Origin of the sequence: Anabaenopsis arnoldii (genome assembly GCF_028331025.1) — a bacterium.
GTDB lineage: Bacteria > Cyanobacteriota > Cyanobacteriia > Cyanobacteriales > Nostocaceae > Anabaenopsis > Anabaenopsis arnoldii.
Map to the genome: position 1 here is coordinate 1 of NZ_JAQMUH010000178.1, position 47,061 is coordinate 47,061.

A 47,061-nucleotide genomic window follows, 5' to 3' on the forward strand; every position below is an offset into this window, starting at 1 on the left:
AGGCTTACCGTATAAGGGAAATAATGTTGGTTATTGAAGAAAATGCCTGAATATTCCTTCTTAATCTCTGTTCGGTGTGTTCCCTGTTCCCTGTTCCCTCGAACCAGTTGTTAAATTAGCATAACAAGTACGGTAGAGCCATTATTCATGAGATAGAAAATGAGGTATATGGTTATTTAATTGGTAAGGCTGATCATCTTGGTTGTATTATTCATGCTATTGGTGGAATTGAAGACCATATTCATTTGGTAATTTCTATACCCCCTAAATTATCTATTGCCGAATGTGTGAAAAGTTTAAAGGGAAGTAGCGCTTATTATTACAATCATTTATTCCCCAACTTACCACAAAAATTTATCTGGCAAGAAGGATATGGTATATTTTCCCTGGGTGGTCATCAATTATCCACAGCCATAGATTATGTTAATAATCAAAAAATCCATCATTTAAACAGAACCACAATTTCATTATTAGAACAAGCAACAGATTTAGACCAACCTCCACCCCACCCCAGAACACCATCATCGCCAAACACAAAACCAGTCGGTTAAAAACCGACTTTAGCTTTGAACCAGGGAATTCATTCCCTGGCTCCGGTGTGTGGATAACCAGCGACCACACCTAATGTGTGAACAACGATCGCCCAAATATCCCTTAGCTGGACAATAATATATACAACTTGCACATACCCTGACCCAGAGCGATCGCCCAGGGGTACTTATTCTATCTTATTCTATATTAATATTAAGTAACGGGTGGAAAACTGGGAGCCAAATATGAGTTTAGAAGCTGAATATGACCTAGATTTTTATGCCTGGATTAATAAGAATGTGGAATTATTGCGGCGGGGATGTTTATCAGAAATTGACGCAGAACACATTGCTCAAGAGTTGGAAAGCATGGGAAAGCGCGATCGCCGTCAACTTCGCAGCCGCTTACAGGTTTTAATTATGCACCTGCTCAAATGGCAATATCAGCCGGATAAACAAAGCCAGAGTTGGTTAGCTACCATCGATCATCAACGAGATCAAATAGAAGCTTTACTGCTAGACAGTCCGAGTCTGCGCAGCGATTTAGAGACAGCATTAGTAATAGTTTATCCTAAGTCCGTGCGTGATGCCCATAGAGAAACATCCCTCCCGGAAACAGTATTTCCCCTATCCTGTCCTTTTGCATTAGAAGAAATTCTAGCTCCAGATTTCCTCCCCGGTTCAGAATGTGAGAACTGAGTTTGAGCGATCGCCCTAGGGAATTTATGCTAAAAACAGCGATCGCACCCGGCAATTTATTCTTGGTAATTATACTTGGGAGAGCAAATTACTCCCCCCTGTTGCGGTCTTATGGTGTTCCCTAAAATGACAATTACCTCTTGAAAAGTTATAAAACAACATCTAAAGTTGCTCAGGATTTATCCCCATTGTCTGTAATTTAGCCAGCAATTCCTCCCTTTGTTGGCGCTCCTGTGCCAGTAACAATTCCGCAGCCTCTGCTCTTTGCTGTGCTTGTTGAGCTTCTTGCTGTGCTTGTTGGGCTTCTTGCTGTGCTTGTTGGGCTAATTCACGGGCTGTAGGTAGTAGAACCCCCTCTAAAGTTGCCCAACGCACCCAGACGGCATTGGCTCCCCCAAATTCTCCCGCCCAACGCACTAGGGCTAAACCTAATTTTTGACTGATGAGCCTGTTTTGCTCATCGGGGATGATTGGTTCATATCCATGATCCCTGATGATGAACCCAGCAAACTCATTGGGATTAAAGGGATCATACCAAAAGTATTCTGGTACTCTCAGCCTGTTTTGGTATATTTCTTTTTTGTCTGTCTTGTCTCTGGAAGCAGTGCTAGAGGATAGCAATTCCACTACCACATCTGGACCTTTACCCTCTTCCCAGGTTACCCAGCATTTGCGCTCTCCCTTGGGAACATCTAGCACAGCAAACATATCCGGACCACGAAAATCATGGTTTTTCAATTGATGGGGACTAAAGTAAACAAACATATTACCCCCTACAAAGGCATCTTGATCGCCCAGCCAAGCTGCTAGGGGATCAACTAGTAAGTCCATTTGCAGTTTATGGCGATAGGTTTCCATAGGGATGCCGTCATCATACAGTAATTCATCCTGGGAGGGGGGATTAACAAAATCTGGGGTTGAATCTGGTGTCGATTGATCTAAGTTTAGCAATGTCGATTCACTCATATTTCCTCCGATTGAATCCCGATGCTTACTAATTTAACTAAGATTGATTCGGTTTTGCATATCCAGTACAGCTCCCTTGTGAAGGGAATGGGAGTTGATTTTATTGCTTCCCTTTTTTTCCGGTGTTCCCTGCTCGCCAGTTATCCACATACCACAGCCAGGGGCGATGATTATCCACACAGGGGAACCATTATCGATAGTTATCCACACAGGGGAACCATTTTAGACCAACCTCCACCCCACCCCAAAACACCATAATCACCCAGCACAAAACCAGTCGGGTTTTAACGGAATTACGCCTTTAGCTAGGGAATTTATGCCGTGGATAAATTACAAAAATTATTTAAAGGAGAAATATTTAATGTCTAATAAACACGAATATTACTACGCCAATGCTGACAGCGGACACCATCATAAATATCTGATTAATTCTTTATTAGAAATGATCTATTCTGCTTCCCCCCCCTCAAAAATCAACCAAAACCACGCATTTTAGATATTGGTTGTGGCAATGGGAGTTTAACTAATTTAATCGCACAGCAAGGGTATGAAGTTATCGGAGTGGAAGAGTCTAAATCAGGTGTGCAATTAGCCCAGGAAAAATTTCCTGATTGTCGTTTTATCCAGGGAAGTATATATGATTTACCCTATACAGAAATAGTAGGGGAATTTGATCTTATTATTTCCTGCGAGGTAATTGAACATTTATTTGACCCTAAAGCTATAGTTAGGAATACTAAACAACTACTCAAACCTAATGGGCGGTTAATTTTGACTACACCCTATCATGGTTATTTGAAAAACTTAGCTCTGGCTATCTCTGGAAAAATGGATAAACACTTCACTGTTCTTTGGGATGGTGGACATATCAAGTTTTTTTCTGTGAAAACATTAGAAAATTTATTAACAACAGAGGGGTATACAAATATTGAATTTAAATTTGCAGGTAGAATACCTTACTTGTGGAAATCAATGCTGTGTTCTTCCACACTGGAGGAAGCATATAGCCGCCATGAAACTATAATTTCTCAGTCGGTTTTTAACCGACTTTAGCTTTGAGACTCTTAATTCATTCCCCGGCTCCCCCGTGTAAATAACTATCAATTATGGTTCCCGCGTGTGGATAACGATCGCCCAAATATCCCTTAGTTGTGCAATAATATATACAACATGCACATACCCTAACCCAGAGCGATCGCCCTAGGGAATTAATGCTAGAAAGAGCGATCGCCTTCCGCCACTTATCCTTGATAATTATACTTGGGACAGCTTAAATTTACCCCAACTATGCTACAACAAATTACCCCCCTCATCCTCACCTATAACGAAGCACCCAACATTCAGCGCACCCTAGAAAAACTCACCTGGGCAAAAACAATTATTGTCATTGACAGTTACAGCACAGATGAAACCTTAGAAATTCTCTCAACTTATCCCCAAATCACCGTATTTAAACGTAAATTTGATTCCTTTGCAAGTCAATGCAATTATGGCTTACAGCAAGTTAAATCAGAATGGGTTTTGTCTCTGGATGCTGATTATATCTTAACCGATGAACTAATTAGGGAAATTAATAATTTACCTCTAGATACTACCATTGACGGCTACTTTGCTAGATTTAAATATTGTGTATTTGGTAAACCTTTAAGAGGTACTCTACTTCCACCCCGCCAGGTATTGTACAGAATAGAAAAAGCAAATTATCGAGATGATGGACACGCTCATCGGGTTTTAGTAGAGGGTAACTCTAGTCAACTAATAGGATACATTCACCACGACGATCGCAAACCATTAAATCGCTGGTTATGGGCGCAACAACGTTACATGGTGATTGAAACCAAAAAACTCCTAGAAACCCCCAATCATGAACTGAGTTTAGGCGATCGCCTTCGTAAACTAAAAATTATTGCACCATTGATCATACTCTTTTATTGCCTGATTATCAAAGGTGGTATTTTAGATGGTAGATATGGTTTATATTACGCATTGCAGCGAGTATTGGCAGAAATTCTGCTCAGTATAAATTTAATAGAGGCTAGTTTTAATCAAAGGGATAAATAATCAATTCTGGGTAACAATCAAAGATAATATTTGCTTATTTTCTCTACATCAGCTACATAGTTGATAATTATGGTGACCGTTATAGATAACCACCAACCATACCTAATGTGTAGATAATCATCTGTGATACAATACATCAGCAGCCATTGCTTAAAACCATGACGGTTACACAACACGATCCCTTACACAGGTTACCCCCAGTGAGATGGGAAAAACTACCCGCGGATTTTCCCCTACCAGATGAACCTGTGGAAAGTAATCTTCAACCCCTCCTGGCTGCAGCTTTGCGAGAATCTTTAGAACTGGCTGGATTAATCTTAGAATCCATGCTCATTGCTTCCAATTTTGGGCTATGCGCCACAGTGGGCGACAAAACCATCGTCAAAGCCCCCGACTGGGTTTATATACCTGTAGCTCATCCCCTCCCAGAGGGGGAAGTCCGCCGCAGTTATACCCCCCACGCCGAAGGGGAACCACCAGCCATTGTGATGGAATTTATATCCGCTACAGAGGGGGGAGAATATTCTATTAATCCCCATTATCCCTATGGTAAATGGTATTTTTATGAACAAATTTTAAAAGTCCCTGTATATGTGATCTTCCATCCTCAAACCGGAACCTTAGATGTTTATCATTTAACAGACGGTAAATACCAGCAACAATCCCCAGATGAACAGGGAAGATTTTACTTGGTAACTTTAAACCTGTTTTTGGGTGTATGGAGAGGTAAAAAGGCAGAAATGGTAACCTTTTGGTTGCGCTGGTGGGATGAATCCGGTAATTTGCTTCTTTGGGGTTCTGAATTATTAGAACAAGAACGCCAAAGGGCTGAACAAGCGGAAGAAAAAGCCGCTAAATTAGCCGCCAGACTGCAAGAAATGGGGATTAATCCCGAAGAAATTTAAGGCGCGGAAATACCTCCTATTGTGGATGGTCTCAAGTCCTACCAGAACCAGCTTTAACTCTCAATTTCCTTATTCCAAGCATGCGATTAGATAACTACACCCTCGGTAACTATACCCCCGGTGCTCCCTATTGGCAACAACTGTGCTGGTACTTCCTCGGTTCACCTCTATTTGAAAGTTCTTGGTTACCCATTTCATCGGTCAAAGTGCAGATACTCCGCATTTTTGGAGCTACTATTGGTCAAGGTGTACGCCTAAAACCAAAAGTGCGGGTAAAATTTCCTTGGCGGTTAACTGTCGGTGATTATGTCTGGATTGGTGAAAATGCTTGGATAGATAACCTAGCTCATGTGACTATAGAAAGTCATGCTTGCATATCTCAAGATGTCTATCTTTGCACAGGTAATCATGACTGGAATCACCCTGATTTTGAATTAAAAATTGCCCCAATTTATATTGAGGAAAGTAGTTGGATTGCTGCTAAGTCAATAATTGGCCCTGGGGTGACTGTCGGTAAAGGTGCTGTATTAACTCTGGGTGGAGTAGCTGTTAAATCATTAGCATCAATGACTATTTATGCAGGAAATCCCGCACAAGCCATTAAGCCCAGAAAGTTATATTATTAAGGCTTGACGCGAAATGCTCAAGTATTTTTATCTACCAGCACCCAATATATATAATATTACCACCTAATTGACTGATTGATGCTCACTATTGGTCAAAATCCTCCCACCTTTCACCCCTTGCACAAAAGACATCACCCATTGTAAATATTCCTCACCAGCAACAATCGCCGTATTATCATGCTCCGCACTGGGGACTAACAGCAGTTTTTTCGGTTCGGGAGCCGCGTGATAAAGCTTTTGGCTCATGAAAGATGGTACACTTGTATCAGCCATGCCATGAATAAATAACACTGGTATTTTTAACTGGGGTACTTTGTTGATGGATTCAAAGCGCTGGGTTAAAATTAAGTTCACCGGGAACATCCAAAATAAATTCCTGTAATCCACCATATCCCGGATAGAGGTAAAGGAACTTTCCACAATCAACCCCGCTGCTTGTGGCTGTTTGAGTCCCAAATCAATGGCGATCGCACCCCCCAGAGAATGCCCATAAATAAATATTTTACCTGGTACAATTTGCTTCTCATTTACCAAGTAATTCCACGCAACATAGGCATCTTCATAAACCCGCTTTTCGTTAGGAAAATCACCTTCACTCAGACCATACCCCCGATAATCAATCAGCAGCACAGAAAAACCCAGTTGATGCAACCGACGAGCATGACCAACATTAGCGCCAACATTGATGGCGTTACCATGGAGATACAGCAACACATTAGCGTTTGGTTCTGGGGATGGAATCCACCAACCATGAATTAGTTCTGTCTTTCCATTCCTAACTTTTACAGGTAACCAGACATCCTCATAGGGGAGGTTAAAAATCTCTGGTGTTCTTTCAATCACAGCGGAAGGAAAGAAAATTAACCGCTGCTGTCTGACAAACAGAAATAGACAGATGGCAAAATAGCCAATGACAACAATTATTTCTACCGTCAATAGTAGTTTGAAACTTAATTGCATTGAAAATTGCCGTTTGTTAAGATATATATATTTTAACAAATATTTTTCACACTCTACCCCGCCATCAGGAGGAAGCTTAAAACTACCCACCCTCAAATAGTTATAGGGTGGGGTTTTGCGCCTAGAGTTGAGGCTGATTTACTAGCCAATTAGTCGATTGCTCATAAGCATAAGCCACTTGAAATAGTTGCTCTTCTCCGAGTACCCGGCCAATCAGCTGCAACCCAATGGGTAGTCCCTGGTCATCAAAACCACAAGGTACACTTAAACCCGGTAACCCTGCAAGATTTACAGGGATAGTCATCAGATCATTCAAGTACATACTTAGGGGGTCGCTAATTTTCTCCCCTGCTTTAAATGCTGTGGTGGGAGCAGTAGGACAAACTAACACATCAACCTGCTCAAAGGCATTTTCAAAGTCTTGTTTAATCAAAGTTCTGACTTTTTGCGCTTTGAGATAGTATGCGTCATAGTAGCCAGCAGACAAAGCATAAGTACCAATCATAATCCGCCGTTTCACTTCTGGACCAAAACCAGTGGAACGGGTGCGAGTATACATAGATAGCAGATTATCTGCATCTTCAGCCCGGAAGCCATACTTTACACCATCGTAGCGAGCCAGATTAGCTGATGCTTCAGAGGGGGCAATAATATAGTAGCTAGGTACACCATAGCGGAAGTTGGGACAGGAAATAATCGAAATCTCCGCCCCCAAACTCTTTAATTGCTCTATGGCTTGACTGACCGCCTTTTCTACCACAGCATCTAAACCATCAGCCATGGTCTCTTTAATCACCCCAATTCGCAGCTTTCGGGCTTTGAAATCTGGTGTTAGATTGGCGGTGTAGTTGGGGATTTCAACTTTCAGGCTAGTAGAGTCTTTGGAATCGTAACCAGCGATCGCATTCAATACAATAGCAGTATCTTCTACCGTCCGTCCCAAAGGACCAACCTGATCCAAAGATGAGGCGTAAGCTATCACACCATAGCGAGACACCAGTCCATAAGTTGGTTTTATCCCCACCACACCACAAAAAGATGCCGGTTGGCGAATAGAACCGCCCGTATCAGTCCCCAGAGATGCAACACATTGATCAGCCGCTACCGCCGCCGCCGAACCCCCAGAAGAACCACCTGGAACCCTTGATAAATCCCAAGGATTATTAGTAAGTTGGTAGGCAGAGTTCTCAGTAGAACTACCCATACCAAACTCATCTAAATTCGTTTTACCAATCAGTACCGCCCCCGCATCAATCAGTTTTTGTGTCACTGTTGATTCATAAGGCGGGACAAAATTTTCTAAAATTCGAGAAGCGCAAGTAGTGGGAACTCCCTGGGTACACAAATTATCTTTAATCCCTATGGGAATCCCGGCTAGGAGTCCTATTTCTTCCCCAGCGGCGATTTTCGCATCCACAGCACGAGCCTGTTCTAACGCCTTTTCTGTGGTGACGTGCAAGAAACTGTGTAATTTCGGTTCTAATGCTTGAATACGCTCTAAGGCTTTTTGGGTAATTTCAACAGCAGAACATTCTTTTTTAATTAACTGTTCGTGCAACTCGCGGATGGATGCCATGATTGCTCTCTTTGTGACTCAAGTCATTGATTTTAGTACATTTTCCAGGTTAATGGATATTGGGTTGGAACAAGTAGGACAAATCTCTAGTCTGGTTTGAGTGGATACCAGGAAAATTTAGCTGGTTTTCCGGAATTGTCCCCGCTGTGGTGGTAAGGAGAAATAGTATAACTATTTATACAGAAATTCTCTACATTGTCGGTGAAAATATCTTTAACTGCCTTAATGAACACCCCCGGTTATTTTAACCGGTTTTTTTTTGCGATCGCCTTCTCCAGGCAGAAACACCGTGCCAAAATATTCATTAAATTAGATAAACACCTTTAACATCAGTTTATGACTTCTCTTGCAGCCTCAGTTAACGATTTAGTACTAGTTGCTGGTGCTACTGGTGGCGTGGGTCAACTGGTCACCGCCAACTTGCTGCAAAAGGGTATGAAGGTTCGTCTTCTCACCCGCAACGCTGCCCAAGCCACAAAAATGTTTAATCAACAAGTAGAAATTGCTGTGGGTGATATCCGCGATCTAACCACCCTCCCCCCAGCTATGCAAGATATTAACTACATTATCTGCTGTACTGGCACAACTGCCTTCCCCTCCCAGAGATGGGAATTTGACCCACCACCTAACTTACTAGAATGGGGAAGGATATTGATTGATGCTGAATATAGAAATACCAGAGCCAAAAATCACCCAGTCAAAGTAGATGCTGAAGGCGTCAGCAACTTAGTATCAGCAGCACCACCCCTTCTCAAACGCTTCGTCTTCGTCTCTTCTGTGGGAGTTGACCGTAAAGACCAGCCACCTTTTAATATTCTCAATGCCTTTGGTGTACTTGATGCCAAGCAGAAGGGAGAGCAAGCCATCATCACATCTAGATTACCTTACACTATTATCCGTCCGGGACGCTTGATTGATGGCCCCTATACATCCTATGACCTCAACACCTTACTAAAAGCTCAGACCGGAGGTAAACAAGGGGTAGTAGTTGAGACTGGTGATTACTTAGCAGGAGACGCTAGCCGCATTGACGTGGCTGCCGCTTGTGTAGAATCTCTTTTTTACCCAGGTACAGCCAACCAAGCCTTTAGTTTAGTTAACAAAGGCACACGACCATATGTAATTAACTGGGAAACAATTTTCGCCCAACTCAGTCAATAGTTGGTTCTATGTAAAGATGTACAACATTTCATCTACTATTATCTCAGTACTTAAATTAATTAGTAATTAGCATCACATTTATTAATACAAGTAATTGGAAATACTCATGACCATGAGCATTTAGATTTGCTAAGGTAGTCTTAACATATTGAAAAATTGAGCTAGTAAAGCTAAAAAAATAACTACTCACAGTTTCAAGTGCTGGCGGTGTTGTTTATCTATCAACAATCAAGTATTTTCATTGATAAAAGCTTATGGTTGTAAATTTTGCTAGGACATCTACTAGTGCAAATATTCTCAGGCAAGTCTTCCAAGGTGTTGATGCCTACAGCTGTCCCCAGTTATTCAATTTTCATATGCATACCGTCCACTCAGATGGAAGGTTGCAACCAACTACATTGATAGAACAGGCCATCGCTATTGGACTAGAAGGATTGGCAATTACAGATCACCATACTATAGATGGGTATTATGTAGCACAAGCCTATTTAGAAAAAGTCCGGGAATATAGCCGTGAAAATACTCCCTATCTCTGGAGTGGGGTAGAAATTAATGCTAACCTTCTGGATGTAGAAGTTCACATTTTGGCTTACGCCTTTGAGCCAGAACATCCTAGTATGAAACCCTATGTGCAGAAAAAACCGGCTGTAGGCTTAGAATATCAAGCAGACAAGATAATTGAATCCATCCACGCAGCTGGAGGATTGGCAGTTTTAGCCCATCCAGCTCGTTACAAGCGATCACATGCTGAATTAATTCCAGCTGCGGCAGCACGGGGAATTGACGGTGTGGAAACTTTCTACGCTTACAACAACCCCAAACCTTGGAAACCCAGCCCTGTGGAAACACTACAGGTACAACACTTAGCGGCTGAATATCAGCTCTTGAATACCTGTGGCACTGATACCCACGGATTAAATCTGCTACAACGGCTGTAGATATGCCCTTTGAGGACAAATCTATGTTTAATTTCAGGAGAATATTGGTTGAAATCGCTACTGAGAATAAAAATTAACACTCTCTATCAGCACCAGTTTACTCCTTCCCCATACTGTTAAACTGAGGGGAGCAAAACACTTTTGATAGTCTAAAACGATGCAAGCATCTGCTAATTTTGACTTTGAGGACGATAGATTTAACGCCCCTCCTTCTCAAATCATCCCCTGGTGTCAGATGATTAATCCTCGCCATGGTATGGATGGTATGCAGCCCCATGGATTGGCAATTAAATTAGATAATGCTACAGCTGTAGGCTTTCAGCCCGATGAAAATTGGCAACAGGTAGAGCATGAGTTTAGCTCTGGAGTAGAAACAGTTTTTATCAGCAATGCTCCCAGATTAGTTATAGTGCGCCGGGGACCTTTATCTGTTAAAGACCGGGAAACTGGTCATAAACTTGGTACTCTTAAAGAAAATTATGATGCTTTCTTAGCAGACAAGCTTAAATTTAAAACCTTTACTCGCCACCTCATTTACTTGGTAGGGGAAAATAAAAAGTTTCTCCACGAATCTCCATTACAATTAACTCTCAGCGGTGTAGCGGGAGCAAGTTTCAGCAAAAGTTACTGCGAATTTCAGCAAGGAAGAGTCATCGGTGGATTCATAGCTGAATTGGAAAGGGCTTATGCTGTATATCGCCAGCAACCTTTATCAGCAAAAGGTCCATTATTTCACGCCCATGGGATTTTTTGCCCTATCATTGAGTGTGAAGAAAGAGGGATTGAACCCAATACTGTCATGGTGGCTTCAACGGTGGACTACAAGCATCCCACAGTGGGAACATTAACTCAATACCTGATTGCTTCCGATTCTCCTGAGTCAGTAATGATCTGCAAGACCTTTGAAGAACACAAAGAGTTTGGTAAGGAATCTATTAAAGTAGAAGCACCCAAAATGGCAGCAGTTGGGATTTCTAGTTCTTATCTTTACGCAGATGAAGATGATTATCCACCATATTAGAAACTGAGGAGTACACAGCCGGATTAATGGGGACTGCAGGAAAGATGATAACTTTCTCATCATCAGTGGCCAATCCCCAATTCCCCCTCCCTACCTTTTCAGGAGTAAGTAATATAGTGAACCGTTCCCACCTGTAACACCAGCGCGATCGCCCGCTACTTGACCAGACCCCATGAAATAATCCACCCTTCCTGGTCCTCTAATGGCGCTCCCTGTATCCTGATCCAGAACAAAGCGGTTCACGGTGCGATATTCCATCTGGCCATTGCTACCCACATATGGAAGTGAAGTATGAATCAGTGCTAATGCCCCCGCAGGCATGAGAGACTTATCTGTAGCAATAGAACGCTCCGCCGTAACTGGGACATTAATACTACCAGTAGCTGGTCTACCAGGGTTTTCTTGGAAAAAGACAAATCTTTCCCAGCGGGGTAGATAATTATTCATTTCCTGGGGGTAATTGCGGAAAAAGTTAATTATACCCGGCATATTCAATTGATTTGCCGCCAACTTGCCATCTTTAGACAATTGGCGACCGATACTTGTCCAGGGATAATCTGTTCCCCCCGCAAAGCCTACAGATGTTCTAGTACCCTCATCAGTTAACTCAATTTGGGCAGAACCTTGGATATGTACCATGTATGCTTCCCAGCGATCGCGGAACCAGAGTATTTCTAACCCGCGTAACCGGCTTCTTTCCCCTAATAAACCATCCTCACCCTCCAAATCAACTCGTTTCGGGTGAGGTTGAGGCCATTGATCAAAATCTGGTGGTCTGCGATATAAGGGATACCTATATTCTCCAGTCCTTACCCGGCTAGCATAATAAACAGGTTCATAATAAGCGGTAAATTTAACAGTACCCCTGCCATCATTGCCCACAGAACGGTAAAAGTCAAACTCTCTACGGACAGCAACTTGTAGTTCAGCGGTAGAGTTGGAACTGACCAATAGCTGGCGGAAACGAATCAAACTCCGACGCACCCGATCATGGGTTATTCCCCGAACCGGATAGTTTTGATAGGCCGCTATAGCACTCCTTTTCTCCAGATAACTCAAACTATGATCAATAGCAGCCAACAAAGCCGGGCGATCTCCTAAGGGTAAACTAGGATTACCCCCTGGAAAAAGTTGCTCATCCCAACCCAACCAACCAACCCTTGGGGTGCGGTCTGTTTCCACCCGAAAGAGTCTGAGTGGCGGTTGTACCCGAGACGGTGTGGAAACCTGAGCCACAGCTGACCACATACTACTTACACAGACAATTCCCCAACTCAAGGAGACCAAAGCAAGACTTTTTTTAATCATCTAAAAATCTCCCAGACTTCGGTAACAGGGGACTCTAAATAGAAAATCCCATCATGGGAAACCCTGAGTACACGGGAGCCAAAACAGCTTTTCGGCATAATTCTCTCTTAACTACCTTCACTCTAGACGGGCTAAATTTTTAGCAGTTCCCCGAAAATTCCAGCCAAAAAATAGCATAATTGCCATTCTCACGCCAAAGGTAGGACACCCAGCGATGATTTTCCACTAATGCTGTTGAGGCCCCTTAGCATCACATTCTTTATTCAAGCAACGCTCTAAAAGTCCAATGCGCCACCTATAGGCAAAACGACGGGGATTCAGTTCTAATTGATAATTACGACTAAATAATGGTTGATTCAAATATTGCCAAAAAGGAAATTTAATCTTGTTGTGTGGTGCAGACATAGGAGCAAATAATATAAAAGCGTTGTAGTAGAGTGGTTAACGGGTTGTGTGAGAACTACTGGATAGTGATTTCCTAGCTTAAGATGACATGATACATATTCAATTGTCTTGGTGGCAATTGCGGAATCTTACCTCAATATTTATGTCAGATTTGTTAGACTGGCCATGAGTCCAAAAGTTCCAGGTTCAAAATGCTCTTGTAGTTCTAGATACCCTATGGGCTAGAAACTAGAAAAGTTTTTGCTAAATGTCAGAGCAATTAAGCGAATATCTAACTATACAAGAAGACTCCCGCCAAACTTGAGAGGATGACAGGAGTCTGACAGTAGAGATTTACAGACCATTTCCAGACATTAATATCTGTACTTCATGTACTCGAAAAGTTCTGGCTCTGGCAAAACTTCTAATAGTGAGTCCCAGTTTTACGATGGTTGATGGCAGTCACACCATCAGGTTTGATTAACTTACCATTGTCAACAGTTGCGTAAATTACCCAATGATCCCCACATTCCATGCGTTCCTGGACGGAGCATTCTAGATAAGCTAGGGCATCGGTGAGAATCTTACAGCCATTATCTGCAACTGTGGTGCTAAAGTTGGCAAATCTGTCTTCTCCAGGGGCAAAATTTTTGCGGAAATGCTTCGTGTACTCTAAATGATGGCCTTCCTCCAGGATATTCAAAGCAAATTTACTACCTGGATACATTAGAGATTCTATAGCTCGGTCCTTGGCGATCGCCACAGTCAGACCAGGTGGATTGAAGGTAGCTTGTGAAATCCAAGAGCCTAACATCCCAGTAGAGACATCACCTTGTTGAGCGCAGAGAACACAAACTGAACCAACAATTCTACCGACAGCTTGCTCCAAAGGGGTAGCAGCTTGTTGGGGTAACCGGATTTTTTGAGATTTTTTCAAGGTTTGAGCAAAGTCTGTACCAACTTCTTCACAGAATTTGAGCGTAACATCATCAGGTTTAAACTTAACTTTGAAAGTATCAAAGCCAAAGCGATAACCAGCATCGCGAAGTTTACCTTCAATCAAATCAAATGCTTCACCACTCCAACCGTAGGAGCCAAAAACCCCTGCGAGTTTATGACTATTACCCACGGTGAGGACGATTCCCAAAGCAGTGTGAATAGGTGTGGGAGCATGACCGCCGATAGTGGGGGAACCAATCACAAAACCATCACACTGTTGTATAGCAGTGCGGATTTCATCAGGGGTAGCAAATTCGCAGTTAATTGATTGCACTGCTGCGCCGCCTTTAGTCAGTCCCAAAGCCATAGCTTGAGCTAAAATTGCTGTATTTCCGTAAGCTGAGGCATAAAGTAGAGCCACAGAGATATCACGGTGTTTTTGAGCATTGCTCCATTGTGCATAGGCGTTGGTTAGTTCCATTAATCCGGTACGTACCAATGGGCCGTTACCCGGAGCATACATTCTCACATGCAAATCAGATATTTTCTCCAAAGCTGCTTCTACGTGTTGAGCTTGAGGAGCCATTAAACAGTTGTAGTAGTAGCGCTGGTCTTCTTGTAATGCTTCGGGTTGGTCATCAAACACCTCATCCCCACAGATATGAGAGCCAAATAGCTTATCTGTGTAGAGGATTTGGGTTTGCTGGTCGTAGGTACAAAGTCCTTCTGGCCAGCGCGGACTGGGAATAGGTAGAAATTTTAAAACGTGACCCTTACCTAAATCAAGGGTTTTTTTCCCCCGCATGACTAGAATTTCTAGCGCGTTGTCTGGGAAAGCATGACGCAAATTAGCAGCACCCAAGAGAGAACAAACAAATGTTACCTGGGGTGCTAGTTGTAGAAGCGCCTTGAGAGTTGGCAGGCGATTGGGGCTAAAATGACCTAAAATTATGTAATCCAACTCTTTCAAGTTCAGGGTCTGCTGCAACGCCTCTAAATAAAGTTCCGTGAAGGTTTCGGCAGGGGGGTCAATAATTGCGGTTTTATCACCTTCAATTAAATAACAATTGGAGGTAGTGCCTCTTTCTCTTGCGTATTCAATTTCAAACCGCAGGCGTGACCAACTACGCGCTCTAATAAATGTGGTGTTTGTAGCGACGGGGATAACTTGTACGTCACGGGGTTTGGAATTGCTCATAGATTTTTGCCAAAAATAAGAGGATGTTTTAAAAGGGGGGGAAATACTTAATACCTATTCCCCATTCCCTAATTAGTAGTAGTTACCTACCTTGCGATGGCGAACTGCTGTGAGTGCATCAGATTTAGAAACACGACCTTCTTGAACTGTGCAGTATAAGAGCCAGTGGTCGCTGCACTCCATGCTCTTTTGGACTTCACATTCCATGTATGCTAGAGCATCGGTGAGGATGGGAGAGCCGTTTTTAGCGGTTTGGGTTTTCACCCCAGCAAATCTGTCAGCACCGGGAAGTAAGCGCTTGAGAAATTGCTTTTTCAGTTCTTGATAATTTCCTTCTTCTAGGACGTTGAGGACGAAATGATCCCCTACTCGCATTAAGGAGTCAATGGCGCGGTCTTTAGCTACTGCTATGGTGAATCCTAAAGGTTGTAGGCTGGCTTGGGCTACCCAGGAGGCTAACATGGCACTTTTAACATCACCTTTTTGCGTGGTGACAATATACAGTCCGTTGCTAATCCGCCCCAGGGCTTTTTCCATGTTGACATCAAGGGCTTTGATTTGCTTGATGTTGCGTTCGCGCATCAGTAATTGTCCCAGGTCTATACCGGCTTCTTGGCATAGATGGAATGTTACATCTGTGGGAGATTGTTTAATGCGAATAGCAGGGAAGGCTTCTTTAACACCCAGGTCGATAAATTTCCGCCGCAGGGTATCAATCGGTTCGTCGTCACCGCCGTAACATTCAAATAAACCTACTAGTTGTTTGTTTGTGACTACGGATAATAGTGAACTTATACCGGCTTGTGCTGCTACAGCAGTGGATGGGGGCATACCGATGATCAATCCCGTGGCTCTACCTGCTAGCTCTTGAATTTCTTGGGGTTCGGCTGTGCCTAGGTCAATGACTTCTATTCCCACTCCTGTTTTTTGGATACCTTCAGCTATGGCTAAACCTAGCTCATCGCTATATCCATACTGGGAAACATAAAATAAGCCAACTGTGGTTTCTGTTTTAGCTTGTCTTTGGCTCCAAGTTTGGTAGCAATCAGTTAATATATCTAAGTGATGGTACAGTATTGGCCCGTGACCATTGGCGATCATGTTAATTTTTCCCAGTTCCCCCATTCTCTTCATGGCGTTTAGTAGAGAACGGGCATTGGGACCCATGAGGCAGTCATAGTAAAATCTAAAGTCTGGTTCAATCGCTTCTAAGTCTTCGTCAAAGGTGCGATCGTCACAGAAGTGCATCCCAAATGCATCACAGGTGAACAGGGTTTCGGTTTTGCGATCATAGCTGAAGATTGTATCTGGCCAGTGCAGATTGGGCGCACTCACAAATTCTATTTCGTGTCCTTTGCCAATATTAATCCGATCGCCACTTTTAACGATGCGCTTGGAAAATGGCTCGTGTACTAAACCTTCTAAAAACTGTAGGGCAATTTTTGAGGCTAATACTGTGGCTCTGGGTGCTAACTGCAATACATCTTCTACTAGACCGCTATGGTCTGGTTCTGTGTGGCTAACTATTATGTAATCGATTGTCTTGGGGTTAACAAGACTTTTGAGTGTGTCTAAATATAGTTGACGAAACTTCTGGTGGGAAGTATCAATCAAAATTGTCTGCTCACCCCTAATTAGATATGAGTTGTATGTCGTACCGTTTTGCAGTCCGAATTCGATATCGAAGCGATCGCGGTCCCAATCAAGAGAGCGAATCGCCGTTGTGTTAGGGGCAATTTCTACAGTCTGTATACTTAGTCTATGCTGTACGTTCTCTGCGATCGCTACCATTATTCGTCTCCGAGCGCAAATTTTGAGTATTCTTTTCTGCACTCATTGTCCCTTGAATCTATTTTTAAAGTTGTAATCAAGTTGCTATTTTATAAAATCTAATTTGTAGTGATTATTGCGATTTTTTTCCTTGATTTTTGGGGGGGGTGATTTCTTCTTTTTTCCGCCGATTAACGCCAAGTTATCAGGCTTTTTAATAGGAGGTTAATTCCAGTTTTTGTAGTAAAATTTATTTGTTTTCTGGGTGGTTTCACAGGTTAAATTTATGACTGAACAAAAGGGGAAGGTTTATCTGGTGGGTGCTGGACCTGGAGATGTGGCATATCTGACGGTAAAGGCTTACAATCTTCTGGCTATGGCTGAGGTGTTAGTCTACGATGCTCTGGTAAATCAGCAATTATTACAGTATGTCAGACCTGATTGTCTGTGCCTAGATGTTGGTAAACGTGGTGGTCAACCTAGCACACCCCAAGGGGAAATTAATCAATTACTGGTTGACTATTGTTTGCAAGGTAAACAGGTGGTACGATTAAAATCTGGGGATCCGTTGATTTTTGGTCGCTGTACCCCGGAAATTACAGCTTTGCAAGCTCAGTATTGTGAGTTTGAAGTCATACCAGGAATTTCTTCGGCCTTAGCTGCTCCTTTAATGGCTGGGATTCCTTTGACTGATGCTGTACTTAGTCGTTGTTTTGCTGTCCTCACAGCCCATGAACCAGATGTTTTAGATTGGGAAGCTTTATCTAGATTGGACACTCTGGTAATATTGATGGGGGGAACTCATCTAGCTGAGATTATACATCAACTCATCAGGCAAGGTCGATCACCCTATACCCCTATTGCTATTATTCGTTGGGCGGGAACTCCTGATCAACAAGTTTGGGTAGGAGAACTGAAAAATATTCTCACGCAAACCCAGGGCGTTTATCTCTCCCCGGTGGTAATTGTGATTGGGGAAGTTGTAAAATTACGTAATTACCTACAACCTCAGAGAATATCCTTAAAAGATCAAGCTTTTGACTCTCCACCTATGTTAAATAATTCCCCCCTCACAGGTAAAACTATTCTGGTGACTCGTTCCGCTGGGCAATCGAGCCAATTTAGCGATGGCCTCTCGGCATTGGGTGCGACTGTGATTTCCATGCCTACTTTAGAAATTGTCCCCCCTTCCAGTTGGTCAGGTTTAGACCGGGCGATCGCTAATTTGACAGATTTTCACTGGTTAATTCTTACTTCTACCAATGGGGTAGACTACTTTTTTACCAGATTATTCGCCCAAGGTCAAGATGTTCGTGCTCTAAGTAGCATTAAAATTGCTGTGGTGGGTGAAAAAACAGCCCAAAGTCTGCAACAACGGGGACTTAAACCAGATTTGATTCCCCCTAATTTTGTCGCTGATGCTTTGGTGGCTCATTTCCCCGAATCACTACAGGGTCAAAAGGTGTTATTTCCCAGAGTAGAAAGCGGCGGAAGGGATGTTTTAGTTGCCGAATTAACTGCTCAAGGTGCGGTAGTTGTAGAAGTAGCTGCATATCAATCTCGCTGCCCCACAAGTATACCAGAGTCAGCAAAATTAGCCTTGCAAAATCGGACTGTAGATATAATTACCTTTGCTAGTTCTAAAACTGTCAAGTTCTTCTGTCAACTCTTACAAGAGGTATTTGCCGATAACCGTGACATCAGCCATATTTTAGCAGATGTTTGTATTGCTTCTATAGGTCCGGAAACATCAAAAACCTGCCAATCCTTATTAGGGCGTGTCGATGTTGAGGCTGAGGAATATACTTTAGATGGTTTAACCCAAGCAGTAGTTAAATGGGTGAAAAGTCGTTAACGTAGCAGGGGATTTGAGTAATTGACAATTACTTGTTAGGCGCATCTTAAGATTGTATATATTGCTTGATTTATAATAGAAAAAAATACCTGCAGGAGGAAAATCAATCAGTGGTGACAAGGCGGATGACTTTCAGGCTATACCCAAATAAGCAGATAGAACAGTCTTTGAGGTATCACCGAAAGCTTCACAAAGACCTTTTTAACGCTGCTGTATATAACAGATTTACTCAATATCAAAAATTCAACCATAAGGTTGATTATTTTGAGCAACAAAATTGCTTACCTGCATTCAAAGAAGTGTGGACAGAGTATAAGGAAATTAACTCTCAAGCTCTGCAAGCCACATTAAAACGGGTAGATTATGCTTTTGAACGTTGGTTCAAAGGTTTAGGTAAACGTCCTAAATTCAAATCGATTCGACATTATTCAGGTTGGACATATCCCGCTAAATCTGGGTATTCAGTAGAATCCCATGGCGAAAATGGGTATTTGAACCTGTCTAAAATTGGACGTATTCAGATGCGGGGTAAAGCTAAATATTGGGGAACTCCCACTACTTGTACTATCGTTTATCGTCATGGTAAATGGTACGCATCGATCACTGTAGATGTTTTAGACCAAGTTCTCAAGCCAGAAATTTTACCAACTGGTGCTGTTGGGATAGATTTAGGTTGTAATGCAGCATTGTCAATTACTGATGGTCAGAATCATCAACAGATTGAGGCTCCTAAGTTTTTGAGAACCGCTGAACATCAAATCAAGAAAGCATCCAAGGATAAAAGACAAAAACGCGCACCAAATAGAACCAAAAAAATTCAGGCTTCTAGGAGATGGAAAACAGCCCAAGCAAAGGTTAGTAAACTAATTCGTCAAGTTGCTAACCAGCGCCAAAATTGGGTACATCAAGTTGCAACAGACATTGTACGCGGTAATAGCTTCGTTGTCACTGAGAAACTAGAAGTCAAGAACATGACCAGTAAGGCTAAAAAAGGCAAGGGTAAGAAACAAAAAGCAGGTTTGAATAAGTCAATACTAGATGTTAGTTTTGGGATGCTTCGCAGTACCATCAAGTACAAAGTTGAGCAGATTGGTGGTGTATTTGTAGAAGTTCCCACCAAGAAAGTAAAACCTAGCCAAACCTGTCCTAAATGCGGTCATCAACACAAGAAAACACTTGATATGAGAGTGCATAATTGTGGTGTTTGTGGTTATACACAAGACCGCGACATCGCCGCAGCAGAAGTAATGCTTTACTGGGCAAAAGGCATTCTACCGGAGTCAGGAACTGGCTTCGTAGTCGCAGAGTCGTCTAGCTCTACTACATCTACCAGTAAGCGCAAGCAAGCTGGATCGATGCGGCAACTAGGGGCAAAGAAGCGACAAAAATCTACAGAAGGTTTTGCTAAAAACGAACTGAGGGATGTAGAAACCCACAGTTCAGGCGAAGCCAACTGTGGGTAGTTCATCTGGTAAAATCTGAGACCATCACTGTATTATTAACTTCCTAATCCATCATGTCTGATTACTTCTCCCCTGAAATTAGCTCACGCATTTGCACTCATATGAATGATGACCATGCTAATGCTGTAGTTCTTTATGCCCAAGCTTTTGGGGGTGTGACAGATGTCACAAGTGCAAAAATGCTCTCCATTGACTCTCAAGGGATGAATTTGACAGCAGAGGTAAATCAACAAACTGTGCCAGTGCGGATTCAATTCGATCATATTTTGGTAGACTCAGAAGATGCTCACCAAACTTTGATTGCCATGGTGAAGCAAGCACGACTTCAGGGAAAATAGTCACTAGCTTAAGTAGGTTACCTTTGTTAAATATACTTAGAATTTACATCTAAGCATAGTAACCAGAAGCCACTATAGGTCATCCCAGAATCATCGGGTTGCACTAACAAAAAGTGCAATCCTCGGCTTTGTTGTTGACGCTGTTGATAGGTTTTGGCCCCCGCAACCACATCTGCATCTGTAAAAGTGGCGAGAATCCACCTATCTACTAAACCAGCCTCTAATATTAAACCATGGGGTTCACCTGCTATGTAATTTAACGATGCTGGCTGTGCCGTATCTAACCACCGAGCCAAAGCCATTGACTTTCTACCACCATAGATAACTACCCCCGGAATAGGCGCTGTGGATGGTAAACCCAAATTAATGGGTTGTAAAGATTCTGGTATAGACAAAATAGGTATGGGGCGTTCTGCAAATACATCCACAAGTTCACCCGCTGGGAGCGTAGCAAAGCGCCACTGTTCCCCCCAGAGGTTTTCTGGTAATGGTGTTGGGGGTGGTTGATCTAGGGTTAAGGGATATTGCTTTGCTTGTAACCACCGTTTTAAGGCTAAAGTATGGCGGGTGGGTTCGACGCGAATATTTAAGTTTTTGGCGGCGACTTGAATTAAACTTAAGGTCTGGGGACGAAATACCTGAATGATATCTGGTAAGTTGTTACTAGCGGCTAGCTGAATTTGAGTAGCAAGCCAATGGGCGGTGGCGGCTGTCTGGGGACAGGAGGCTGTATATTCAAAGGTATGTGTTGGGTCACAAATCAACAATTCCCATAGGGTTTGTCCGGATGTCTCCTGTACTGGACTGCGATAAAAGTCAAGTTGCCAAATTTTCATAATTTTTGGGAAAAAGAGATTTATGAACCACAGATCCACAGATAAATTGATGGGTGTCTGTGCGGTTAGTTGTTCTTAAACCATGATTACATCTAAAAGACTGTCGGCTATTTCAAAGTTAGCAGTCACATTCTGGACATCATCTAAACCTTCGAGAGTATCAATTAACTTGAGCAGCGATCGCCCTTGCTCAGGATCAGCAATCTCAATATAATTAGTAGGTATCCAGCGTAATTCTACATCCCTGATCTCAAAGCCTTGCTCCTTGAGTGTCTGGGTGAGTAGTTCTAAGTTGATCACCTCGGTAAATACCTCGGCTATGTCATCGTCAATCATTTCATAAGACTGGGCTTCACCTTCTAGGGATGCTTCCAAAAGCTGGTCTTCATTTTTTACCCCCTGAACAGTACACACACCTTTTTGGTGAAACATCCAGCTGACGCAACCTGTTTCACCAAGGTTACCACCGCGCTTACTAAAAGCGGCACGTAAATCAGCCGCTGTGCGGTTACGATTATCTGTGAGGGCTTCAATTAAAATTGCGACACCACCCGGTCCATAACCTTCGTAGCGAATAGCCTCAAAATTACTACTATCCCCGCCAAAGGTTCCTGCACCTTTAGCGATCGCCCGTTCAATATTATCATTAGGTATATCCGCAGCCTTAGCCTTATCGATGGCTGTACGTAGCTGAAAATTAGCGCTGGGGTCTGGTAAACCAGTCCTCGCAGCAATAATAATTGCTCTAGATAACTGGGCGAAGGTCTTACCCTTCTTGGCATCTACTACTGCCTTTTGACGCTTAATATTTGCCCATTTACTATGTCCTGCCATAATGTTAAATGATTAACCCTTTCTTGAAAGTTTAGGATATATCAAATGCCAATTGAAGTATCTAATATCAATTGTGCGATACCTGATGATAAGTTTTGCGCGCATTTTTCCCATGCCCAATAAATTCAGAAGACAAAGAAAGAAATTAAAATACTACATTAGAAGTTTACTACTGTTACTGCTGGTCGGCATACTGGCTTTGAGTGGATGCCAAAACCTCAGAAAAACAGATGTAGTTCATCTTACCTTATGGCAAGGTGTAAATCCCCCGCCTAATCGAGATGTTTTACAAAGACTTGTAGATAAATTTAATCAAACTCATCCCTATATTCACGTAGAATCTGTCTATGCAGGACAACAAGACCAGCAAATCCCCAAAATTTTAGCAGCAGTGGTGGGGAATGCTCCCCCAGACCTATTATGGTACAACCCCACTATTGCCGGTCAATTAGTGGAACTAGCAGGTTCCTTAATTCCTTTAGATGAGCAGCTGAATAATTCCCCAGTCAAAGGGGAAATTGAGCCGGCCTTGTTTGAATCCATGGAATACCAGGGTAAAATCTGGTCTGTACCCTTTGCAACTAATAATGTGGCTGTATATTACCGTCCCAGTTTGTTTACAGCCGCCGGAATTACCCAATTACCCAGAACTTGGGAAGAGTTTCGCCAAGTGGCGCAAAAATTAACCCGTGATACTAATGGCGATGGCCGCATAGACCAGTATGGGGTATTGTTGCCATTAGGCAAAGGTGAGTTTACGGTCTTCACCTGGTTACCATTTATGTGGAGTAGTGGCGGCGAATTAGTACCGCCAGACGTGCAAAAACCAGCAGCAGTAATGTTACAAGATAATCCAGGGGCGATCGCCGCCTTGCAATTTTGGCGTCATCTGATTGAAGATGGTTCTGCCATGTTATCCCCCCCAGAAAGAGGCTATGAAACAGGTAACTTAATTTCTGGTAAGGTAGCCATGCAGGTAACTGGTCCTTGGAGTCTAAAAGAATTTACTCAGAGCGGTGTTGATTTTGCCGTTTTTCCCATACCTATAAACAAACAACCAGCTACCAGCATCGGGGGTGAAAACCTATTCTTATTTAAAACCACACCAGAAAGGCAAAAAGCAGCTTTCATCTTTGCTGAGTATGCCATGAGTGCAGAATTTCAAACAGAATTAGCTTTGGGAACCGGTTATTTACCAATTAACCTGAAATCTCGCCAACAACCAGAATATCAAGCATTCCTCCAAACTAACCCATCTGTGCAGGTATTTTTAGATCAGGCCCGACATGGGCGATCGCGTCCCATCTTTCCCGGCTACAATCGGATATCCGATAGCCTAGGACGAGGAATAGAATCAGTACTACTGGGTCAAACCTCCCCAGAACAGGCCCTAAAAACCGCCCAACAGCGCCTAGACCTGATCTTTAACTGAAACCACCAAGCGTCAACATCTGTGGTTTGGACTGTGCGCCTAGTATATGCAACAAAATTCTACCAAGACCGAACCGCATAAAACGCCGACAATTTGGGAAAATAATAAAATAGAACACTACAAGACTGAAGTAATTTCCTGTAGGAAAATATGACTCATCCGTTCCTAGAACATCTGCATAGTCCCAACCGCCCAGTTATCGTCTTTGACGGTGCTATGGGAACCAACCTGCAAAGTCAAAACCTGACTGCGGAAGATTTCGGCGGTCCAGAATATGAAGGTTGTAACGAATACTTAGTTTACACCAACCCCGAAGCCGTCGCCAAAGTACACCGAGACTTTCTCGCCGCTGGCGCTGATGTCATTGAAACAGACACCTTTGGAGCCACATCCATTGTACTAGCAGAATATGACCTAGCACAGAAGACCTATGACTTAAATAAAACAGCCGTAGAAATAGCCAAGAGGGTCGCCGCTGAATTTTCCACCCCAGACAAACCGAGATTTGTCGCCGGTTCCATGGGACCCACAACCAAACTCCCCACCTTGGGACATATTGACTTTGACACCCTCAAAGCTAACTTCGCCGAACAAGCCGAAGCCCTCTTTGATGGTGGAGTTGATTTATTTCTGGTAGAAACTTGTCAAGACGTACTGCAAATCAAAGCAGCACTCAATGGTATTGAAGAAGTTTTTAGCAAAAAAGGTGAACGTCGCCCGCTCATGGTATCCGTTACCATGGAAAGCATGGGTACAATGCTAGTAGGTTCAGAAATCAGTGCTGTGCTGACCATATTAGCACCATATCCCATAGATATTCTGGGTTTGAACTGTGCCACAGGGCCAGACCTGATGAAACCACATATCAAGTATCTCTCAGAACATTCACCTTTTATCGTCTCCTGTATACCCAATGCCGGTTTACCTGAGAATATTGGTGGTAAAGCACACTACCGCCTCACACCGTTGGAATTACGCATGGCATTAATGCACTTTGTTGAAGATTTGGGTGTCCAAGTGATTGGGGGTTGCTGTGGGACACGTCCAGAACACATTCAACAATTAGCAGAAATTGCCCAAAACCTGAAGCCAAAAGTCAGACAGCATAGCCTAGAACCAGCCGCAGCATCAATTTATTCCACTCAGCCTTACGACCAAGATAATTCCTTCTTAATTGTCGGTGAACGTCTCAACGCCAGTGGTTCCAAAAAATGCCGTGATTTGCTCAATGGAGAGGACTGGGATGGACTAGTATCTATGGCTAGGGCCCAAGTCAAAGAGGGGGCACACATCCTTGATGTCAACGTCGATTATGTAGGACGTGACGGTGTGCGAGATATGCACGAACTGGTATCACGCATTGTCAATAATGTTACATTGCCCTTAATGCTCGACTCCACAGAATGGGAAAAAATGGAGGCGGGGTTAAAGGTAGCCGGTGGTAAGTGTTTACTCAACTCCACCAACTACGAAGATGGCGAACCACGTTTTTTAAAAGTGCTGGAGTTAGCTAAAAAGTACGGCGCTGGGGTAGTTATTGGTACTATCGATGAAGATGGGATGGCGCGGACAGCCCAGAAAAAGTTTCAAATTGCCCAACGTGCCTATCGTCAAGCTTTAGAATATGGTATACCTCCCACAGAGATATTCTTTGATACTTTGGCTTTACCTATTTCTACCGGGATTGAAGAAGACAGAGCCAACGGTAGGGCTACCATTGAATCAATTCGGCGGATTCGCCAAGAATTACCCGGCTGTCATGTAATCTTAGGTGTATCTAATATTTCCTTTGGTTTGAACCCAGCAGCCAGAGTTGTACTCAACTCCATGTTTTTACATGAAGCAATGACAGCTGGTATGGATGCAGCCATTGTCAGCCCTAACAAAATTTTACCTTTGTCTAAAATTGCAGACAACCATCAACAAGTTTGTCAGGACTTAATTTATGACCGGCGTAAATTTGAGGGTGATGTCTGCGTTTATGATCCTTTAGGAGAACTTACCACCTTATTTGAAGGGGTAACTACAAAGCGCGAAAAAGGTGTAGATGAAAGTCTCCCCATAGAAGAACGCCTCAAACGTCATATCATCGACGGCGAACGCATTGGTTTAGAAGCACAGCTCACAAAGGCTTTAGAACAATATCCGCCTCTGGAAATTATCAACACCTTTCTTCTAGATGGGATGAAAGTTGTGGGTGAGTTGTTCGGTTCTGGACAAATGCAATTACCTTTTGTTTTGCAGTCAGCGGAAACCATGAAAGCTGCGGTTGCATATCTAGAACCCTTCATGGAAAAGTCAGAATCTGGTAATAATGCTAAGGGCACCTTTATCATTGCCACGGTTAAAGGTGATGTCCATGATATTGGTAAAAACTTGGTAGATATTATCTTATCTAACAATGGCTACAAGGTCATTAACCTGGGTATTAAGCAACCGGTGGAAAATATCATCGAGGCTTACCAACAACACAAAGCTGATTGTATTGCTATGAGTGGGTTGTTAGTCAAGTCTACCGCTTTTATGAAGGATAACTTGGAGGCTTTCAACGAAAAGGGAATTACTGTTCCTGTAATTTTAGGTGGTGCGGCCTTAACTCCCAAGTTTGTGTATCAGGATTGCCAAAACACCTACAAGGGTAAGGTAATTTATGGTAAGGATGCTTTTGCTGATTTGCATTTCATGGATAAATTAATGCCAGCTAAAGCTGCTAATAATTGGGATGATTTCCAAGGATTTTTGGATGAGGTAGAAGCAGAACCAAAAATCACCACCTCCCCAGCACCTAGTACCCAGTCTCCCGCACCCAGTGATGCCCAACCTGTAACTATAGATACCCACCCATCTGAAGCTGTGGCGGTAGATATTCCCCGCCCCACACCGCCTTTTTGGGGAACTCAGTTATTACAACCTGCTGATATTCCCATTGAAGAAGTTTTGTGGTATTTAGATTTACAAGCTTTGATTGCTGGACAATGGCAATTCCGCAAGCCAAAGGAACAGTCTAAGGAGGAGTATCAGGAGTTTTTACAACAGAATGTTTCTCCGATTTTGGAGGGTTGGAAGGAAAGGATCATTACTGAGAAGTTGCTACATCCCCAGGTAATTTATGGGTATTTTCCCTGTCAGTCTCAGGGGAATACTTTGTATATTTATGATTCTCACCATCCAGAGTCAGAGGTAAGAGCCTGTTTTGAGTTCCCCAGACAGAAGTCTTTAAGGCGGTTGTGTATTGCTGATTTCTTTGCACCCAAAGAGTCGGGGGTAATTGATGTCTTCCCCATGCAGGCGGTAACTGTGGGAGAGATAGCCACGGAGTTCGCCCAAAAGTTATTTGCTGATAATAAGTACACAGATTATCTGTATTTTCACGGTTTAGCTGTGCAGGTGGCTGAGGCGTTGGCGGAATGGACTCACGCCAGAATTCGCCGGGAGTTGGGTTTTGGTGCTAATGAACCGGATAATATTCGGGATATTTTGGCACAGCGTTATCACGGTTCGCGGTATAGTTTCGGTTATCCCGCTTGTCCGAATATGCAGGATCAGTATAAGCAGCTGGAGTTGTTGGAGAGCGACAGAATTAATCTGTATATGGATGAAAGTGAGCAAATTTATCCAGAACAGTCTACGACGGCGATTATTGCTTATCACCCTGTAGCTAAGTATTTCAGCGCCTAGTTATACTCCCCCCTTCCCAATGGGATGGGGGTAATTCAGGAATTGGCCTGATTTTAATAACACAGGTTTTAAAAGTATGCAAAAAATTAGATTCGTGGATTTATTTTCAGGGATAGGAGGAATTAGATTAGCCTTTGAACAAGCTGCTCATGGATTAAATATAGAAACCGAATGTGTTTTAAGTAGCGAAATCAATACAGATGCTCAACTAGTATATGCAAGAAATTTCAATCACCAGTCTTTAGGTGATATCCGAATTATAGATAAACTACCAGAACATGAAATATTATTAGCCGGGTTTCCTTGTCAATCATTTTCTTATGCTGGCAAAAAAGAAGGGTTTGGCGACACCAGAGGTACACTATTTTTTGAAATTACTAGATTGCTTGATACATATAAACCACAAGCTTTTATTTTTGAAAATGTTAGAGGTATTTATAGTCATGATCAAGGTAAAAGTTTGGCAACGATCAAACACGAAATACAAAAAAGAGGTTACAGCTTTGATGCTTTTTTACTCAATAGTGCAAATTTCGGCTTACCCCAAAATCGAGTGCGGATTTATTTAATTGGCATTTTAAATGCTAATCCTGTATTTGATTTGATGTCGGATGTTGGACCAAAAGATTCTCATAGTTATAATGATAATCAGTTATCTTTATTTGATCAAACAAAAAAAAATGTGAGTGTTTGTGATATTTTAGAAGATAATCCTAACAGTAAATATGACTGTTCTCCAGAGTTTATTAATGCCTTAAAACGGATATTTAACCATGATTTAAATCGACTTCATGGTGTAAGGCTAATTGATTATAGAGGTGGTAAATCTATTCATTCTTGGGAGTTAGGTTTGCGTGGTGAATGTACTGTAGAAGAAATTGCATTGATGAACCGTTTTATCTTAAAAAGACGTAACAAAGAATTTGGTGACATACAAGACGGTAAACTACTGACTCAAGAACAAATAGCTAGTTTCTGTGATTATCCTAATTTGGCAGATGTTTTGAATTCACTAGTTACTAAGAAATATTTGAAACTGATTAATGGTAAATATAAACCTTTATCTGGTAATTTTTCATTTGAAGTTTATAAATTTTTAGATCCTAGGAAAATTTCTGTGACATTGGTTGCTAGTGATGCTAATAGATTAGGCGTTTATCATAATCAGCGAGTCCGACGAATAACTCCCCGTGAAGCAGCACGTTTACAGGGTTTTCCAGATAATTTTTTACTTCATCCCAATGATGATAAAGCTTACTATCAATTGGGAAATTCGGTAAGCATTAATGTAGTTAAGGCTGTCGCAGAACAAGTGTTGGTAAAAATGTTTTCTGGTTCTCAAGTAAAAATAGAAAAGACTCAGCAATTAGTTAGATAAGTAATTGTAGAACGGTGACTTTTATCTTAGCCGCTACAGCAACACCTGCATCTGTAAAGATGGCTACAATCCACTTATTTACTAAATCACCTTCTGATATTAAACCATATTGATCAATTGTCGCCAGCGATCGCATCCCAACTACCTTCAGGTAACTGGTAACAATACTCCTCAACTGGAAATACAGCCATCTGAGTGAGGTAAACTAGGGCAGGCAGGATGCCCACCCCACAAGATTTATGATATTAAGGTGTGTACTTTATTTATTTACTTGAAAACTGCTGTAAGTCAAATTGCTTAGGTGTTATGCTGTGCAGCAAGGCGGACAGCTTCTAGGTCAACATTAAGCTGTTGAGCAATCTGTTCTAGACTCATCCCTGTTTTTAGTAACAGTGGTACAGCTACTTTCAGTATTTGTTGACGACCTTCTTGGCGACCTTCTTGGCGACCTTCTTGGCGACCTTCTTGGCGACCCTCAGCTTTAGCTTCTTGATAGACTCTGGTTTGCTCTAAAGTCAGTCCGAGCATAGCTTCCACTTCCTCTCTACTTAACGAAGAAAACTTGTAAACAGCAATTGTGGTAATAATATCAATAATTTCTGTTTTTAGCCGTGCATCCTCTGACTCTAATTGTACTCGTTCAATTAATTTTTTTGCTTGGTCTGCCATCGTTTGCTCTGATGCGATGGTCAACTGCATTAAATTAATACCTATACGCTGCTGATTGGGATTACCTAATTCATCTAGATAAACTCGCTGTACTTGGTTGCTGTGGAAAAACAGACGATGAGTTTTTGTATCCCTTGGTTCTAAACTGCGGTCTGGGAAAATTACCACACAATACCAGTCATCGTATTCAGACTGATTGCGGTTTAAATACATCAGCAACTCAGTAAAGAAGCGATGGTAAAGACCTTCATCTCGTTGAAATTGCACTTCTGCAAATAAGATAATCCGGGGTTTTGCATCCTCTGGGGGTAAAAACACCCCATCTATACGAAAAGAGGTTTCTTTGACTTCAACTGACTCAAATCGATAATTCTGTGCTTGTTCAGGACGGTAATCAATCAGTTCAAAAATAACCGATGGAAATCGCTTAAAAATTTGGTAATAAATCGAGTCCCGTTTCATGAAAATATTTACATACTAGGATGGTTATAATCTTTGACACTGAGTAGAAAAACTGATGAGACCTTATCACCAAATCCCTATATTAGAATGCGGTGAACCACTTGCGGCAATTCCTTTGCAATTATTTGCAGTGGAATCTCCCCATCCTTATGAAAAATTGGGCGCACCCTATGGGGGATATTCTCCTTATTATTTGCGCGAAAGTGTGGTAAAAAATTTAATTCAAGCCCAAAATTATTTACAAGCAATTCATCCTGGTTGGTATATCCAGATTTTTGATGCTTATCGCCCTGTGGCTGTACAACAATTTATGGTAGATTACAGTTTTGCTCAAGCTTTACAACAGCAGGGATTAACTGAGGCTGAGTTATCACCACCACAACTACAAGCAGTTTGGGACTCGGTTTATGAAATTTGGGCGATACCCAGTTGGGATGAAAAAACTCCCCCTCCCCACAGTACGGGTGCTGCTGTAGATATAACACTGGTGGATGATAGGGGGGAAATAGTCGATATGGGTTCCCCTATTGATGAGTTGTCAGAGCGATCGCACCCGGACTACTATCTTGATAGTCACCACCCACAAGCCGCAACATATCACGCCCATCGGCAATTATTGTATAATGTGATGTTAAAAGCTGGATTTCAACGCAACCCTAGGGAATGGTGGCATTTTTCCTTGGGTGACCAGATGTGGGCTTGGTTGTATAATCAAAGTAATCCGGCTAATTCTTTCACAGCACGTTATGGCCGGAAAATATTTGACCCTTGAATAATCGACTTTTATTACAGCAAAAACTCCAAACTTCCCTAGAGGAGATACAAACTAAACGTAATCTCAGTTCTCCTCTGACTGATTTACAGCTAGGTGAAACCTTAGCTGCAGAAATTGCTCAATTAGCTACGGAACTAGAAAGTTATAATCCCCATCCCCAACCTCTCCTCAATGCTACTTCTGTGCTGAATGGGGGGTGGAAGTTGCTGTACTCCACAGCTAGAGAAATCCGTTCTTTAGATTCCCTCCCCCTAGGATTACAGTTAGGTCAAGTTTATCAGGTAATTGATGTTACCAACAAACGATTTTTTAACTTAGCTTTTGTGAAACATTCTTTGGGGTTAGTTTCTGGATATGTGAAAGTAACAGCTAGTTTTGCACCAGCAACAGAGCAACGCATCAACGTAGATTTTGATCAACGCTATCTATCCATTGAGAAGATTTTGGGTTTTGATACTCCCCAACTTAACCCGTTTAAAGTAGTTCCTGCTAACAATCCTCAAGGGAGAGTCCCTACTTTAGATATTACTTATTTAGATCAAAGTTTCCGCATTGGACGGGGAGGAGATGGTAGTTTATTTATTTTAAGTAAGGCTGAGGATCTAAGTCGAATTCTCAAGCATCTTGAGGATTAAGGTTAATCATTTTCCACGTGGTATATGTACCAATGGGACTCCACAACAAATAGGGTATCAATAATACTGCTGCAACTCTGTAAACAGGTAAAATTGCTACTGTCAAAATCAGACAGATGACAAAACCTGTACCACCAATAATCGTACCCACCCGCAGACTACGCAGCCAAAACATTACCGGTGTATAGGCGATGGTGACAATTTCTAATAGTAAGTATAAACCCATGAGTAACCAAGTTCGTCCCGTACCTGGATTACTTTCCCAGACTATATAAGCTGACCAACCACCACAAATAAATATTAAAGTCCAAATTACTGGAATTGCTCTCTCAAAGGTTAACCATCGCGGTCTACGTAAGCGCCTAAACCATTGTACGTCGCTGGGTGTAATTAAGTTAGATCCTAAAGCTATTAACAAAGCTACACCCCCTATAACCATCCAGGATCTGATCATCTCTTTTATCCTTTAGGATATTCAATATTGATAAATATTAACTGCAATTCTGCCTCTGGATGATTACATTCACTACAGCAGCAAATTATCATCTAGGATGGGGGTAGGGTGAAAAATATGGAACCAAATACAGAAGTGCGATCGCTAGCACCATCGCACCACAATAGAAATAGACAGCATAAAATCGCCACTCAAATTCGCCTCACAGGGTGGATTACCCTATGGGTACAATTAGCATTAGCCCTAGTTTGTACCTTATTGCTGTTATTTGCTTCTCCTGGGCGTGAATTTGCTCAACAACCGAACCCAGGCTTTGGAATTGGTGTATTCTGGGTTGTCACCTCAATTTTATTCTTATTATTCAGCATATTTTGGGATTTTCGTTACACCCGCATAGGTAGACGCTTAGACAATCCTAACCCCACTCTCCACCCCAGTAAAGTAGATACCACCAGAGCCATCCGCATGGGTGTAATGGTGGGTTTGGTGGGAATACTCCTGAGCATTTTAGGCGCTACTACAAGCGTGAGTGTCCTAGTAGCAAAAGCTGTATCCCAACCCCCAGGAGTAGCGATTACTGACCCTAACAAAATCATTCGCGCCCTGGATGTGTTTATAGTAGTCGCTAATATTAATGGTATTGCTGCTCATTTTGTTGGTACAGTTGCTTCCCTATGGCTACTGGAAAAAGTCCATCAACATTAGTATGGCAGCCCGTCCTGTCAGAACAACTACCTAGTACAATTAGGACTTGAACAAAGGGGAAAATATCCTCAAGTTTGATCTCAATCACCAAGCTATATTAGTTACTGAATACAGCACTTTCTACCTAGATAAAATACAGATATTAATTATAAAACTATTGTGGGGTGGGCATCCTGCCCGCTAAGAGTGTACCTCACCTAGATGAAATCCGCTGTATATAGTTCAGAATTAATGATACTCTAAATGGTAAAATGTTGGTGTAAATTGCTTATGGATAGGTTATAGTACCCATTCTCCACTCCAGAAATAATCAAACTACTGTCAGATTTATGCCATTTTCTGACATCAAACTGGCTGCAGGGGGTAGATTGGTGTTACTAGCGACCATGGAAGGATTGCAAGGGGTAGAACACAGGACCATGCTACCACGTGAATATTTAGTGCGCGTGGAAAAGGCTATTTCAGAAGAAGCAGTTTTTGAGGGTGCGGCTTGAATTTCCCGGATATGCTGCTTTGCTATACCCATTGGCAATCTGATAAACCAATTACCAGCTATTTTAGAGTATCCTCTCTATAAACATCAAGCCTATCGTTGAGTGATTAAATACCAAGTTTCCACTTATATTCTCTAACTACCCCCTAATTAGTGACCAATGAATGAACCATTAATTGAACTCAAGGGTATTTCTAAGTCCTTTGGTAGCAATAAAGTCTTAGATAATGTGGATTTGACAATTTATCGGGGGGAAGCCGTAGGGATTATTGGGCCTTCAGGAACTGGTAAATCAACGGTTTTAAGAATTATTGCGGGATTAATGGCTCCCGATAGCGGAGAAATTTACATTCAAGGGGTACGGCGAGATGGGTTAATTGAGGACAGTACTGATCCTATTGGTATTGGGATGGTGTTTCAACAGGCGGCTTTATTTGATTCCTTGACAGTAGATGAAAATGTCGGCTTTTTACTGTATCAACATTCCAAGATACCGCGATCGCGCATTCAAAAACTGGTTAAGGAAAAATTAGAAATGGTGGGTTTATCGGGAATCGGCCATCTCTACCCCTCTGAATTATCGGGGGGAATGCGAAAACGGGTCAGTTTTGCTAGAGCCATTATTTCTCATCCCGATCATCCCACCGACGGGCCACAAGTTTTACTATACGATGAACCCACCGCCGGACTTGACCCCATTGCTTCCACAGTCATCGAAGATTTAATTCGTCAGTTACAATTAACACAGGGTGTGTGTAGTACCTATGTGATTGTTACCCACCAAGATAGTACGATTCGCCGCACAACTGATAGATTGGTATTCCTTTATCAAGGTAAGGTGCAGTGGCAAGGTACAGTTAGTGATATAGATACCACAGACAACCCATTAATTAGACAATTTATCAGTGGGAGTGTACAAGGACCTATTCAGGTGGCTGGGTAGGTGCATGGAGGAAAATTATGCGAGATATCAGAACTAACAGCTTTGCGTCTAAGCGCACATTACGAGAAGGCTCGGTAGGGTTGCTCATCCTCATGGGTTTGGGAGCATTTGTGATGATTGTCCTCTGGTTGAATAGACTCACACCTGGAAAAAATTCATATAAATTCATAGTGGAATTTGCTAATGCTGGCGGTATGCAAAGAGGCGCACCAGTCCGTTATCGGGGTGTGAAAGTCGGTAATATTTCCCAAGTTCAAGCAGGGTCAAATGCTGTAGAGGTAGAAATTGAAATTGCTCCCGCTGACTTGATGATTTCCCGTGATGTGGTTATTGAAGCCAATCAGAGCGGGTTAATTAGTGAAAGTATTATTGATATTACACCCACAAAATCTCTACCTACTGGCGTGGCGATCGCTAAACCACTAGATGATAACTGTGATCAGACCCTAATAATTTGTAATGGTTCACGCTTACCAGGTAATATTGGTATCAGTATTGATGAACTAATTCGTAGCTCAACCAACTTAGCCACCACATACAATGACCCGCAATTTTATCAAAGACTCAATCAACTTTTAGAAAGCTCAACAGCAGCAGCTACCAGTATCGCAGCCCTAAGTGAAGATATGCGAAAATTAACTAAAACTTTTGAGGGACAAATAAGTACGTTTTCGGATACTGCCAACTCAGTACAACAAGCCACAAATCAACTGACTGCATCCGCTACTAAAACAGTAGATCAATTAGGTGTGACAGCAAGTGAATTTAGTTCTACAGCTAATCAAGCTAATCGGTTATTAAATAACCTAGATGAGCTAGTCACAAGCAACCGCAGTTCTTTAGTTGGTGCTTTAAATAATATTACTGAAACTAGCAACCAACTCCTAGTTACAGCCAATACCCTATCACCAGCGGTTAATCAATTAGCTGAAGGTGAATTACTCAAAAACTTAGAAAACCTTTCGGCCAATGCAGCCGAAGCCTCAGCTAATTTACGCGATGCTTCTCGAAACCTTAATGACCCTCAAAACCTTCTGCTCATCCAGCAAACCTTAGACTCAGCACGGGTAACTTTTGAAAATACCCAAAAAATTACATCAGACTTAGACGAGTTGACAGGTGATCCGGCTTTCCGGCAGAATCTCCTGCGGTTAGTCAATGGTTTAAGCGGGTTAGTGTCTTCTACACAACAGGTGCAGCAACAAGTTCAAGTAGCTACTACCTTAGACTCCCTCAAAACAGCCGCCAGCACACCTAATTTTGAAGTTTCTCCCCCACCCATTGTTAATTCAGCCATTCCCGCATCATCCCCAGAAAAGCTATTAAAGCAGCTGCGGAAGTATGGAGAACAAAGAAATGGAGAGGACTAATTCCAATCTTCCTCTGCTTTTTTGCCGCGACTTTGATAAATTCCCCCCAAATCATGAATTTGGCGAGTTTTATCAAAAAGTTCCGCCTCTGTCAAACCCCACTGCTGCATGACTTTATCCAGGTCTTTTTGAATGTCTCGCGCCCCGGGAAAGCCTTGATAACGAATTCTTAATCTGGCTAATTCTGCTAAATTGTAGTCTGTTGCCCCTTGAGCGAGTAAAATGTTAATAGAGGGGCGATCGCGGTTATAGAGGGGATGTTGTTGTTCTTTCTCACCGTGGGATTCTGACATGATTTATACCTTTGATGGAGTAACTACTTGATAGCAATTCTAGAGTTAAAAGTTGTTATATTCCCCCATAATTAATCATGACGGCAACCACACCTCACCTCATACGGGTCTCACTACTGCCATGCAAGTTTAAATAAAGATACATTATCTTTAAGAAAATACAAAAAAGTTTAAATGAGGGTGAATATATAGCTCACCCAACGCCCAAAGCAGCAAGGGAGCAAAAACCCATTATGTTTGAACACTTCACTTCCGAAGCCATTAAAGTAATTATGTTATCCCAGGAGGAAGCACGTCGCCTGGGGCACAATTTCGTAGGAACTGAACAAATTCTCCTGGGTCTAGTGGGAGAAGGGACTGGGGTTGCTGCTAAAGTATTAGCCGAATTGGGTGTGACTCTCAAGGAAGCACGTCGGGAAGTCGAAAAAATTATCGGGAGAGGTTCTGGTTTTGTACCGCCAGAAATTCCTTTTACCCCCAAGGTAAAAAGCTTATTCGAGCAATCCTTTCGAGAAGCCAATAGCCTGGGACATAACTACATTAATACTGAACACTTACTCTTGGGATTAACGGAGGCTGGGGAAGGTGTCGCCGCCAAAGTCCTACAAAATATCGGGGTTGATCTGAGAAATATCCGCACAAAGGTGATCCGGCGTTTGGGTGAAGGTGGAACTGTGTTCGCTAGCACAGGCGGTACTTCCCCCCGCAGCCAAAACCTCAGCTTGGAAGAATTTGGCAGAAACCTGACTAAATTAGCCCATGAGGGTAAGCTTGACCCCGTAGTTGGTCGAGAAAAAGAAATTGAGCGTACTATCCAAATTCTCGGTCGCCGTACTAAGAATAATCCTGTGTTGATCGGTGAACCTGGAGTTGGTAAAACGGCGATCGCCGAAGGTCTAGCTCAACGCATCGCCCATCAGGATGCTCCCGAAATTCTGCTAGACAAGCAAGTAATTAGTCTCGATATGGGGCTTTTAGTCTCTGGAACCCGTTTTAGGGGTGACTTTGAAGAACGCATCAAGAAGATTGTTGCAGAAGTCCGCTCCGCAGGGAATATCATTCTGGTAATTGACGAGGTTCACACCTTAGTTGGTGCTGGTGGTACAGAAGGCGGCTTAGATGCAGCCAATATCCTTAAACCAGCCTTAGCACGGGGTGAACTCCAGTGCATTGGTGCAACTACTCTCAATGAGTATCGTCAGCATATTGAGCGTGATGCAGCCTTAGAGCGTCGTTTCCAATCAGTGTTAGTAGGGGAACCCTCAGTACAAGAAACTATTGAGATTATCTACGGCTTGCGGGGAGCTTACGAGCAGCACCATAAAGTACATATATCTGATCAAGCTGTGGTGGCCGCCGCTGAGTTATCAGACCGTTACATCAGCGATCGCTTTTTACCAGACAAAGCCATTGACTTAATTGATGAAGCAGGTTCCCGCGTGCGGTTGCGTCACTCTCGCACCTCTACAAATAAAGAACTCAAGCAGCAATTAGTCGGTGTCACCAAAGCCAAAGAGGAAGCAGTTAGACTGCAAAATTTTGACAGAGCATCACAACTGCGCGACGAGGAAATCAAACTCGAAGCCGAACTGCACGATGTATCACAAACTGAGCAATTTATCAAGTCCCCCGTAGTAGATGAGGAAGACATTGCTCAAATTGTCGCCTCTTGGACGGGCGTACCAGTGAACAAACTCACCGAATCGGAGTCGGAGTTACTCTTACACCTAGAAGACACACTCCACGAGCGGTTAATTGGTCAAGAACAAGCAGTTACCGCCGTATCCCGTGCTATTCGTCGCGCCAGAGTAGGGTTAAAAAATCCCCATCGTCCCATTGCGAGTTTTATTTTCTCTGGACCGACAGGAGTGGGTAAAACAGAGTTAGCCAAATCCTTGGCCTCCTACTTCTTCGGGGCGGAAGAATCTTTGATTCGCCTAGATATGTCCGAATACATGGAGAGTCATACTGTTTCCAAGCTCATCGGCTCACCTCCAGGTTACGTGGGATACAACGAAGGCGGTCAACTCACAGAAGCCGTGCGCCGCAGACCTTACTCAGTGCTACTATTCGACGAAATCGAAAAAGCGCACCCCGATGTATTCAATATGCTGCTGCAAATCTTGGATGACGGACACCTCACAGACGCTAAAGGTCGGAAAGTGGACTTCAAGAATACCCTAATTATTCTTACTTCCAACATTGGCTCTAAGGTGATTGAAAAAGGTGGCGGTGGTTTAGGCTTTGACTTTGAGACTGAACAGGATGCTAACTATAACCGCATTCGTACCTTAGTTAATGAGGAACTAAAGGCTTACTTCCGTCCTGAATTTCTCAACCGCTTGGATGATATTATCGTCTTCACCCAACTGGCTAAAGATGAAGTCAAGCAAATTGCGGACATCATGCTCCGGGATGTTGCTACCCGCTTGACTGAAAAAGGCATTACTTTACAAGTCACAGACCGCTTTAAAGAGCGTGTAGTCCAAGAAGGCTATAGCCCCAGTTATGGCGCTAGACCCTTACGCCGAGCAATTATGCGCTTATTAGAAGACCCTCTGGCTGAAGCTATGCTTTCTGGCGAAATTACCGATGGAGTTACAGCGATCGCCGATATTGACGATGACAATCATGTAACCATACAAGGGTCAGAAAAGCGAGAGTTACTCTTGGCTAATGCTGGTTAAGACCTCAAAGGAATATTTTAATTCAGGATTTCCCCCGGTAATTATACCAGGGGATTTTTTTATTTACATTGATCTAGCAAACTTTTGAATCAAACTCAACAATCAAAGCATAAGTCAGATAAAATTGGATGGCTACAACCTCGGTTTAGTTTGGTATGAAAAATCTTGAAAGCTTAACCATCCACCAATTTCGAGGTTTACAGAACCTGGAATTACAGGATACAGGACAAATCAATATCCTTGTGGGAGTTAACAACGCCGGTAAAACTAGTGTACTAGAGGCAATCTCAACTTATTGTCGTCCTCTAGATTTATCTGAGTGGGTGTCAACAGCATCGCGGCGAGAAATATATCGTAGTAGTTCCAGGTTGGAAGCTCTCAAATGGTTATTTCCCCAGCAGAGATACACAAACCATACTCAGAATTACCAAGGAAAAATATTAATCTCTAGTACCGGTGATTTCCCAGTCACTAAATTAGAAGCAACCTACCAGGAACTTGAAGTAACATGGATATCCAAACAAACACTTGGTGATGACGAAATAAATGATAGAGATGAAAGTATAGAAGATGATTTTAGCAATCGACAAGGTGCAGAGCTGGAACTAATGGTTACTCCTGCTAGTTGTCAAACAGACTCGTGTCAGAATCAAGATGCAATTACCGCAAAGTTTCAAATATGGGACAATGATAGATTTATTCCTAAAGGAGGGCAAAAAAATTTAGCATTACCTGTTGCTACCATTACACCATTTTCTCATCGTGCAGAACGGTTTCAAATGCGGCTGCTTTCAGATGCTATCTTTCAAGATTTCAAGTCAGAGGTAATTAAATTACTTCAGTATATGGACTCGGGAATTATTGACCTTGAGCTTTTAGTTCCTCCAGGTCAAAGAATACCTCGTCCCAGTATATACATTAACCATAAACAAACAGGTATTTCACCAATTAGTGTTTTTGGTGATGGTGTGTCTCGGTTGCTAACCATGGCTTTAATGCTGGTCAAGGTCAAGGAAGGAATTTTGTTAATTGATGAATTAGGAACCGCCATTCATACTGAAGCACTACAGTTTTTCTTTAAGTGGTTGGTTAATTGGTCTCGGAAAATGAAAGTACAAATTTTCGCGACTACTCACAGCCTTGAAGTGATTGATGCGCTTTTAGTAGCAAATACTGACGATGATCAATTAGTAGTATATAGAATAGAACCCAATAATTCAGAGACTCATGCAGTTAGGTTGAATAAAACTATACTCAAAACACTTCGAGAGGAATTAGGACAGGAGGTTCGCTGGTGAGTCGGAAATATGCTCTGATCGGCGTTGAGGGACCCCATGATTTAGCATTTCTTAGCAAGGTTCTCAAGCTACTAAAATTCCAAGCATTTGATGGAAAAGAATCTAATTTAGACCCTTTCTGGGCAAAATTTAAACCAACTTATCCTAAAAAAGGGGGGAATTTGTATGAAAGGTTAGATATGCCAGCAATTTATTATACAGATAATCTCTCAGTTGCTATATATGCAGGTGGTGGAAGTAACCTAGCGAAACTTCTATTAGCTATTTTGGCAAATCATACCCCATATAAACAAGAAATTGTAGCATTTGGAATTATTGCCGATGCTGATCAAGATTCGCCAAATAAGATTGCTCAAGAATATAGTGGAAAATTCCAAGTATATTTTCCGCAATTTCCCACAGTAGGAGGAAAAGTAGATACAGATTACCCACGCACAGGTATTTATGTACTGCCAGATAACATAAAACAAGGTGTATTAGAAAATATCCTTCATAGTTGTGGCCATTCTGCTTATCCTGTCCACATGGAGAAAGCTGAGTCATATTTAGCTGAGTTTGATGCAGAACATAAGCTGGATTGGAAACCATTTGATCATCAAAAAGCTTTAATAGCTACAGTTGTCAGTGTCCTTAAACCAGGGAAAACTAATACAGTGAGTATTAAAGATAATAACTGGATTAGTAAAGACACTTGTAGTCAGGTTCCGGCTCTGGAAAATTTTGTAGAGTTTATCAAACAACTCTTAGATATATAAATATTAAGATAATTCACATACTGACCCAGATGTGATAAAGCATCTATGAGTCAAGATTAAGCCAGGGTAAACCTATAGAACAAAATATACCCCTTCCCAGATTGTAATCTAGAAAGGGGCATTGCAAGCAGAAACAATAATCTGCTATTGGCTTTTCAAAACTCCCGGCTCTTGCTGTATGGGTAAAACATCTAAAATATCCGCTTGAGCGCAATATCTTAAATCTTCATGTGACTCCAGACGTAACAACCTTTGACCATGACTAGCATGGTGGAATAATCCCAATAAGTCATTTTGCCATTGTGCGTAAAGAGCGATCGCACTAATTACTTCATCATTCCCAGCTAATTCGGCTGGTGAAATTTGGGACTGCGCCAAAACACTGTGAGCGATCGCCCCAGCACAAACTGTATCTTCTAAAGAAAAACTGCCTTCCCAACCAGAGCCGACAATCCACACAATCTCAGGTTGTTTTTCCAATAGGAACTTTACCACAGTCGCCCGATTAATCAAAGCGGCAGCAAGTACAATCGGAGAATCTTGTACACGTTGTAAAGCCCGAGTTCCATTAGTGGTACTGATAAATAAACGCCGTCCTTTAACTACTTCCGGTGTGCAATCAAGAGGGGAGTTACCTAATTCAAAACCAGTTACTTTCGCGCCGCCGCGTTCTCCGGCTCGGAGTCGTTTTTCTGGGGGCCAGTTTTCGCTGACCGCAATTAGTTGATCTAAATTACTGAAGGCTTGCACAGCTTCGCCTCCAGAAGCCAAAACAGTTGCTATTGTACTAGTAGCTCGCAAAACATCGACGACGATCGCGCAGTCGGGAGTTTTGTCGGTAGGAGTCAATTCAGGAGTGTGGTATATGAATAGCTTCACGCGGTGGATAAACCTGCTCTCAATACTATTGCCGAGATTACATTCTAATGGGTGTCATTTACCATGATCACAGTAAAAATCTGGGAATTTTTTATCGTCAGGCCAGAATATTTGTGATATGTGATTGCCAACTTGATGCCAAGAAACACAAATCAGGGTAATCTAAAAACATAATCAACCCCCTTCCTGACTTGGCAACATAGAGAGGGAATCTTTGTCATCCACTAGTCCCACCTCTCAAATTCGTGAGTAAATCAATATGGCACCCTTACCCGATTACCGCCCTAAACAATTATCTTTAGGACCCTTAGAAGCCGAAATTTTGAATATTATTTGGGAACTGGGTTCAGCTACAGTTAAGGATGTACACGATCGCATTCTCTTGGATCCTAACCGTGAATTAGCTTACACTTCTGTCACTACAGTTTTACGTCGCCTAACTGATAAGGGATGGCTCATATGCAACAAACAAGGGCGGGCGTTTTATTGGCAACCCCAGCTGACCAAGCAGCAAGCACAGGTAATTAAGGCTCACGAGCAGTTACAGCGATTTCTGGCTGTCGGTAATCCCGATGTCATCGCCGCCTTTGCTGATAGTCTGGATGAAGCCGCTAGCGACCAACTACAAGCCATCGCTAAACGCATTCAAGCCGCACGCCAAGCCAGGGAGGAACAATAATCATGCATCTGTTGATGATTTTGACTGCTTTCACAGTTGCTTGGAGTTTAAGAGTCTTTGGCAATCATCTCCAAGGTAGCTGGGATCTCCGGTGGCGGCGATCGCTGTTTTTGTTTCTTTTTCCCCCATTGTTAATTTTTATGACGGCGATCGCTGTCTTATTCATGGGACCCCAAGGCAAAATGGGGGGCGCACATACTGGCTGGTTAAGTTATGAACTAGCATTAATTTATCTGGCTTTTTTTGCCATTGTATGCATTACCCTAGGTTTCCAAGGTTGGCAATCTGTGGAGTCCGCCCGAAAATCTCCCTTAATTAATTTGCAGGGTAAACAAGTTAGATTATTGAATACAGACGCGCCCTTTGCTGGTCAAATTGGCTTTTGGCATCCAGAATTAGTAGTTAGTCAAGGATTACTGCAAACCCTCACCCCCGCCCATGTAGATAGTGTTTTAGCACACGAACAAGGACATTACCATTACCGCGACACATTTTCGTTTTTCTGGCTGGGTTGCATACGCGCTTGTACAAGTTGGTTACCTAATACAGATGTGTTATGGGAGGAACTCTTAGCCCTACGGGAATTACGGGCTGATAGTTACGCAGCCTCCCAGGTAGACCCTTTGCTTTTGGCAGAGTCATTACTAATGGTAGTAAGTAGCACCAGTGTATCCTCACCCATTTGCTGTGCAGCTTTAGGAGCTAATACAGGCAATCGCTTAGAACAAAGAATAGAGGCTTTATTATCACCACCAGCACCCACACCAGAAATCAATTACCACTCCTGGAACAGGTTCATTTTAGCATTGATACCATTATTAACAGTGCTATTTCATAGCTAAAATTGCTCAAACACTCAAACAGCGCAGCTAAAACCTACTCAAGTTGTACAGGCTGCTAAATAGATATAGCAATTCTAAATGATTCATGAACAATTTCTGTTCCCTGTTCCCTGATCCGGTGTTCCCTTTCCTCACTGATAATTTCTCAACTCAAATAGGATGACTATATCAATAATGATTAATTAGCAGCCTTTACCAACCCCCACCTACAAATATTAAAAAAAATCTGGGTTAACCTCCGAAGTTAGTAACCCCATAATTTGCAACTTATTATACTATATACCAAATCCGTAACAAGTCTTCTATGACCACTGCTCAAGCTTTAACAAACCTCTCTTTTCCCATTCTCACCACACCCATCAATGATATTTTTGTGGGAGTCAATGCTTTAGATACAACTCTAGATTTAAGTAATTACTTTGATGACCCTTATACAACTGGTCTAGTAGCTAATTTTCAGTTATCTAACCCATCCATAGGTAATGGAGTTATCAAAGTAGTCCTGTTTGACCAAGAAGGACTAGGCGCACCCAAAACAGTGCAAAACTTCCAGAACTATGTCAACAGTGGCAGTTATGAAAATACTATCATTCATCGTTCTAATCCTAACTTCGTCATCCAGGGTGGTGGGTTTACTGTCGATAATTTAAATCTGGGAATAGTTACCACCAATACACCGGTGGAAAATGAGTTTAGTCCACAGCGGTCTAATGTGCGGGGAACCATCGCTATGGCTAAACTAGGTAATAACCCCAACAGCGCCACCAGTCAATGGTTTTTCAACTTAGAGGATAATTCCAGTAATCTTAACAATCAAAATGGTGGTTTTACAGTCTTTGGTCAAGTCTCTTCTAGCAATGACTTAAATACAATTGATGCGATCGCAGCAGTGCCAATTTATAACGCTAGTGGAATTCACCCTGCCTGGAGTGATCTTCCTCTCATTGTAGATGACCCTGCACAACCTGAGATTAACAGGGACGATAATTTTATCCGTTATAGTAACATTACAATTCTACAAGAAGAAGAAATAGAGTATACCATAGTTAGCAACTCCCGACCCGATTTAGTCACTGCTAACATTAACGGACAGCAACTTTTACTCGATTATCTTCCAGAGCAAACTGGGAAAGCAGATATTTCCCTTCGTGGGACTAACTTGTTTGGTGAGTTTGTAGAATATGAATTTTCTGTCACAGTGTTACCCAATTCTCAAAGCGTAACTCTAGCGATCGCCCCCACCAACGCCTTACAACCAGAAGGGAACGAAGGACTCACCCCCTTTACCTTCACAGTCACCCGCACAGGGGATACATCTAACACCAGTACTGCCATCTGGGCGGTTACAGGTACAGGTGAAAACCCTGCTAATACAGAAGACTTTGGCGGAACCCTCCCCACGGGTACAGTCACCTTTGCTGCTGGGGAAACATCTCAAGTAATTACAGTCAATGTCAGTGGTGATACGGAAGTAGAACAGGATGAGACCTTTACCGTTAGCCTCTCTAACCCTAGCAACGGGATAATTACCACCGACACAACTACGGGGACAATTCAAAATGATGATACACCACCAGTGGAGAGCGATCGCCAACAAATCACATCATTAGACAATTTAACTGTTAGCCCTGGTGGTAATGTATCGATTCCCTTATTCTACAACACCTCCACAGGTGATAATACCCACACTGGTATTAGTTTACGGCTGCATTATAACTCTAATGAACTAACCTTCCAAGATGTAGAAAACCTCTTTGATAAGGATCTATTTGTCAACGTAGACAACCTAGCTGATAGTGGGGACTTTGACAACAACCCGAATACTGACAAGTTTATCCAATTTGGTTATGCTGACTCTGAAGGTAACTGGCCTAACCAAACCCTACCGTTAAAGTTAGGGGACTTTAACTTTACCACCAGTGGTAACTTTGCCGGAACTCAACTTAATGTGACTTCCGATAATTTAGCCCCTGGTTATAACCTAGAAGCAGACCCGATTTTTGTAGGTAAGCAAGCATGGAATCTGGATATTGACGGGAATGGAGAAATTAAAGCACTTTCTGATGGGATTATGATAGTGCGCCATCTGTTTGGTACTTTCCCCGGTGAGAGATTAACCGAAGGTGCGATCGCCCCTAACGCTACTCGCAACCTAGGAGAAATTCAAGCCTACTTACAACAAGGAGTAGATAACCAATACCTAGATGTTGACGGGAATGGAGAAATTAAAGCTCTTTCCGACGGGATTATGATAGTACGCCATCTGTTTGGTACTTTCCCCGGTGAGAAATTAATTGAAGGTGCGATATCGCCTGATGCTACCAGGGATTTAACCCAGATACAAGCATATTTAACTCAGTTTAGCACCGTAGTCTAGAACTAATTTCTGGTTTGATTGATACTTATCTCAGATTAAACACCGAATTAAAACAAGCCAACTTAGTTGAAGAGCAACAAATCATAGACATTGTTACCAGTTGGATGGAAAGTTGTTTTATAACCTTTAAAAAGGTATAATTATTATCTTAATAAACAGGTAACAATTGTCGGTGATGTCAAACTGCGATCTGCTCAGTGCAGCAGCGCTTATGCGATCGCATCCCGTCAAGATAATCAGATACATAATCTTCGGTGTCACACAGATCCCCGACTTCTGGACAAATTATATGAGATTATTCCAATTATGTAAGAAGTCGGGGATCTGACTCACCTGCGATCTGCTAGAGCAGCAGCGTTTCGCTATCGCCGTTGTAGGTGGGGTGAGGGTATCACTCGGATACCCTGTGCGATCGCACATAAACCTCATATTCTTATATGTAAATCATGGTAGGATAAAATCCACTGACATAAATTACTCTAAACAAGTTACATAAAAACATTGCTTAAAAGACCAACATCTTAGTTTAGGAGAGCTTGGGAGAAAATATTATGACAACTAATATCATCACCCGCATCGGCGGTTACGATACTTCTGGCGAGGCTAGGGGTGTACAAGTAGTGGGGAACTACGCCTATGTGGCTGATTATGATGGCGGATTGCAAATAATAGATATCAGCAACCCCACAAACCCCACCCGCACCCGCGGTTACGATACTTCTGGCGATGCTAGGGGTGTACAAGTAGTGGGGAACTACGCCTATGTGGCTGATAATCATGCAGGGTTGCAAATCATAGATATCAGCAACCCCACAAACCCCACCCGCATCGGCGGTTACGATACCTATGGACGGGCTTTGAAGGTAGAAGTAGTGGGGAACTACGCCTATGTGGCTGATTATGATGGGGGATTGCAAATAATAGATATCAGGGACCCCGCTAACCCCAACCGCATCGGCGGTTACGATACCTCTAATAACCAAGCTAGGGGTGTACAAGTGGTGGGGAACTACGCCTATGTGGCTGATAGTCGGTTAGGATTGCAAATAATAGATATCAGGGACCCCGCCAACCCCACCCTCACCGGCCGTTACAGGGAGAATTGGAGCGATGCTAGGGATGTAGCAGTAGTGGGGAACTACGCCTATGTCGCTTTTGAATATGGAGGATTGGAAATAATAGATATCAGGAACCCCGCTAACCCCACGCTCACGGGGGGTTACAATCCCCCTGGTAATGACCGGGGTGTACAAGTAGTGGGGAACTACGCCTATGTGGCTGCTCGTTTTGGAGGATTGCACATAATAGATATCAGCAACCCCGCTAACCCCACCCGCACCGGCGCTTACGATACCTCGGGTATTGCTACGGATGTACAAGTAGTAGGGAACTACGCCTATGTGGCTGATGGGGATGCAGGATTGCAAATCATCGATGTGAGTCAGTTTACTCAATCCCCAACTAATCAACCATCCATAGCAATCATCGCCCCCACTAACGCCATACAATCAGAAGGAAACACAGGTACTACCCCCTTCACCTTCACAGTTACCCGCACAGGAAATACCACAGGTATCAGCACTGCTAACTGGGCGGTTACAGGTACGGGAACCAACCCCGCCAACGCGGCAGACTTCGGGGGAACCCTCCCCACAGGTACTGTTACCTTTGCTGCTGGGGTAACATCTCAAATAATTACAGTGAATGTCAGTGGTGATACGGTAGTAGAACAGGATGAGACCTTTACTGTCACCCTATCTAACCCCAGTAACGCCACTATTACCACCGCTACTGCTACGGGAACTATTAGGAATGATGATGCGAGTCTCGCCATTGCAGCTACCAACGCAGTCAGAGGAGAAGGAAACACCGGAACTACCCCCTTCACC

The 47,061-nt window shown here is 42.6% G+C and carries 42 protein-coding genes and 1 pseudogene; 29 read left to right on the plus strand and 14 right to left on the minus strand.

The window, feature by feature from the left end; all coding sequences use genetic code 11:
- Positions 1-137: 137 nt before the first annotated feature.
- Both tnpA and PN457_RS15515 read left to right on the plus strand, forming a co-directional pair.
- Positions 138-551, plus strand: a pseudogene (tnpA, locus tag PN457_RS15510) (IS200/IS605 family transposase); the annotation flags it as partial.
- 225 nt (positions 552-776) lie between these two features.
- A complete protein-coding gene (locus PN457_RS15515; protein WP_271734291.1) occupies positions 777-1,229 on the plus strand; it encodes a DUF29 domain-containing protein in 453 nt (150 codons plus the stop codon).
- A 162-nt stretch (positions 1,230-1,391) separates the two neighbouring features.
- Here PN457_RS15515 and PN457_RS15520 read toward each other — a convergent pair whose 3' ends face one another.
- Complete coding sequence (locus PN457_RS15520) at positions 1,392-2,195, minus strand: Uma2 family endonuclease (protein ID WP_271734292.1); 804 nt, start codon at positions 2,193-2,195, stop codon at positions 1,392-1,394.
- A 361-nt stretch (positions 2,196-2,556) separates the two neighbouring features.
- On the opposite strand from PN457_RS15520, the gene PN457_RS15525 reads away from it, so the two are divergent.
- The 5 genes from PN457_RS15525 (at position 2,557) to PN457_RS15545 (ending at position 5,787) form a co-directional block, all read left to right on the plus strand.
- On the plus strand, positions 2,557-2,691 hold the full coding sequence (locus PN457_RS15525; RefSeq protein WP_271734294.1) for a hypothetical protein: 135 nt from the start codon (positions 2,557-2,559) through the stop codon (positions 2,689-2,691).
- 2 nt (positions 2,692-2,693) lie between these two features.
- Entirely contained in the window at positions 2,694-3,248 is a 555-nt protein-coding gene (locus tag PN457_RS15530; protein ID WP_271734333.1) for a class I SAM-dependent methyltransferase, read from the plus strand.
- A 234-nt stretch (positions 3,249-3,482) separates the two neighbouring features.
- The gene (locus PN457_RS15535; RefSeq protein ID WP_271734295.1) at positions 3,483-4,256 is read left to right on the plus strand and encodes a glycosyltransferase family 2 protein; all 774 of its coding nucleotides are present in this window, start codon (positions 3,483-3,485) and stop codon (positions 4,254-4,256) included.
- A gap of 158 nt (positions 4,257-4,414) precedes the next feature.
- On the plus strand, positions 4,415-5,161 hold the full coding sequence (locus PN457_RS15540; RefSeq protein WP_271734296.1) for a Uma2 family endonuclease: 747 nt from the start codon (positions 4,415-4,417) through the stop codon (positions 5,159-5,161).
- Between the two features lie 80 nt (positions 5,162-5,241).
- Positions 5,242-5,787, plus strand: coding sequence for a WcaF family extracellular polysaccharide biosynthesis acetyltransferase (locus tag PN457_RS15545; RefSeq protein WP_271734297.1), 546 nt, complete (start codon positions 5,242-5,244; stop codon positions 5,785-5,787).
- Between the two features lie 63 nt (positions 5,788-5,850).
- Here the strand turns inward: PN457_RS15545 and PN457_RS15550 are convergent, their stop codons facing one another.
- Complete coding sequence (locus PN457_RS15550) at positions 5,851-6,747, minus strand: alpha/beta hydrolase (RefSeq protein WP_271734298.1); 897 nt, start codon at positions 6,745-6,747, stop codon at positions 5,851-5,853.
- A gap of 121 nt (positions 6,748-6,868) precedes the next feature.
- Complete coding sequence (gene gatA / locus PN457_RS15555; RefSeq protein ID WP_271734299.1) at positions 6,869-8,323, minus strand: Asp-tRNA(Asn)/Glu-tRNA(Gln) amidotransferase subunit GatA; 1,455 nt, start codon at positions 8,321-8,323, stop codon at positions 6,869-6,871.
- A gap of 336 nt (positions 8,324-8,659) precedes the next feature.
- On the opposite strand from gatA, the gene PN457_RS15560 reads away from it, so the two are divergent.
- The 3 genes from PN457_RS15560 to PN457_RS15570 all read left to right on the plus strand — a co-directional run bounded on the left by PN457_RS15560 (position 8,660) and on the right by PN457_RS15570 (position 11,443).
- Complete coding sequence (locus PN457_RS15560) at positions 8,660-9,484, plus strand: SDR family oxidoreductase (RefSeq protein WP_271734300.1); 825 nt, start codon at positions 8,660-8,662, stop codon at positions 9,482-9,484.
- Between the two features lie 254 nt (positions 9,485-9,738).
- Positions 9,739-10,422, plus strand: a complete 684-nt coding sequence (locus tag PN457_RS15565; protein WP_271734301.1) for a PHP domain-containing protein — start codon at positions 9,739-9,741, stop codon at positions 10,420-10,422.
- A gap of 157 nt (positions 10,423-10,579) precedes the next feature.
- Positions 10,580-11,443: a DUF5895 domain-containing protein gene (locus tag PN457_RS15570; protein ID WP_271734303.1), complete on the plus strand. Its 864-nt coding sequence runs from the start codon at positions 10,580-10,582 to the stop codon at positions 11,441-11,443.
- Positions 11,444-11,533: 90 nt separating this feature from the next.
- Here PN457_RS15570 and mltA read toward each other — a convergent pair whose 3' ends face one another.
- From mltA to PN457_RS15590, 4 genes are all read right to left on the minus strand, one after another.
- Positions 11,534-12,748: a murein transglycosylase A gene (gene mltA / locus PN457_RS15575; protein WP_417006615.1), complete on the minus strand. Its 1,215-nt coding sequence runs from the start codon at positions 12,746-12,748 to the stop codon at positions 11,534-11,536.
- Positions 12,749-12,976: 228 nt separating this feature from the next.
- The gene (locus PN457_RS15580) at positions 12,977-13,156 is read right to left on the minus strand and encodes a hypothetical protein (RefSeq protein ID WP_271734305.1); all 180 of its coding nucleotides are present in this window, start codon (positions 13,154-13,156) and stop codon (positions 12,977-12,979) included.
- Between the two features lie 403 nt (positions 13,157-13,559).
- The gene (locus PN457_RS15585) at positions 13,560-15,272 is read right to left on the minus strand and encodes a diflavin flavoprotein (protein ID WP_271734306.1); all 1,713 of its coding nucleotides are present in this window, start codon (positions 15,270-15,272) and stop codon (positions 13,560-13,562) included.
- 72 nt (positions 15,273-15,344) lie between these two features.
- The gene (locus PN457_RS15590; protein ID WP_271734334.1) at positions 15,345-17,063 is read right to left on the minus strand and encodes a diflavin flavoprotein; all 1,719 of its coding nucleotides are present in this window, start codon (positions 17,061-17,063) and stop codon (positions 15,345-15,347) included.
- 265 nt (positions 17,064-17,328) lie between these two features.
- On the opposite strand from PN457_RS15590, the gene cobA reads away from it, so the two are divergent.
- The 3 genes from cobA (at position 17,329) to PN457_RS15605 (ending at position 20,698) form a co-directional block, all read left to right on the plus strand.
- Positions 17,329-18,897, plus strand: coding sequence for a uroporphyrinogen-III C-methyltransferase (cobA, locus tag PN457_RS15595; RefSeq protein ID WP_271734307.1), 1,569 nt, complete (start codon positions 17,329-17,331; stop codon positions 18,895-18,897).
- 125 nt (positions 18,898-19,022) lie between these two features.
- Complete coding sequence (locus tag PN457_RS15600; RefSeq protein WP_271734336.1) at positions 19,023-20,360, plus strand: RNA-guided endonuclease InsQ/TnpB family protein; 1,338 nt, start codon at positions 19,023-19,025, stop codon at positions 20,358-20,360.
- A gap of 53 nt (positions 20,361-20,413) precedes the next feature.
- The gene (locus tag PN457_RS15605; RefSeq protein ID WP_271734308.1) at positions 20,414-20,698 is read left to right on the plus strand and encodes a DUF2470 domain-containing protein; all 285 of its coding nucleotides are present in this window, start codon (positions 20,414-20,416) and stop codon (positions 20,696-20,698) included.
- A 26-nt stretch (positions 20,699-20,724) separates the two neighbouring features.
- On the opposite strand, the gene PN457_RS15610 is transcribed toward PN457_RS15605, so the two are convergent.
- Positions 20,725-21,534 (minus strand): Tab2/Atab2 family RNA-binding protein, encoded by an 810-nt coding sequence (locus PN457_RS15610; protein WP_417006613.1) that lies wholly within the window; start codon positions 21,532-21,534, stop codon positions 20,725-20,727.
- Positions 21,535-21,609: 75 nt separating this feature from the next.
- Complete coding sequence (locus PN457_RS15615; protein ID WP_271734309.1) at positions 21,610-22,368, minus strand: YebC/PmpR family DNA-binding transcriptional regulator; 759 nt, start codon at positions 22,366-22,368, stop codon at positions 21,610-21,612.
- A 112-nt stretch (positions 22,369-22,480) separates the two neighbouring features.
- Between PN457_RS15615 and PN457_RS15620 the strand changes: the two genes are divergently transcribed.
- The 3 genes from PN457_RS15620 to dcm all read left to right on the plus strand — a co-directional run bounded on the left by PN457_RS15620 (position 22,481) and on the right by dcm (position 28,856).
- Positions 22,481-23,800, plus strand: a complete 1,320-nt coding sequence (locus tag PN457_RS15620; protein WP_271734310.1) for an ABC transporter substrate-binding protein — start codon at positions 22,481-22,483, stop codon at positions 23,798-23,800.
- Positions 23,801-23,950: 150 nt separating this feature from the next.
- Entirely contained in the window at positions 23,951-27,478 is a 3,528-nt protein-coding gene (gene metH, locus PN457_RS15625; RefSeq protein ID WP_271734311.1) for a methionine synthase, read from the plus strand.
- 76 nt (positions 27,479-27,554) lie between these two features.
- Positions 27,555-28,856 carry a DNA (cytosine-5-)-methyltransferase gene (gene dcm, locus PN457_RS15630; protein ID WP_271734312.1) on the plus strand — a complete coding sequence of 434 codons (1,302 nt, stop codon included), beginning with the start codon at positions 27,555-27,557 and terminating at the stop codon, positions 28,854-28,856.
- Here dcm and PN457_RS15635 read toward each other — a convergent pair.
- Positions 28,849-29,031 carry a hypothetical protein gene (locus PN457_RS15635; protein ID WP_271734313.1) on the minus strand — a complete coding sequence of 61 codons (183 nt, stop codon included), beginning with the start codon at positions 29,029-29,031 and terminating at the stop codon, positions 28,849-28,851. The two genes, dcm and PN457_RS15635, sit on opposite strands and share 8 nt — an antisense overlap.
- 122 nt (positions 29,032-29,153) lie before the next feature.
- Entirely contained in the window at positions 29,154-29,987 is an 834-nt protein-coding gene (locus PN457_RS15640) for an Rpn family recombination-promoting nuclease/putative transposase (RefSeq protein ID WP_271734314.1), read from the minus strand.
- Positions 29,988-30,042: 55 nt separating this feature from the next.
- On the opposite strand from PN457_RS15640, the gene PN457_RS15645 reads away from it, so the two are divergent.
- Both PN457_RS15645 and PN457_RS15650 read left to right on the plus strand, forming a co-directional pair.
- Positions 30,043-30,759 (plus strand): M15 family metallopeptidase, encoded by a 717-nt coding sequence (locus tag PN457_RS15645; RefSeq protein WP_271734315.1) that lies wholly within the window; start codon positions 30,043-30,045, stop codon positions 30,757-30,759.
- A complete protein-coding gene (locus PN457_RS15650; protein WP_271734316.1) occupies positions 30,756-31,397 on the plus strand; it encodes a PAP/fibrillin family protein in 642 nt (213 codons plus the stop codon). The genes PN457_RS15645 and PN457_RS15650 overlap by 4 nt, the downstream gene beginning before the upstream one ends.
- Here the strand turns inward: PN457_RS15650 and PN457_RS15655 are convergent.
- A complete protein-coding gene (locus tag PN457_RS15655) occupies positions 31,378-31,851 on the minus strand; it encodes a TspO/MBR family protein (protein WP_271734317.1) in 474 nt (157 codons plus the stop codon). The two genes, PN457_RS15650 and PN457_RS15655, sit on opposite strands and share 20 nt — an antisense overlap.
- A gap of 117 nt (positions 31,852-31,968) precedes the next feature.
- On the opposite strand from PN457_RS15655, the gene PN457_RS15660 reads away from it, so the two are divergent.
- The 4 genes from PN457_RS15660 to PN457_RS15675 all read left to right on the plus strand — a co-directional run bounded on the left by PN457_RS15660 (position 31,969) and on the right by PN457_RS15675 (position 35,362).
- On the plus strand, positions 31,969-32,556 hold the full coding sequence (locus tag PN457_RS15660) for a DUF3611 family protein (RefSeq protein ID WP_271734318.1): 588 nt from the start codon (positions 31,969-31,971) through the stop codon (positions 32,554-32,556).
- Positions 32,557-32,885: 329 nt separating this feature from the next.
- Positions 32,886-33,050, plus strand: coding sequence for a hypothetical protein (locus PN457_RS15665; protein ID WP_271734319.1), 165 nt, complete (start codon positions 32,886-32,888; stop codon positions 33,048-33,050).
- A 159-nt stretch (positions 33,051-33,209) separates the two neighbouring features.
- Positions 33,210-33,992: an ABC transporter ATP-binding protein gene (locus tag PN457_RS15670; RefSeq protein ID WP_271734320.1), complete on the plus strand. Its 783-nt coding sequence runs from the start codon at positions 33,210-33,212 to the stop codon at positions 33,990-33,992.
- 17 nt (positions 33,993-34,009) lie between these two features.
- On the plus strand, positions 34,010-35,362 hold the full coding sequence (locus tag PN457_RS15675; protein ID WP_271734321.1) for an MlaD family protein: 1,353 nt from the start codon (positions 34,010-34,012) through the stop codon (positions 35,360-35,362).
- On the opposite strand, the gene PN457_RS15680 is transcribed toward PN457_RS15675, so the two are convergent.
- Positions 35,359-35,655 (minus strand): DUF3288 family protein, encoded by a 297-nt coding sequence (locus PN457_RS15680; RefSeq protein ID WP_271734322.1) that lies wholly within the window; start codon positions 35,653-35,655, stop codon positions 35,359-35,361. The genes PN457_RS15675 and PN457_RS15680 overlap by 4 nt on opposite strands.
- A gap of 233 nt (positions 35,656-35,888) precedes the next feature.
- Between PN457_RS15680 and PN457_RS15685 the strand changes: the two genes are divergently transcribed.
- The 3 genes from PN457_RS15685 (at position 35,889) to PN457_RS15695 (ending at position 40,395) form a co-directional block, all read left to right on the plus strand.
- Positions 35,889-38,342 (plus strand): ATP-dependent Clp protease ATP-binding subunit, encoded by a 2,454-nt coding sequence (locus tag PN457_RS15685; protein ID WP_271734323.1) that lies wholly within the window; start codon positions 35,889-35,891, stop codon positions 38,340-38,342.
- A gap of 155 nt (positions 38,343-38,497) precedes the next feature.
- Positions 38,498-39,640 (plus strand): AAA family ATPase, encoded by a 1,143-nt coding sequence (locus PN457_RS15690; protein ID WP_271734325.1) that lies wholly within the window; start codon positions 38,498-38,500, stop codon positions 39,638-39,640.
- Positions 39,637-40,395 (plus strand): DUF3226 domain-containing protein, encoded by a 759-nt coding sequence (locus PN457_RS15695; protein WP_271734326.1) that lies wholly within the window; start codon positions 39,637-39,639, stop codon positions 40,393-40,395. The genes PN457_RS15690 and PN457_RS15695 overlap by 4 nt, the downstream gene beginning before the upstream one ends.
- A gap of 144 nt (positions 40,396-40,539) precedes the next feature.
- Here the strand turns inward: PN457_RS15695 and PN457_RS15700 are convergent, their stop codons facing one another.
- Positions 40,540-41,274, minus strand: a complete 735-nt coding sequence (locus PN457_RS15700) for a 2-phosphosulfolactate phosphatase family protein (RefSeq protein WP_271734327.1) — start codon at positions 41,272-41,274, stop codon at positions 40,540-40,542.
- A 259-nt stretch (positions 41,275-41,533) separates the two neighbouring features.
- Here PN457_RS15700 and PN457_RS15705 point away from each other — a divergent pair, with 259 nt between their 5' ends.
- The 4 genes from PN457_RS15705 to PN457_RS15720 form a co-directional block, all read left to right on the plus strand.
- Positions 41,534-41,953, plus strand: a complete 420-nt coding sequence (locus PN457_RS15705; RefSeq protein WP_271734328.1) for a BlaI/MecI/CopY family transcriptional regulator — start codon at positions 41,534-41,536, stop codon at positions 41,951-41,953.
- A 2-nt stretch (positions 41,954-41,955) separates the two neighbouring features.
- On the plus strand, positions 41,956-42,795 hold the full coding sequence (locus tag PN457_RS15710; protein WP_271734330.1) for a M56 family metallopeptidase: 840 nt from the start codon (positions 41,956-41,958) through the stop codon (positions 42,793-42,795).
- Between the two features lie 304 nt (positions 42,796-43,099).
- Entirely contained in the window at positions 43,100-45,172 is a 2,073-nt protein-coding gene (locus PN457_RS15715; protein ID WP_271734331.1) for a peptidylprolyl isomerase, read from the plus strand.
- Positions 45,173-45,723: 551 nt separating this feature from the next.
- Positions 45,724-47,061, plus strand: a 1,338-nt coding sequence (locus PN457_RS15720) for a Calx-beta domain-containing protein (protein WP_417006614.1), incomplete at its 3' end; no start/stop codon positions are given.

Coding starts and splice junctions, on each gene's coding strand:
- PN457_RS15515 (WP_271734291.1), top strand. CDS start 777: ATGAGTTTAGAAGCTGAATATGACCTAGATTTTTATGCCTGGATTAAT.
- PN457_RS15520 (WP_271734292.1), bottom strand. CDS start 2,195: ATGAGTGAATCGACATTGCTAAACTTAGATCAATCGACACCAGATTCA.
- PN457_RS15525 (WP_271734294.1), top strand. CDS start 2,557: ATGTCTAATAAACACGAATATTACTACGCCAATGCTGACAGCGGACAC.
- PN457_RS15535 (WP_271734295.1), top strand. CDS start 3,483: ATGCTACAACAAATTACCCCCCTCATCCTCACCTATAACGAAGCACCC.
- PN457_RS15540 (WP_271734296.1), top strand. CDS start 4,415: ATGACGGTTACACAACACGATCCCTTACACAGGTTACCCCCAGTGAGA.
- PN457_RS15545 (WP_271734297.1), top strand. CDS start 5,242: ATGCGATTAGATAACTACACCCTCGGTAACTATACCCCCGGTGCTCCC.
- PN457_RS15550 (WP_271734298.1), bottom strand. CDS start 6,747: ATGCAATTAAGTTTCAAACTACTATTGACGGTAGAAATAATTGTTGTC.
- gatA (WP_271734299.1), bottom strand. CDS start 8,323: ATGGCATCCATCCGCGAGTTGCACGAACAGTTAATTAAAAAAGAATGT.
- PN457_RS15560 (WP_271734300.1), top strand. CDS start 8,660: ATGACTTCTCTTGCAGCCTCAGTTAACGATTTAGTACTAGTTGCTGGT.
- PN457_RS15565 (WP_271734301.1), top strand. CDS start 9,739: ATGGTTGTAAATTTTGCTAGGACATCTACTAGTGCAAATATTCTCAGG.
- PN457_RS15570 (WP_271734303.1), top strand. CDS start 10,580: ATGCAAGCATCTGCTAATTTTGACTTTGAGGACGATAGATTTAACGCC.
- PN457_RS15580 (WP_271734305.1), bottom strand. CDS start 13,156: ATGTCTGCACCACACAACAAGATTAAATTTCCTTTTTGGCAATATTTG.
- PN457_RS15585 (WP_271734306.1), bottom strand. CDS start 15,272: ATGAGCAATTCCAAACCCCGTGACGTACAAGTTATCCCCGTCGCTACA.
- PN457_RS15590 (WP_271734334.1), bottom strand. CDS start 17,063: ATGGTAGCGATCGCAGAGAACGTACAGCATAGACTAAGTATACAGACT.
- cobA (WP_271734307.1), top strand. CDS start 17,329: ATGACTGAACAAAAGGGGAAGGTTTATCTGGTGGGTGCTGGACCTGGA.
- PN457_RS15600 (WP_271734336.1), top strand. CDS start 19,023: ATGACTTTCAGGCTATACCCAAATAAGCAGATAGAACAGTCTTTGAGG.
- PN457_RS15605 (WP_271734308.1), top strand. CDS start 20,414: ATGTCTGATTACTTCTCCCCTGAAATTAGCTCACGCATTTGCACTCAT.
- PN457_RS15610 (WP_417006613.1), bottom strand. CDS start 21,534: ATGAAAATTTGGCAACTTGACTTTTATCGCAGTCCAGTACAGGAGACA.
- PN457_RS15615 (WP_271734309.1), bottom strand. CDS start 22,368: ATGGCAGGACATAGTAAATGGGCAAATATTAAGCGTCAAAAGGCAGTA.
- PN457_RS15620 (WP_271734310.1), top strand. CDS start 22,481: ATGCCCAATAAATTCAGAAGACAAAGAAAGAAATTAAAATACTACATT.
- metH (WP_271734311.1), top strand. CDS start 23,951: ATGACTCATCCGTTCCTAGAACATCTGCATAGTCCCAACCGCCCAGTT.
- dcm (WP_271734312.1), top strand. CDS start 27,555: ATGCAAAAAATTAGATTCGTGGATTTATTTTCAGGGATAGGAGGAATT.
- PN457_RS15640 (WP_271734314.1), bottom strand. CDS start 29,987: ATGAAACGGGACTCGATTTATTACCAAATTTTTAAGCGATTTCCATCG.
- PN457_RS15645 (WP_271734315.1), top strand. CDS start 30,043: ATGAGACCTTATCACCAAATCCCTATATTAGAATGCGGTGAACCACTT.
- PN457_RS15655 (WP_271734317.1), bottom strand. CDS start 31,851: ATGATCAGATCCTGGATGGTTATAGGGGGTGTAGCTTTGTTAATAGCT.
- PN457_RS15660 (WP_271734318.1), top strand. CDS start 31,969: ATGGAACCAAATACAGAAGTGCGATCGCTAGCACCATCGCACCACAAT.
- PN457_RS15665 (WP_271734319.1), top strand. CDS start 32,886: ATGCCATTTTCTGACATCAAACTGGCTGCAGGGGGTAGATTGGTGTTA.
- PN457_RS15670 (WP_271734320.1), top strand. CDS start 33,210: ATGAATGAACCATTAATTGAACTCAAGGGTATTTCTAAGTCCTTTGGT.
- PN457_RS15675 (WP_271734321.1), top strand. CDS start 34,010: ATGCGAGATATCAGAACTAACAGCTTTGCGTCTAAGCGCACATTACGA.
- PN457_RS15680 (WP_271734322.1), bottom strand. CDS start 35,655: ATGTCAGAATCCCACGGTGAGAAAGAACAACAACATCCCCTCTATAAC.
- PN457_RS15685 (WP_271734323.1), top strand. CDS start 35,889: ATGTTTGAACACTTCACTTCCGAAGCCATTAAAGTAATTATGTTATCC.
- PN457_RS15690 (WP_271734325.1), top strand. CDS start 38,498: ATGAAAAATCTTGAAAGCTTAACCATCCACCAATTTCGAGGTTTACAG.
- PN457_RS15705 (WP_271734328.1), top strand. CDS start 41,534: ATGGCACCCTTACCCGATTACCGCCCTAAACAATTATCTTTAGGACCC.
- PN457_RS15710 (WP_271734330.1), top strand. CDS start 41,956: ATGCATCTGTTGATGATTTTGACTGCTTTCACAGTTGCTTGGAGTTTA.
- PN457_RS15715 (WP_271734331.1), top strand. CDS start 43,100: ATGACCACTGCTCAAGCTTTAACAAACCTCTCTTTTCCCATTCTCACC.